The sequence below is a fragment of the Massilia sp. UYP11 genome, assembly GCF_050434805.1.
Classification (GTDB): domain Bacteria; phylum Pseudomonadota; class Gammaproteobacteria; order Burkholderiales; family Burkholderiaceae_D; genus Telluria.
Genome location: NZ_JBNDJE010000015.1, coordinates 57672 through 114285, shown reverse-complemented (window position 1 = coordinate 114285; position 56614 = coordinate 57672). Strand labels below are relative to the sequence as shown.

The following is a 56614-nucleotide window of genomic DNA, read 5'->3' as shown; positions in this document are numbered from 1 at the left end:
ACACGAGAAATCGATCCACACGATTGCGTAGATGCTAATCTTGCCGAAGAGATAAGGCTATAATCTTTTCGTCCATCAGCAAGCCACTATCATGCACATCTCAACCGTTACACTACCTGAAATGAAGCTCGCCGGGCTGCCTGTCGCAGGGCCCGCCTCGGTTCTGGAAACGGAATTGCCGGAAATCTGGAAATCCTTCCTCGCGCGCGAGGCGGAGCTGGGCGAAACCAATGGTCTGCACTATGGCGTTCGCATGCCGCAATATGGCGGCGTGAAGCTCGAATGCATCGCCGTCGAAGTCGCAGACCTGAACAACCTCCCTCCCGGCATGATCGGCATGCGGATCCCGGAACGCCGCTACGCCCTCATGACCCATCGCGGGCCCATGGTGCACGCCCAGGCCAGCACCGTGACCGGCATCGCGACCATGGAACAGCTGGGCATGGAAGAAGACGAAGACGGCATCCGCCTGGAGCGCTACGACCGCCGTTACACGCCGACGGTCGACGACGATGCGCGGCCAGACAATGCCTATGACATCCTGATTCCGCTATACAGCTGAAGCGAGGACAAGAAAAAATGCAGGCCCACGCACGTGGGCCTGCAGTCAACAAAGCTGGTGCCGGTATATTTCCCGACCGCCGGCGCCGGTAGGGCGGTTTGCACCGCCGAGTGCCCTTCCCTAAGAGCACTTGCATTGTGCCCAAAGAATGTGACGCCTCTTTGACACACCCCATGTCATTTGTTTCTGATTGTTTCCACCTGTAAATTGCGCGGATAATACTTCCTTTGCGGCTACAAGGCCGACAGCAAGAGGAGCACTACGTGCAAGATCCAGAGCGAGAGCAAGATCGCGAGCCCGCCGCGTCCATCCCGCCAGACAATCCCGCGCGCAGGCGCATCTTTCAGGCCGCCGCCGCGGTCGGCGTCGGCGCCACCCTGCCCGGTGTGACGCATGCGGCCGCGGCCAAGCCTGCCGCCAAGGGCTCGCTCGACGCCAAGCTGCGTGTCCACGTCAAGAACGTGGTCGTGATCTACCTGGAAAACCGCAGCTTCAACAACCTGTTCGCCGACTTCCCCGGCCTGGCCGTGCCGCTGGCGAGCGTGCCGGCGGCCAGCGTCCGGCAGCGCGACCGCGATGGTTCGATCCTGCCGACCTTGCCCAAGACCTGGGGCGGCGTGGTGCCGGGCCGCCAGAACCTCGGCGGCAAGGACTACCTCACCACCGAAGCCCAGTCGGCCAACCTGCCGAACGCGCCATACAAATTGACGGATGCACAGGGCAAGCCGCTGCCGGAAGGCGTCGTCACGCGCGACCTGGTGCACCAGTTCTACCAAAACCAGATGCAGATCAATGGCGGGCGTAACGACGGCTTTGCCGCCTGGTCCGACGCCGGCGGCATGGTGATGGCTTATTACGGCGAGACCGCGAAGAACCTGGGCCTGTACCAGATCGCGCGCGAATTCACCCTGTGCGACAACTTCTTCATGGCGGCGTTTGGCGGATCCTACCTGAACCACCAGTTCCTGATCAGCGGCCGCGTGCCGGAATATTTCAATGCGCGTCAGACGGCGGCGAAGAACAAGATCGCGGTGCTGGCGGACGGTCCGAAGGGCGTGCGCCTGGCGCTGGCTCCCGATTCGCCGACATCGGCATTGGAAGGCAAGCCGAAGTTCGTGCGCAACGGCGCGGTGACGCCCGACGGCTACGCCGTCAACACGATGGCGCCGCCGTACCAGCCGAGCTGGGTGCGTCCAGCCGTCGGCGGCGACCCGCTGCATGCCGACCCGCTGGACGCCTCGACCCTCCCGCCGCAGACCTACGACACGATCGGCGACCTGCTGTCGAAGCAGGGCGTGAGCTGGGCCTGGTATGGGGGCGGCATGCAGGCGGCGCTGGACGGCCGCGGCGCCGGCGAGCGACCGAACTTCCAGTACCACCACCAGCCGTTTAATTACTTCAAGCAATTCGCTCCTGGCACAAAAGCGCGTGCGGCGCACCTGCGCGACGGCGGCCTGGGCGACAGCCCGATTTCCAACAAGTTCATCGCCGACGTGGTGGCGGGCAAGCTCCCGGCGGTGGCCTTCTACAAGCCGCAGGGCAACCTGAACCTGCACGCCGGTTACTCGGACATCGAGTCGGGCGACGCCCACGTGGCCAACATCATCGAACACCTGAAGAAGTCGCCGCAGTGGAAGGACATGGTGGTGGTGATCACCTTCGACGAGAACGGCGGCTGGTGGGACCACGTGGCGCCGCCGCCGGGCGACCGCTGGGGCCCGGGCTCGCGCGTCCCGGCGATCGTGGTATCGCCGCACGCCAAGCGCGGCGCGGTCGACCACAATTTCTATGACACGACCTCGATCCTGCGTTTCATCACGCGCCTGCATGGCCTGCCGCTGCTCGAGGGCCTGGCCACCCGCAACGCCGCGTTCAGGGCGCGCGGCGCGCGGCCGCCGGGCGACCTGACGGCGGCGCTGAGCTTTCGCTGATCGGCAGATTTTTGCTCACGGGCCAGCCTGCCGGGCTGGCTTTTTTTTCTTGAAATTGCTTGTCGGCTAACGCGCGCTGGTCTTGAACAGGCGGGACTAGACTCGGCCCATCCCACTATTGAACGGAGAGCGAAATGCAAAAATATCTCATGATCAAGCGCCTGCTGGCGGTATCGGTTACCGCCGCCATGTTCGGTGCGGGCGCCGCGCAGGCGCAAAGCGGCGAATCCAGCCAGGCCGGCCAGCAGTCGGGCAGCAGCGCGACTTCGGCCACCGCCAGCGGCAACGCCAAGCTGACCAGCGCCGACCGCAAGGCGATCATGGACATGGGCATGTCGAACATGGCCGAAGTCGAGATGGGCAAGCTGGCGCAAAGCAAGAGCCAGAACGCCGAGGTGAAGGCCTTCGCGCAGAAAATGGTCGACGACCACGGCAAGGCGCTGACCGAGGTCCAGACCCTGGCCCAGTCGAAGGGCGTGACCTTGCCGACCGAGCTCGACGCCAAGCACAAGGCCATGTCGGCAGGCCTCGAGAAAATGAGCGGCGACGCCTTCGACCGGGCCTATGTCAAGCAGGGCGGCGTGGGCGCACACAAGGACACCCTGACCAAGCTGCGGGCGGCGTCGAAGGGCGCCAAGGATCCGGACGTCAAGGGCCAGGTCGACAAGATGATCCCGGCCGTCCAGGAACACCTGAAGCATGCTGAGCAACTGGCGCAGGGCAAGTCGCGCAGCACCGGCAGTTCGGGGTCCGCGGGCCATACCGGGTCGGGCGACTAAGCCGTTCTATCCGCCCCCCCCCCCCGGCAGCGCTTGCGGGGGCGTGCTCGCTTTCTTAAGCGAGCTGGGCCGTAGCCACCGGCGGCGGCTCGCTCTTCCACTTTCCCTCGATGCGGTCGATCGCGATCTCGATGCCGACGATGGCGGCCAGCAGTTTGCTGATGTAGTCGGGCGGCGCGTCGTCGACCGACCATGGATCGGGCTGCGACGCTTCGTGGCGCCCGGTCTGGCGCTCGACCAGCGCGCGCAGCCAGTCCCGATCGTCGATCGCGCGCAGTGTGCCGTGCACGTGCACCACGTTGTAGGTCCAGGTCGGCACCACGCGGCCGCCGTTTTCGGCTTTCTCGATCCGGTCCGGCGTCGCGTAGCCGGACGGCCCGCGAAACACCACCAGCACCTGCTGCCCGGCGCGGCGCCACACCGGATTGCCGCGCGCCACGTGGGCGCGCAGCACGCCTTCCCCGGGCAGCAGTTCGAACGGCAGGTGGTCGGCGTCCGGACTGCCGTCGCGCTGCGTGACCAGCATGCCGAGCGGATGGTCGGCGATCAGGGCGTGCATCGGGGCGGCCCCGGATTGCGTGAAGCGGGCAGGGCAGTACATCTAGGCAGTCTCCAGGATGACGATCTCGGTGGTGAGCGAATTGGCGATGTAGCAGCGTTCGTGCGCCAGGTGGTGGATGGCGGCGAGTGCTTGCGCATCGGGCCGGCGCGCGCCGGCGAACGCGATGCTGGGATTCAGTTCGATGCGCACCATGGCCATGCGACCGGCCGCGTTCGTATCCAGCAGGCCGCGTGCGGCATCGTCGTAGCGCTCGACCACGAAGCCCTGCTGCGCCGCGATCGCCAGGAAGAACAGCATGTGGCAGCTCGACGCCGCCGCCACCAGCGCTTCTTCGGGATCGACGGCGGCCGGGTCGGACATGGGCAGCGGCACCGACAGCGGGGACGAGGACGCCGGGACGCTCAAGCCGCCATCGAACCGCCAGGCGTGGGCGCGGCTGTAGCGGCCGTCGAGGAAGGCCTGGTCGGCGCGCTGCCAGGTGACGCGGGCGTCGAACTGTTTCATGCGGGGGCTCACGGAGTCTGGTTGATCGAGGCCCTTATCGTAGGCTGTGCTTTGGCTTGCTGAAATAGCCAATTCCATGGAAGATGGGCATACCAATTCTTCGCCGCCCGCCATGCACGTCCATGACCTGATCGCCAGCGCGTCGCTCGATCGCAGCAGCGACGTGCCGCTGTTTCGCCAGTTGTACGCCCGCCTGAAGCAAGCGATCCTGCACAGCGCGCTGGCGCCGGGGTCGCGCCTGCCGGCCACGCGCGACCTGTGCCGGCAACTGGGCGTGTCGCGCCAGACCGTGCTGGCGGCCTACGACCAGCTCACCAGCGAAGGCTATCTGCGCGGCGGCGTGGGGCAGGGCACCTTCGTCGACGCAGCCCTGGTGCTGGCGCGCCAGGCGCCGGCGGCGCCGGGACTGCTGCGCGCGCTGCCGGAGCGTGGCAAGGCACTGGCGGACGCCATGGGAACGCGCCGTCTCTACGACGGCCCGGTGCGCGCCTTCCGCCCCAGCATGCCGGGCCTGGATCTGTTTCCCTTCGACCTGTGGCGCAAGCTGGAGGCGCGGCACTTGCGCCGTGCGCAGCGCGGCCCGGGTTGCAGCCCGAATAATGGTCCCTACCTGGGCTACGGTCCCGCCAACGGCTACGCCCCGCTGCGTGAGCTGCTGTGCGCCTACCTGCGCGCCTCGCGCGGCGTGGTCTGCACGCCTGAGCAGATCGTCATCACCTCGGGCTCGCAGCAGGCGCTGTACCTGCTGACGCAGCTCTTGCTGGCGCCGGGCGACGAAGTCTGGGTCGAGTCGCCCGGCTACCAGGGCGCCTGCGCGCCGATGCTGGTGGCCGGCGCGCGCATTCGCACGGTGCCGGTGACGAGCGAGGGCATGGACGTGGCCTATGGCGCGCGCCACTATCCCGATGCGCGCATGGTGTTCGCGACGCCTTCGCACCAGCTGCCGCTGGGCGCGACCATGAGCCTGGCGCGCCGGCTCGAGCTGCTGCGCTGGGCCGCGGCCAGGCGCGCCTGGGTGATCGAGGACGACTACGACAGCGAATACCGCTATACCGGCGCGCCGCTGGCCTCGATGCAGAGCCTGGACCGCGCCGGCTGCGTGGTCTACGTCGGCACCCTGTCGAAGGTGCTGTTCCCGGCGCTGCGCCTGGGCTACGTGGTGGCGCCGCCGGCGCTGGCCGAGCCGCTGGCGCGCGCCAAGGCGGTGGTCGACATGCACCACGCCATGCTGCCGCAGGCGGTGCTGGCCGACTTCATCGCCGAAGGACACTTCATGCGCCATATCCGGCGCACGCGCGAGGCCTATGCCGAACGGCGCGCGGTCCTGATGGCGGCGCTGGAACACCGGCTCGGCGAGCGCCTGGCATGCGGGCCGGCCGATGTGGGACTCGACCTGTGCACGCATTTCAGGCCGGACCGCAAGGGGCGCATCCCCGCTGAAGCGGGCGTCGCGCAGGCGGCCCTGGCAGCCGGCATCGAGCTGCGCCCGCTGGCGTACTACGCGAACGCCGCCGCCACGCCCGCCTGCGCGGTGGCGCCCGGCCTGCTGCTCGGCTTTTCGGCGGTGCAGCCGGCATCTATCCGGCATGGCGTCGAGGCGCTGGCGCGCGTGATCGAGGGCCAGTGGCCGCGCAAGTGAGCGCCTGTAAATGAGCGCCTGTCGAAGCCAGGGGTAGGCCGCCAGCCACCTTCCGAGCTCGTTGTCGTTGGCGCAGCCAGCCGGCGCCGGCACACTGTCGGCGTCGACGCTGGCGCCGCCAGTGTGCCGTCGGTCTGAGCGGCTTGCCGGGCTTGCTCAGCCCGGCAGCTTTGCCGCAAGAACGTCAACCTTGTCGATTGACGGCGGCTTGGCGAATAACTCCCCCGCTTTTTCCATGAGCGCGGCGGCGACTTTGCCGGAAAGATGCGCCTGCCGCCCAGCCTCATCCGGAAATGCGTCGAAGATGCCGAAGGTTGACGGCCCCAGGCGGATGCCGAACCAGGCGGTAGTTGCTGGCTCTGCCTGAACGAGGGGAAGACCACTCAACAGAAAGCTTTCTACGTCTTTCTCCTTGCCCGGCTTGGCTTCCAGCCGAACGAACAACGCGAACTTGACCATGACATGTCTCCTGTCGTTAAACAGACCTCGCTTCACTCACTGTTCAGCGTGCCCGACGCAATGACGAGCGGGCCGCACCACTTGCGGTAAAGCCGCCTTCTTCACGTGGCCGAAAGCGGTCTACCGGCGAAGGATCGATACCGACCCAAGGCAGAAGTTCCGCCCGTGCGCTAATCGCAGTCGGGTATCCATGCAAGGAGATCCGTGACGCCGATGTCAACGCCCGCTTGTGACAGCAACGTGCTCGCCTGGCCGCGGTGATGCGTCTGATGGTTGAACAGGTGTAGCAACAAGCTCCCGAAGCGCTTCTGGAAGTCGCCACGCGCGTTCTTGTACAGAAGCGGCGCCTGTAAATCCCTATCCGAGACCTCCGCCGCGAGCGCGACGATCGTCCCATCGAGCCGCCTGCGGTGCTCCAGGAGTGTTTGGAGGTCATCGCTATAGATATGAGCAAGACTGGCCGGCGCAGCTATGTCGGCCATCACCTGCAACGAAGACAGGCCCGACGGATGCGCCATGAATCGACGTAGCCAGATCGTGTCGCCGGCAACCAGATGATTGAGGGTTCCAAGGACCGAGCCGAAAAATGCACCTCTGTCGGCAATCAACGCCTCCTTCGGCAAGGTGGCCGCTGCGGCGTACATTCTTTCATTCATCGTCGCGTTATACGAAGCTAACAAAACAATGTCGTCATGGCTGGGCATTCTTGCTTCCATCCATTAGTGGTTTCTCGAAACTCAACAATCTCTGCGCTCTGACGTCAGCATCCGGCCCAAGCCGGACAGTCAGGCATCCTTTTTCATCCGCCTTGCACGCACCGACGACGTGCTCTGGGGGCACCCGGTCTTTGGGGCCGAACGTCCCCGTCATGGGATCAACCCATCCATTGGGATTCCTTTTCGCTTCAGCAATCATCCCCGGTGCCGCTGGAAATGGCAATTTTGACGTTTCTTGTCGTTTAAAAAATAGCCACATAACAATCATCTGAATCGATCGGGCCTGTCCGGTCTCGGCCCCGTCCGGGCGAGCCGGAGGCGCATCGTAGACGCATCATAGATGCCTGTCAGCGAGAACCACCCTCGATCGTCCGGCCCGGGCGCGGTATGATGCGGTCTCCACCAGCAAACCGACGCCATGACCGCGACGCCATGACCGATCCTGAACGCCTCTCTCCCGACTCCATCGCCGCGCTGCAGGCGCGCTTCGACGGCCATTCGCGCAAGGCGCAGGCCTATTACGCCGTCATGCACGAGGCGCGCAAGGTGCTCGGCAATGACGACGCCGCCGACGCCTGGATGAAGGCGCCCCAGCCGGCGCTTGGTGGACGCACGCCGGCCGAGCTGGTGGCGTCTGATCGCACCGACGAGGTCCTGGCCTGCCTGCGCGGCGCAACGCCGGGGGCGGCGCGATGACGGTCAAGCGCTGCTCGTGGGCGAATATGGCCAATCCGCGCTACATCGCCTACCACGACGACGAGTGGGGCGTGCCCTGCCACGACGAGAACACGCTGTTCGAAATGCTCAACCTCGAAGGCGCGCAGGCCGGCCTGTCGTGGGAAACGATCCTGAACAAGCGCGACACCTACCGCGCGGCCTTCGACGGCTGGGATGCGACAAAAGTCGCCGCCTATGACGAGGACAAGAAGGCCGAGCTGCTTGCCAACCCCGGCATCGTGCGCAACCGCCTGAAGGTCGCCGCCGCGATCACCAACGCCAGGGCCTATCTCGCGCTGCGCGAGCAGGGACTGACGCTCGACGACTACCTGTGGGCCTTCGTCGACGGCAAGCCGATCGTGAACGACTGGCCGGATCACGCCCGCCCGGCGCGCACCGAGCTGTCCGACCGCATCTCCAAGGATCTGTCCAAGCGCGGCTTCAAGTTCGTCGGCTCGACCATCGTCTACGCCTATATGCAGGGCGTCGGCCTGGTGGACGACCATGACCGCGAGTGCATTTGCCGCAGCAGGCGGCGCTGAACGACGAGGTTCGCATGGAAGTGCACGACCACTGGCGCGACCGCAAGCGCTACACCGTTTTCGATAGCGACCACGGCGACGGCAGCCGCTTCGCCGCACTGGTCGCGGCCTGGCGCGCCGACCCACGGCGGCCCGCGCGCCTGCACGTGGTCGCGCTCACCGACGGCTTGCAGCCGGGCTTTCACCGCATTCCCCAGGACGACAAGAACGTCACGCTCGACTTGCTGGCGGCGCCGCTCGAGACGGCGCTGGCCGAACTGAACGCCCATCCCGATTGGATTCATCTGCGCGGCGCGCAGGGCACGGCCTTCGTGCGTCCGCTGGCGCGCCTGACGGCGCTCGGCGCGCGGCTGGCGTCGCCTGGCCTGGACGACGAACAGCGCGCGGCCCTGGGCGCCCAGGGATTCGTCTTCGATGGCGACGAGGCGACCTTCTCGACCCGCAAACCGCGCCTGCCGGCGACGCCCGAACCGGACCGGCGCGCGCTGGTGCTGGGCGCCGGCCTGGCCGGCTGCGCCGCGGCGGCGCGCCTGTGCGCGCGCGGCTGGCAGGTCACGCTGGTCGAGCGTCATCCGCAGGTGGCGATGGAAGCGTCGGGCAACCTGGCCGGCATCTTCATGCCGCTGCTTTCGCGCGACGACAATGTCCCGACCCGCCTGACGCGCGCCGCTTATCTGTATGCGCTGCGCCTGTGGGAGCAGCTGGGCGGCGTCGGTCGCGCCTTCGATGGCGACGGGTGCGGCGTGCTGCAGCTGGCGCGCGATGCCGGCCATGCGGCCGTGTCGCGCGCGATCGCCGCCGACGGCAAGCTGCCGTCCGGGTTCGCGCGCTGGCTCGACCCGTTGGAGGCCGAAGCGCTGCTCGGCCTGCCCGCGCCGGATGGCGGCTGGCTGTTCCCGCAAGGCGGCTGGGCGCGCCCTGGCAGCGTGTGCGAGGCGCTGCTGGCGTCCTGCGGCGAGCGCTTGAGGCGGCGCTTCGGCGCCGGCGAGGTGAGCCTCGCGCGCGAGGGCGACGAATGGCAGGCGCGCGGCGGCGACGGCAGCGTCATCGGCCAGGCGCCGACCGTGGTGCTGGCCAGCGGCGCCGGCGCGCGCGAGATGGCGCAGACCCGTGAGCTGCCGCTGCAGGCGCTGCGTGGGCAAGTCACGCACCTGGCGCCGCAGCACGCCCCGCAACTGCCGCTGGTGCTGTGCCGCGAAGCCTACCTGACGCCGTCCGCCCACGGCGTCACCAGCGCCGGCGCCACCTATGACCTGGACGCCGATCCGCAACTGCGCGCCGCCAGCCAGGCGGAAAACGTGGCGCGCCTGCGCGGCCTGGTGTCCGATCCGCACGCCGCCGAAGGCGCGCCGCTGGCGGGCAGGGTGGGTTTCCGCTGCGTGGCGCCGGACCGGTTGCCCCTGGTCGGCCGCCTGCCGGACTTCGCCGCCCTGGGGACCACCGAAAGGTTGCGCGACGTGCCGCGCCATCCGGGCCTGTACGGCTTGCTGGGCTATGCCTCGCGCGGCCTGATCTGGGCGCCGCTGGCGGCCGAGCTGCTGGCCGCCCAGCTCGAAGGCGAGCCGCTGCCGCTCGAGATGGCCCTGGTCGATGCGCTCGATCCGGCCCGGTTCGTGCTGCGCGCCCGGCGCAACAGCCGTGTTGTTCCGGATGCGGCGCCAGACGTCGGGAATCTCGGGCCGTAACCGTTGTTGCGCCGCTGCAAACGCACGCGCGCAATCAGCATGTCGGCCCGAAATGCTGGATCCCTGCGGGTATAATTTGCCGGTAGCAATTTTTGGCCGAAAGGGCCTGTCCGGATGGAAGATTCACACCACTCGCCCGAGCTGTTCCTGTTCCTGGCGTCCACGGCGCACGACATGAAGAACTCGATCAGCGTCCTGTCCGGCACGCTCGAACGCCTGCTCGACGGCGCCTCGCCCGAGACCGAGAAGGCGTATGCGCAGATGGCGCAGATGCTGTACCAGACGCGCCGCCTGAACGACAACCTGATGCAGCTGCTGGCGCTGTACAAACAGGTCGGCAAGCCCGGCTACCCGTTCGACGTCCAGCCGATCGAAGTCGGTCAGCTGGTCGAGCAGGTGGTGGCCCTCGAGCGCGTGCTGATCGAGTCGCGCGGCGTGACGCTGGAACTGGACGTCGATCCCGAACTGATGGCCCACGTCGACGAAGACCTGATCGTGGGCGTGGTCTCGCACGCGGTCAACAACGCGCTGCACTACACGCGCGACCGCATCCGCCTGTCGGCGCGCTCGCGCGATGGCGAGCTGGAGATCCGGGTCGAAGACAATGGCGCCGGCTTTCCGCCCGTGTTGCTGGCGGCCGGCACGCCGGGCAGCGGCGACAGCGGCGTCAACTTCCTGACCAATAGCGCCGGCTTGGGCCTGTACTTCTCGGGCGAGGTGGCGCGCATGCACCGCCACCGCGAACGGTCGGGCGCGGTGCGGCTTGAAAACGGCGGCCCGCTCGGCGGCGGCTGCTTCATCCTGACCCTGCCATGAACCCGCTCGCCGCTTTCTCCAAGCCGGACCCCAGGCCGGATGATGTCAAGCCGAACGCCAAGCCGGACGTCAGGCCGGCCGCCGCGCTGGGGGGCGCGAAGCCCAAGGTGCTCGAAGAGATCGACTGGGCCAGCAAGCACTACCTGGTCGTCGACGACTTCGTCGGCATCCGCCAGCTGCTGCGCGAAAGCCTGCGCAGCCTGGGGGCCAGGAATATCGACCAGGCGTCCAGCGGCGGCGAAGCCATGGGCCTGCTCAACAAGCTGCGCTACGACGTGGTGCTGTGCGACTACAACCTGGGCGAGGGCAAGAACGGCCAGCAGGTGCTGGAAGAAGCGCGCATGCGCCATCTCCTGATGCCGTCCTCGGTGTTCGTGATGGTCTCGGCCGAGAAGAGCGTGGAGTCGGTGATGGGCGCGGCCGAGCACCAGCCGGACGCCTACCTGGTCAAGCCGATCACCGAAGGCGTGCTGCTCACGCGCCTGAACCGCGTGTGGCGCCGCAAGCAGATGTTCCGCCTGATCGACCAGGCCTTCGTCGAAAAGGATTACCTGCGCGCGGCGCGCCTGTGCGACGACCAGATCGCCGCCAGCCGGGTGCACGAGATCGAGCTGCTGCGCATGAAGGCGCGCATGCTCGAGCGCAGCGGCCAGCCGGCGCGCGCGCGCGAGGTCTACGAAAAAGTGCTGGCCCAGCGCGAATACCACTGGGCGCGCGCCGGGCTGGGCAAGATCCGCATGGCCGACGGCGATTTCGAGCAGGCGCGCCAGATGTTCCAGACCGTGATCGCCGAGAACCGCCACTACATCGACGCCTACGACCAGCTGGCGCGCGCCTACCAGGGTTTGGGCCAGCACGAAGAGGCGGCCGCGGTGCTCGAGCGCGCCGCCAAGCTGTCGCCCAACTCGGTGCCGCGCCAGCGTCACCTGGGCCAGGCCGCGCTGCGCCTGGGGAACGTGCCGATGGCCGAGAAGGCCTTCCGCAAATGCCTGGTGATCGGCGAGTATTCGATCCGCAAGGCGCCGGACGACTTCCTCGGCCTGGCGCGCGTGTGCGGCCTGAAGGGCAATACCAAGGATGCGCTGCAGCTGCTCCTCCTGGCCCAGCGCGAATTCGGCAGCGAGCACGAACACATGGCGCTGCGCGCGAAGATCACCGAAGGCCACGTCTATCACGAGAGCGGCGACTACCTGAACGCGCGCCGCGTCGGGGACGAGCTGGAGGCGATGCTGCAGGCCGATCCCAAGCGGCCCGGCACCGCGATCTGCATCGAGATGGCGACCCTGCTGTTCGCGGTCGGCGTCAAGGAGACGCCCAACGAGGTGCTGGCCCACGTGATCCGCAACAACCACGACAACACGCTGCTGCAGGACGAAGTGCAGAAGATCTTCGACCGCGCGCGCCTGTCTGACGAGGGCGCGCTCATCATCCGCACCGCGCGCAAGGAGGCGGTGGACCTGATGAACCAGGGCGTGGTGCTGTGGAAAACCGGCAAGCTGCCCGACGCCGTCGAATGGATGCGCAAGGCGCGCGAGCGGCTGCCGGACAACGTCCGGGTGCTGTTCAACGAGGTGCAGATCCTGATCTCGCACATGCAGCAGCGCGGCTACGACCCCGAACTCGAACTCGAGGCCCGTGAGGTGCTGGAGCACGTCGACGAGCTGCAGCCGGGCCAGCAGCGCTTCGCGCAGCTGATGGAGCAACTGGGCGCGCTGCAGCCGCAGCCTGAACCCGCCCAGCCGGACGCGCCGCCGGCCGCGCCATCGCCTGAAGAGGGCGAGGCGGCGCCATCGAACGCATGAAGGCCGCGCCCGTCCATTACGGGAGGCGAAAGATCGCGTTGTTAGCGTTGTTTTCGCAATACGAGCCAGTATCGGAATAAGCCGCTCCATCCGTGAGGGGCTGTAGGAACGACGTGCCGATCCGGTTCCCGGCGGCCATCCGGTACACGCCGACGTGTCCCGGCGCCGCATTGGCGGCGCGGGGACGGCACTGCTGCCGTGCACGGAGAAATTTCCACTGGCGCATACCGGCGAGACCAAGCGGTTGGTCGCGCGGAAAGGAGCGCTGACCTCGCGTACTGTCGAGACGGCCTAGCGGCGCTTGCGGGCCGCAAGTGCGCTGCCTGTCGTGCCGGGAACGGCGCACCGCATCGCCCGGTATGGCGATCAGGCGGCGCTGACTGGCATGGCATTCTTGTCATGAAGAACAATGCCTCATAATCGCAATTCACGATAACGCCGCGTTCATGAAAAGGGAAATGATGGTCGAGCTAAAAAAGCAATACGATTTGTGGAGTGAGTTCTTGACGGTGTGGCCGGAGGCGCGTCTCCGGGAAATGAAACTCGACGAATATACGAAGGCTGGTTCGAAAGACACATTCACTTACTGGATAGAAGCACGGCTGGATAAAATGGGCAGCATGTGGGGCGGCTCGGCCTTCAAGTTCGGCATTTTTTCTCGCAAGGACGTCGGGGAAAAGAGCGGTGACCAGACGCTAAGTTATTCCGCAGACTATGCGTGGTACACGGCGCTTGGGGATACCGCTGAGCAAGCCTTCGAGCAGGTCAGGCAGGGAGTTGTCCAAGTCGCACGGTACGCCGCACAAGGCGATCTCGATGCCATTGAGTCGATGGATATATTCGGTGAAGTCTACCGATGGAAGATCGCTTTCCACTATCAGGATCGGCAGAATCCACGGCTTGTTAATATATTCACGCGCGCGCCTCTCAAAGCGTTGATCGATGACAGCGCTTTCCTTGATGCAAATATGGCATCCCTGCAGCGTGCGGTCGTTGCCGACAAGCCCGAAAATATGGGGATACTTGAGTATGGACGGCTCATGTGGGAAACATGGAGTCGGCAAAACCTCGCCATTTGGAAGCTATCCCATGGCAATGGAAGCTTCACGAAAGAAGAGCAGCAACAGTATCGGGAAAAAGGGTTGGCCATGATCTATGGCGATACCGGGAAAAGCCAGGGGAAAAAATTTGAAAACGCACCGATAGGTACATTGTTTTATCTGTGCAATAGCAACAGCCCTCAACTCGTAGGCCAGTTCACCTCAGCCGCGCAATCTTCGCCGAAAGACGCTGGCTGGCTGCAGCGAAATTACCGCGTCCTGAAACTCGCTATTCGGACCGATCCATACACAGATAGCTCAAAGGGGTGGTCACCGTCCTACCGATCTACTTTCTATCAAGTTGGCAAGGACGATCTGGCGCTGTTTGACCATACGTTGTTGCAACCGTATTTTGGGATCAGTCTGGCGGAACTTGCTTCATTGGCGGGCGAGCCTCTTGACGCCATGACGGCATCGACGGTTCCAGCCGACTCAGATTTCGACACCGATGAAAAGCTGTTATCGCGCTTTGACGGCAAGGCGTCATTCAAGGAATTTCGACGCACTTGGTCCGCCGAGTACCGCGCTCTGTTTGTTCGCCTCGCGCGAGTCGTGCACGACGCCGGGCTTGATTGGTGGCATATGGGCAAAGGCGTGCAGGTCCGGTTTGGACGGAAGAATCCGCACGACAGGAAAGCTGCCGGTGTTCTGGGGGTTGTTCGCGGCAAGGAAAAGCAGAAAATCACGTGGACTCGACCGGTTGGTGAAATGGAGCAGTGCCACCGCAAGCCCTTGAGCGAAGAACTGGTGTCGACCATTGAGCGCGCGTTTGCCCAATCAAACGAAGCGCTTGACGAATGGCTGGCCGTCGACAAGGCGCGACCCGGCTGGTGGCCGGACCAGTTGGATGCAGAGTCCAACGAACCCGGATTCCTTGACGACGATGTGGAGGATGAGGACGACGAAGGCGACGAACTGCTGCCGATACCGGTTCGGCAGACCTTCAACCGGATCTATTACGGGCCGCCGGGCACCGGCAAGACGCATCAGCTTCTGCAGCTGTTAAAACAGACCTACACCACGTCGGACGACAATGGAGGAGTTGCCGAGCATTACAGTCTCGTTACTTTTCACCAGTCCTACGGGTACGAAGAGTTTGTCGAAGGACTGCGGCCGGTGCTGGACGTCAGCGCGGACGGACAGATTCGCTACGAGATTCGCCCTGGTGTATTCAAGAGACTGTGTGAGGATGCACGGCGCTTTCCTGAACAGCAGTTTGCGATGGTGATCGACGAGATCAACCGAGGGAATATCAGCAAGATTTTCGGTGAGCTGATCACGCTGATTGAAGTAGACAAGCGCGAAGGCGCGAAAAATGTGACCAAGGTGACGCTCCCTTATTCCGGCGAACAGTTTTCAATACCGGCCAACGTGGACATTATCGGGAGCATGAATACGGCTGACCGGTCGCTGGCCTTGGTCGATACGGCACTGCGCCGCCGTTTCGACTTTGTACCCCGTATGCCGAATAGCAAGGACGAAATAGACGCTCCCTTGTATGCGCTGCGCGTCACGCTTGGTGAAAAATCGATCGATATCCCCTCTCTGCTCAGTCGCATCAACCAGCGCATCGAATCGCTGTATGACCGCGACCATACGATTGGTCACGCTTACTTCATGGAGTTAGGTGACGCGCAGGACGGCATGGTCCGGTTTGAACGCTTGGAGCACATCTTCCGCAACAGGATCATCCCTCTGCTCGAAGAGTATTTCTTCGAAGACTGGGAAAAGATCCGATTGATACTGGGTGATAACCAGAAAGCAATGAGCGGTGATCAACGAACGTGCTTCATTCTCGTAGACGATGATCAGGAAGGTGAGCTGGTCCAGCTATTCGGTGCGAGTCATGGTCTGGAAGCGTTCGGCACCAGAAGGCGCTATGCGCTGAATGATCTGGCATTGTCAAACCCCGACGCCTATATCGGAATTTATCTTGGCGCGCGCTGACCAGCCACATGCTCAGGCGCGTACCCATCTCGCCATCTTCGAATTTGACGCCGTGTTTGTTGAAGGCAGCGGATCGCCAGGGCCCACGGTGCCACCTGCAGTATTCGCATGGCTCGAAAGCACCTGTCTGCAGGCCGCGGAAGAGGGTGAGACACCATGGCTCAGGTTGATACAGCGGGCCGGCCGGAGGGCTGTGCAGGTAACAAATTATGTCGGGGTCATGCGCAGTCCAGCAGGATTTCAAATTGAGGTATTGCCAAAAACAGGTCTGGCGAATGAGGGTGGCGCGAACGAAGCACGGCAGCTACTGATTGAAATGCTGTGCTGCCTCCATGGCTTTCGTCACATCAAGACCGAACGCGCGAAATTGGCTGCGGCCACAATGCCGCTGCTTGAAGTGTTCATGACAGAATTCCTGCTCGCAGTAAAACAGGTTGCCAAGCATGGCTTGCGTAGCGACTACGCGGTCAGGCAGGACAACCTTCATGCACTGCGAGGGAAGATCTTGATCAACCAGCAATTGCGGCATAACCTGACGCGCGCCGATAGATTCTTCACGGAGCATGACGAATTTTCCAGTGATCGCCCGGAGAACCGGTTACTGCACACGGCACTGCGGCGGATTCTCCCGTCACTCGCGCTGCAGGAAAACCAGCGGCTGGCGCGCGAACTGAGCTCTCTCTTCGTTGACATTCCATTGAGTACGGAGATTCAAGCCGATTTCCGCCGCGTACGCCTCGACCGAGGTATGAGCACTTATGCGGACGCACTTACTTGGGCAAAGCTGATTCTAGAGGAGTTGTCCCCGGTGACAGGAAGTGGCCGTCACGCAGCGCCTTCTCTGCTGTTCCCGATGGAGAGAGTGTTCGAGGCGTTCGTGACTAAACACATGTCGCTTCAACTGCGCAAACCAAATTACTTGAAGACGCAAATGCGTTCGCATTATCTGGTTCGTCATGATGAACAAAGCTGGTTTCGTCTCCAGCCGGACCTACTCGTGCGGGAGTCGGCAAAAGATTTCCTAGTACTCGACACCAAGTGGAAACTGTTGGACCGCCACAAAACCGGCGGCACGCTAAAGTACGGTCTGGCACAGAGCGATTTTTACCAGCTGCTGGCCTACGGTCAATCTTACCTCGATGGCCAGGGTGATGTGGTCCTGATCTATCCGCGTACCGATCTCTTCGACAGGGCACTGCCTGTTTTCAGCTTTCCCAAGACGCAGGGCCTCAGGCTCTGGGTGGTTCCTTTCTGTTTGAAGAGCCGAATGCTTGCCGTGCCTGTCGATGCTCCCTTCGCACCTTATTTCCATCCCTATAACGTCACTTGAGCAGGCATGCCAGGAGACATGCGCATCAAGCTCCGGCGCCGTCGCGGCGCCCCGGCCCATGCCGCTGCAGCAGCTGCGCGCACAGCGCCTCGATATCCGGCTCGCCGTTCGCGCGCACGGTGGCGCGCGCCGCCTCGCGCAGCGCGCAATCGACGATGTGCTCGCCCAGCGCGCGGTAGCTCTCGAACTGGGCGTCGTCGAACCACTGGTCGGCGATGCTTTCGTGCGGGTAGCCGGGATGCAGCTTGCGGTAGTTGAGCAGGTCGGCATTCTCGCTGCCGACGATGGCCGGCTTCACGTACAGGAGCACGCCGTCGGCGGCGCCGCGGTCGGCCTGGCTGTAGCGGATGTGGCCGGCCGCGCAGCTGGCGCCGCACATGCCGCTGTCGCCGATCGCGGCCAGGCGCGAGACGTCGAGGTCGATGCGCACGTGCAGGTCGGTGCCGCAGCGCCGGATCGCGTTGCCCAGGTCTTCGAACGCCAGGTAGCGGTCGCTCCCCACGTCGATCGCGATCACCAGCCGGCAGCGGCGCCGCACCAGCTCGTAGATGCCGAGGTTGTCGAAGTGGCCGCCGTCGCTCAGGTGCACGTAGGCGGCGTCGGCGTCGAGCTGGCCGAACAGCTCGGACAAGAGGCTGAACAGGCCAATCGGCGGCGAGGCGCTGGTCCAGGCGCGGCGCGCCGGATTCGGGCACCAGCGCCCCAGGCGCACGTTGAACATCGTCATCAGGAAGTTCAGGGGCGGCGACGAGTGGGCGCCCATGTTCGGGCTGGCCGCGGCGCCGGACAAGGCCACCGCCATCCCGAGCCGCACGCCGGCGTCGTCGTCCAGGCCGACGCCGGAGCGCGAGGCATACTGGTCGGTGGGCCGGTAGCAGCCCGCCGGCGCCCCCGCGCCGCCGGGCGCCACGGCGGGCTGCTCGTAACCGCACCAGCGCGGCGTGAAGGCGAACGAGGCGGTGCGCCGCGTCTGCCAGGCCAGTTCAGCGCCGCCGACCAGGTTCAGCGCGGTGTTCACGATCGGGTAGGGCCGCCCGTAGCGCAGCTCGGCCAGCAGCATGTCGTCGTTGGGGTCGAAGCCGGTGAAGGGATGCGGCTGGCGCGTGCGGTTGCCGGCGCCGAACCAGGCCCGCACCACCCGGTTGCGATACAGCATATATAGCGAGAACTTGTTGATGTCGACCCGCCAGCCGAGCAACAGGGCGGCGCCCAGGAAGGCGCCGAAGGCCAGCAGCAGGGTCGCACCGCTCGTTGCCAGGGTGGCGTCGGCATGGGCGCGCAGCACGCAAGTGAGCTCGGCCCTGGGGCAGGCGACATCCGGCAGCGCCACCGCGGCCTGCACCAGGCTGCTCAGGAGGGCGAAGATCCCGACCGTGAACACGTAGGGCGCCAGCCGCGCGACCAGTTCGAGCTTCGGGTCCGGGGCGCCGCGCGCGCCGGTCGACACGCTGCTGCCGGCCTTGAGCCCGAAGGCGGTCATCGCCAGCCAGCCGAGCAGGGTGCCCAGGTTGGACCAGGGCTCGTAGGTGAGCCAGGCCCAGTGCAACAACGGAGGAATGTAAAAGCAGGTGACGTACACAGTCAACCACAGGAGGGCGAAGATCGCGGTCCAGGCGTCCTGGCGGCTCCACCATTCGCGGCTGGCGTCGCTGTACAGGCGGCCGACCAGGCCGATCATCAGGGTCATGGTGGCGGCGAACAGCGCCATCATGAGCGGCATGCCGAAGGTGGCGAGGGCGATCGCGTCGTTCAGCACGCGCTGGCTGGCGGGATCGGGCAGCACCGCCATCCCGCCCAGCAGCAGCAGGGTGCCGAGGGTGAGCGCGCCCATCGCGCACAGGAAGTGCGACAGGCCTTCGCACAGTTCGGCGCGGGTCAGGTCGCGCAGCGGCGGGTCGGCGTGCAGCCGCGTGTAGATGGCCAGCCAGCCAGCCAGCGCCAGCAGCAGGCCGACCGTCCAGCACAGCAGCAGCGACAGCCGGGCGGCATCGACCCGCAGCAACGCCAGGATATCGGGGGCGAAGGCGCGGCCGGCTTCCAGCAGCACCAGCAGCACGCTGGCGGCGCCGGCGGCGCACACGGTATAGCCGGTGCGGCGGTAGGGGCTGGAGCGGTCATGGGCCAGGTACCAGCCGCAGGCCCAGACGATGAAATAGACCAGGCCCGGGGCCAGCAGCCAGTGCCAGCGGCCATCGAGCCCGGTCGGCAGGAAGGCCGACGGCGCCGCGCCGCCGTGGCGCCACAGGCCCAGGCTGCCGAGAAAGCCCGCCAGCAGCAGCGGCAGGTTGATGCACCACAGGACCGCGCCCTGCGACAGCGGAAAGCGGCGCATCCCGCGCGAGCTTTCCGGCTTGCTCGAAATCGACAGCGCGATGCAGAACACGGCGAACAGGAACAGCAGCACGCCGAGGATCCAGGCGATGTCGGCCAGGTGCGCCCATGGCCCGCCAGGTGCGACCACGCGGTGCACGGCCCAGACGGCAAAGCGCGGCAGCAGCAGCAGGGCGCACATCCAGGCCACCAGCATGGCCAGGTTCAGGCCCGTGTTGCGCACGTAGGTGCCGACCAGGGTCCAGGTGTCGGCGCTGAACATGCCGCCCTGCGGCGACAGGTAGTTGCTGTACTGGCGCAAAAAGCGCAGCTCGGGCGCCTCGAGGCTGCCGGCCTGCGGCGCCAGCATGGCTTCCACCCTGGCGATGTCGCCGCCGTTGGCATGCAGGCATTTCGACAGCCAGCCGCCGACGAAGCCGCCGCCGGACACGGTCGACAGGTAGTCGATGTGGCGCAGCAGGCCGCAGCGCGCCAGCGCCTGCAGGGCGCCCAGGCTGAAGGTGGCGCTGCGCACGCCGCCGCCGGACAGCGCCAGGCCGGTCAGCATGCCGCCGTGGGCGCGCTGCAAGAGGCGCTCGCGGTCGGGCGGCAAGGCGGCGTCCAGCGCGGCGCCGCGCCGCCCGTCTCCCTGCGGATCTTCCATGTCCGGACGCAGCATGTCGAGTTCGTCGCGCAGCACCTCGCCGAACAGGTGGCCGGCGGCGGCGTCGAGGCAGCGCAACAGGTCGCCGTCGATCTTGTCCGACGGCGCCAGGCCGTGGCGCTTGCGCAGCAGGGCAAAGGCGTCCTGCAACTCGGCGACGCTGCGCGCGCCGGGCGGCGGATTGCAGCCGGCGGCGGCGAGTTTACGCCGCAGGTCGTCGACCTGCGACGGCGTCAGGTGGATCAGGTCGCTCGGCAGCATGGCTCCTCCGGCTGAACGGGGACGCGGCCGGGCCGGGCAGGCCGGGCCGCCGGGTCAGTTCAGCACGGTTTGCAGGCGAGCACTACCGTTTGGATCAATGCGGCGCTCTCACGCCTTGTCGGTCTTGCCGCGCGCGCTGCGCCGGCCGGAGGGCGGATTACCGTTGCCCTGTTGGGCGTCGGCCGATTGGCCTGCGGACGGCTTGCCGGCGGCGGCGCCGGCTTGCGGGCTGTTGCCGCCGTCATCGGGCGGCGCGCCGGCCTGGTCCGGATTGGCGGCGTCCGGCGGCATGGCGCTGGCCACGGCTTGGCGGAATTGGTCTTGCAACAAATTCCACCAAGCAACGGCCGCCGGCATGGCGGCGTGCGCGGCCTCGGCGCCCTGGGGCGGCGCCGCGGTCCCGGACGCCGCCGGGGATGGCGGCGGCGCAGATGGCGGTGGCGCAGATGGCGATGGCGCTGGCGAGGCGACGCTGTCCGCGGGTTTGGCGGCGGGCGCGGCGGCTTGCGCCGCCTGGGCGAAGAATTGCGCGAACGGCGCCATGGCGGCATCGCTGGCGGCGCCGGTCTGGCTCATGGCCTGGGCCATGCTGTCGCCCATTGCCTTGAGCGTGGCCAGGGTGCCGCGCTGGATTTCCAGCGCCTGGATCGAGCCGCGCAGCATGCTCATGTTGAGGTTGAGCCAGGACTCGACCGCCTTCAGGTCGGCGATCTTCTTGTCCAGGTCGTCGACCGACAGGCCGGCGCCGGGCATCGGCATGCCGCCCATGCCGGGCATGGCGCCGGGGATGTTCATGCCGCCCCACAGGTTCTTGACGAATTCGAGCGTGTCGGTCATTCCTGGCATGGGCTGATTCAGCATCGTTGGTCTCCGGTAGTTGTGCGGCAAGCGTAGCAGATTACGCCCGGATGGGCCATGCCGGGCATGGGGCTGGAAAACGCCGGGCTTGCGCTGGACCCAAGTCGGATAACTGTCAGAAATATTGCCTGCCCAGCAAAATGCGTCTTGACGGCACGATGGAAAGTTGCGCTGCGCAAACGCACTCGGCCCGGGCGGCCCGGCTGCGCATGGCCATTCTCACCGGCGCCGTGCAAGGCCGGTCGCGCCCGCGCTACACTAGCGGTATGCAATCCGCACCACTCCTTCTTCCGCGTCGCCGCCGGCTGCTGTCGGTCGCGCTGGTGGTATTGCTGCACTGGATCGTGTTGAGCGTGCTGCTCGACGTGAACCTGTCGCTCCCGCGCCAGGCCGGAGGGGAGGGCGGCGCGGCGACCCTGCTGACGCGCGTCCTGCCGGCCGCCACGCCGCCGGCGCCGCCGCCGCCCGCGCCCTTGCCGGTGCCCGACGCGGGGCCGCCGCCCCTGCCCGTGATCCCCCCGCTGCCCGCCGAACTCGGGATGCCCGCGCAGGCCGGCGACATCACCCCTGACGTTCACGCCGCGGCCGATGGCGCGCCCGCAGGCGCCGGCATCGCGCCGGCGGCGCCGGCGCCGCCACCGGAGACGACGGCCGCTCCCACGCCTTCCGTTCCGGAAACGCCGGCGCCACCGGCCGAACCGGCCGCCCCGGCAGTGCCGGAAATCCGCCGCTACCAGGTCGACATGCCGCCCCCGGCCACGATCACGCTGGACGTCGCCCGTACCGACAAGGACGGCGCCGAATGGTCGGGCGAGGCCATGCTGGCCTGGCAATTCAACGACGACACCTACAGGATCCAGGTCGAAGCCGGCATCCGGGTCGTGTTTACGCGGGTCAACCTGGTGGTCTTGCACAGCGAGGGCGCGGTGGCCGCCACCGGCTTCGCGCCGATCAAGATGACGGAAAAGCGGCGCGGCCGCTCGCTCACCGCCACCCATTTCAACTGGGGAGAGAACAAGCTGACCTTCTCGGCGTCGCAGGCGGCCTATCCGCTGGCGCCCGGCGCCCAGGACAAGGCCAGCATCCCGCTGCAGCTGTCGGCCATCGCGCGCGGCGACCCCAAGCAATTGAGCAGCGATATCGACATCCTTGTCGGCGAAGACCGCGACGCCAGCGTTTACCGGTTCAAGCTGGTGGGGCAGGAAGAGATCGACACCCGGCTCGGCAAGCTGCACACCTGGCACCTGACCCGCCCGCCGCTGCCCGGCTCGTACAAGTCGACGCTCGACATCTGGCTGGCCCCGCAACATGGCTGGTATCCGGTGCGGATTCGCAATACGGAGGCGAATGGAGCAGTAACCACGCAAACAGTGAATAATATCGTCTTGAACCATTCAGGATTTTGATATGCTTCTAGACAACATTCGACAAGCCGGCGTGGCATGCACGCTGGCGCTCGCCCTGGGCAGTGCCGGCGCCCAGACCGCAAATCCGTCGGCGACGGCGCATCCAGCCGTCAAGCGCGCCTTCGAGTTGCCGCCATCGGCCGACCTGCACTATGACCTGAGCGCGCGCCAGCGCGGCCTGTCGCTCAAGGGCGACGCCACGGTCGCATGGCGCGCCGGCGACGGCAAGTACGACCTGGGTGTCGAATCGCGCGTGGCCCTCCTCGGCACCCTGCTCGAGAACCGCAGCCAGGGCGCCATCGACGAGTTCGGCCTGGCCCCGGTGGAATTTACCGAAAAGCGCATGCGCAAGGACCCGACCTCGATCACCTTCGACCGTGGCGAAAAAGTCATGCGCTTCTCGGAGGGCGACAAGACCTATCCGCTCAAGGGCGGCGAGCAGGACCGCGTATCGATCACCTGGCAGCTGGCGGCCGTCGCGCGCGCCGCCGGCGACAAGTTCAAGCCCGGCTCGGAATGGCCGTTCTTCGTGGCCGGCCGCAGCAGCGCCGAGGCCTGGACCTTCAAGGTGATCAAGCGCGAGAAGGTCAAGACCGGGCTGGGCCAGGTCGATGCCGTGCTGGTGAGCCGCGCGGCGCTGCCGGGCAGCCGCGACCAGAGCGTCGAGGTGTGGCTGGCGCCGGCGCACGAATGGTATCCGGTCAAGATCCGCTTCACCGAAGGCGACAAGGAAACCATCGAGCAGACGCTCAAGAGTATTGCCAAGCCGTAACTCTCATCTGTGTCTTTCCCGCAATTGTCGGCCCCTGATCGGGGTTGGCAATCGCTGACTGGCCAGTCCAGCCTGTTATACTGACGCCCCCGCGAAGCCGGTCGGGCCTGTCAGTACGTTCATGTAGATATTGTCAACATCGTCAATATCGGTCATGCCAGGCCCGTCTCGACCGCGCACGAGAGACTGGTAACAACGATGATCGATCCCCTTGCCGGCGCGGCCCTCGCTGCCGACTCCCCGGCCTTAGCGCCGGAACTTGATCCGCTGCAAGCACACTTCCAGGAAGGCGTCGCGCCCGACGAAATCGAGCAGGTCTTCCACCTCAAGCGTGCCCAGCCGATGCTGTCGGCCTTCACGGCCCTGTTCCACGGCTCCCAGGATGGCGTGCTGGTGCGCCTGCTCGTCCTGCGCGAACTGGCCGGCGACACCGCCAGCTCGGCGTTTTCGCGCGCCGACATCAACCAGAAGCTGGCCTACCTGATTCCCGAAAGCCTGGAGACGGTGCTCAACCGCCTGCGCGGCCACGGCCTGCTGGCCTGGGACGCCCCGGGCGCGGTGTACCGCATCACGCCGCTGGCGCGCAACGTGCTGTCCGCGCTCGAGACCCTGCTGGCGCTGGGCAAGCCCGAAGACGACGACGCCGAGATGGGCTTCCTGCTGTCGCAGGTGGCCGGCGCCCAGGCGGTCGGCGGCGTCACTGTCGACCAGCTCAAGCACCTGCTGGGCCGCCTGATCGAGCTGACCGAGGAATTTCGCGACGCGATCGCCTCCGGCTCCGAGTTTCGCCTGCGCACCTCGCAGGCCAAGTGGCACATGGCCTGCGACTGGGTGGAGAAGGGCTCGGTCATCCTGCGCGCCATTACCTCGGACGAGCGCGCCGATTCCGCCACCCACCGCGCGGCCCAGGCCATCGGCAGGGCACAAAGCGCGCTCCTTAACATGCAAGGCATGTTTTCCCGTGCGCTGAACCAGATCGAGCGCCAGCGCGTGCACCTGGGCCAGTCCGGCCTGTCGACCACCGACGTCAAGCGCTGGCTGCTGGCCCATGACGACCTGGCGAGCCTGGCCTCGGGCGCGATCGACCGCCCGGTGACGCCGCTGTTCGCCACCCCGGCCGAGATGATCGACGTGGCCGAGACCGAGCTCCTGGCCGAGCGCGTGATCTCGACCGGCCCCAAGGGCCTGCCGAGCGGCCAGGACGCGCCGCTGACGATCAACGACAGCCCGGCCATGATGGTCGAGCTGAACGACTGGATCAACAAGCTGTCCGACTTCGCCAACCTGGGCAACTTCCCCGAGTTTTCGGAAGTCGGCCCGCGTCGGGTGCAGCTGCATGAATCGCTGCTGCCGGCCAGCTTCGCCCTGGCGTCCTACCGCGCCTCGCTGCTGCCGCTCTTGGGCGATGCGGCCGAGGCCAGCCTGCAGGGCGCGACCGCCGAGCTGGCGCGCCTGCCGCTCGCCTTCGAGGCCCAGGACCAGATGATCGAACTCGACGACCCCGAAGTGGCGGCCATGTCGGTCGCTACCCTCTCCCTCAATCCAGATCACCCTTCGGACGGCACGCCCACATGAATGACGATGCACAAATCCTGATCGCGCGCCTGCTGACGCACCAGACCCTGCGCCGCGACGACAAGATGGTCAAGCGCGCGCTGTCGGACGACCAGTTCCGCGCCGAAGTCGACAAGCGCCTGCTCGAATCGGGCCTCAAACTGCTCGACAACGTGTACGCCGACCACGTGACCGTGGCCCTGCACCGCAACGTCGAGCCGAAGATCTTCGGCGCCAAGGACATCTGGCAGAACAATAACTTCGGCCTGACCCGCGACGGCGTGGCCCTGCTGGTAGTGCTGTGGGCCCAGATCATCCTGCCCAAGCGCGAGCGCCAGGAAACCCACACCACGGTGGACGACGACCAGAACGACATGTTCGAGAAGGAGTCGCCGATCCCGCGCGCCGAAGACGCGTCGATCGGCATCTCGTACACCGCGCTGCTGTCGGACTTCGGCGACAAGCTCGGCAAGAAGACCCGCATGGACATGAACCTGGGCGTGCTGTCCAAGCTGGGCTTCATCGAACGGCGCGGCGACGTGATCCTGGAAGGCCCGCTGCTGGACCTGATGATGGACACCGACGTGCTCAAGGAGCGCATCATCAACGGCGCGCTGTCCGAAGTGTTCAAGCGCGCGCCGCTGGCAGCCGCTCCGCGCAGGGTGGCCGCGGTCGACGCGCCCGAGGCCGAAGCCGCCAACGATGCGGTGGCGCTCGAGCAGCCCGATGCGGCCGATGGTGTGGCCAGTGATGTGGCCAATGATGTGGCCAATGAGGCAGCCAATGAAGCAACCGATACCCCGAACTGAGATAGCCGATGTTCCACATTAAATCACTCGAACTGGTCCACTGGGATTACTGGCAGCGGATCAAGAACATCCCGCTGGACGCCAAGATCATCACGATCGCCGGCCAGAACGGCTCGGGCAAGACCACGCTGCTCGACGCGATGCGCACCCTGTTCGGCCTCGATTGCTCGATGGGCCGCACGTACAAGCACTATGCGCGCCACTCGGGCCAGCAAAGCGCCTGGCTGCGCGCCGTGGTCGACAACAAGCCGGTCGGACGCCAGCTGTCGAACCGCCCGTTCCGCCATTCGGGCTTTTTCTCGGACGACGAGGTGACGCTGTTCTGCCAGGTGCAGAAGAACGGCGGCGACTGGAAGCGCCAGTACCTGATGCGTCCGGGTAACGTCGAGATCGAGGAAGTGACCGAAGCCACCGACTGGCTGGGCGTCGAGAACTACCGCAAACGCCTGGCCTCGGCAGGCCTGTCGCCGGCGATGTCGAAGGTGCTGGCGCTGGAGCAGGGCGAGACGGACAAGCTGTGCGAATACGCGCCGCGCCAGTTGCTGGACCTGGTGTTCCAGGTCTTCGGCGACAAGGAAGTGCTGGACGCCTACGACGAAGCCAAGCGCCACCAGCGCGACACCGAGGTCGAGCTCAAACGCTTCGAGACCGAACTCGAAACCTCGCGCACCAACCTGGAGGGGCTGCGCCTGCGCGTGGCCAACCACCACCAGTGGTCCGACCTGAACAAGGAACGGCGCGCGCTGCAGGAAGAAGTGCTGCCGGCGCTGCAATACCACGAGGCGCGCGAAAAGGCCGCCGGCAACAGCCGCATGCTGCGCGAGGCGAAAAAGCCGCTGGTGCAGGCCGACGGCCAGCTGGCCGAGAAGCGCAGCCAGTTGGCAAGCCAGCAGCGCTCGCTCACCGAGGCCCAGAAGCAGGAAGCCGCGCTGGAGCAGGAAGGCACGGAACTGGCCAAGCGCCTGTCCGAGGTGAACACGCGCTTGAAGCCCCTGGAAAGCCTGCTCGAGCAGCGCGACCGCCTGCAAAAGCTGGCCGCGGACGCCGGCGCCGACATCGCCGAAGTGGCCAGGAAGCTGGAAGAAAAAGAAGCCGAGCTGGCGCGCCAGAAGAGCGCGCGCGAAGCGGTATCGAGCAAGATCGCGGGCGAGATGGCGACCATCTCCGCGCTGCAGGGCAAGACCTCGATGCCGGAGCCGGAAGCGCAGCGCCTGATGCGCCGCGCGCTGCGCGACGAGGGCATCGCCCACGCCATGCTGTCGGACATCGTCGAGGTGACCGATCCGAAATGGCAGGGCGCGGTCGAGGGCGTGCTGGGCGGCTACGCCTCGGTGGTGCTGCTGGAGAACGCGAAAGATGCGCCGGCGGCCTACCGGCTGGCGGAGAAGGAACGCTATCGCCACTTCATCGTGCCCGATTGCGTCAATGCGCCGGTGGTGAAGGACGACAGCCTGCTGTCGGTGGTGCGTTTCTCCGGTAAAGCGCCGGGCTGGCTGATCGACCAGCTCGAACGCATCGAGCGCGTCGACTCGGTCGACGACGGCTTCAAGAGCCGCTCGGACGAATGGATCACGCCGGACGCCTACCACCGCGAACGCCGCGGCGGCCGCTCGCTGTTCGTCGAGGCGTCGCGCTACCGCTTCGGCGCGGCCGGCAAGACCCAGCGCCTGGAAGCGATCCAGAAGCTGATGCCGGCGCTGGAAAAGAAAGAGGACGAGCTGACCCTCGCGATCTCGAAGCTGGCCGCCGAAGTGGGCGGCCTGAAGGCGCGCATCGCCGGCGTCGACGCCGCCAAGGAGCTGTCGGCGCGCCAGGAAGAATTCGACGAAGCCGCGCGCGCGATTGCGCCCCTCAAGGCCGAGCGCATGGAAGTGGGCGCGCGCCTGGGCGAGCTGCAGACCCTGAGCAAGGACGCCACGGTGGCGCGCACCCGCGCCGACACCGTGTGGCAGAACGCGCGCATGGCGCTGTCGGAAGCCGAAGCCGGCATGCGCCTGAACCATCGGCGCCAGATCGAGCAGCGCAGCGAGCACGCCAAGGCGCTGCTGGAGCTGCGCCGCGGCTGGCGCGCGGTGCCCGTCGCCTGGAAGAACCCCAACTGGCGCGGCGACCTGGTGGCCAAGCACCAGAACGCGCACCAGGTCAACCTGCGTCTCGGTTCGCTCGAGCATTCGCTGGCGCGCGAGGACTGGGAGCTGGATCCGACCGTGATCGACCAGTACGCGCGCCTGCACGAGCAGCTGGAAAGCCGCCAGAGCGAGACCGAGGAGCGCCGCTACCAGAACAACCGCGCGATCGAGGCCACCGGCAATGCGCGCGGGGCCTACATCGAGCGCCTGCGCTACACGATCAAGACCTATACCAAGAACATCCGCGAACTGGGTTCGCTGGCCGGCATCGACGTGCAGGCCGACCCGGTGCGGCTGGAGAACGACGACGTGCAGCTGTCCCAGGCGGGCCTGCACGTGCGCTTCAAGTTCGACGGCAAGGACCAGATCGGGATGAACGACGGCGAAGCCTCGGGCGGCCAGCAGGTGATGAAGTCGCTGGTCTTGCTGATCGGTCTGTTGAAATCCGAAGAAGGCTCGGGCGGTTTCGTGTTCATCGACGAACCGTTCGCGCACCTGGACATCAGGAATATCCAGCTGGTCGGCGAGTTCCTGAAGAACACCGACGCCCAGTACCTGATGACGACGCCGCTGACGCACAACACCGACGTCTACGATCCTTCGGAACTGACGCTCATCACGAGCAAGAAGAAGAAGGACATGCAGTGGGCGCAGCCGATCTTCGTGCTGCAGCGGAGAAAAGAAGGGGCGAAGGCCGCGTAACGAAAAAGGGATCCGTGGTGGATCCCTTTTTCGTTATTGGTCGCGTGCGTGGTGGGCTACGGACCTGGGTTCCCGCCTTCGCGGGAACGACGTTGTCTTGATTCGCACGCTGATCGTGCGATGATGAATTCGGACACGTACTCGAGCACGTCGTTCCCGCGAAGGCGGGAACCCAAGGATGCCCGCATACCGCGCACGATCAAACCTGGTCGATCGCCTTGCGCGCCCGCCGCCGCCAGCGCAGCAGCGCCGCCGAATAGTAGCCGAAGTAACCGGCCGTGATCCCCACGCACAGCATGGTGAGCGGGCTGTCGGTCAGCCGTGGGGTGGGGATGCCCTTGCCCTGGTTGGCATACACTTCGATGCCGATGTACAGCAGGCGCGCCACCAGGATCATCGCCATCACCAGTCCCAGGCGCGCGGGCGGCGTGAAGAAGTAGCCCTGCGGGGTTTCCTCGAACCGGGTCAATTTCAGCCCCCAGACGGCGTAGCCGATGCCGCCGCCGGCGCCGACCACCAGCGCCGCCAGGTTATAGGGCGTGTCGAACAGCTGCGCCAGCGGCACCAGGATCATCGCGCCGAACACCAGCACGCCGGTGTAGTGGCGCGAGACGATCGAGCGCTGGCGCTGCATCCGGGTCTTGATGCGGCTGTAGATGCGCCACACCAGCAGCGGGGTCAGGACGAGCAGGGCCAGGGTGGTGATCGACAATTCCATGTGCGGCAAGAAGGCTGTGTTCAGGAAGAATGCATTGTAGCCCACGGCCGGCGCGCGCCGTCCCGCCGGGCAGCATGATAAGGTAGCTCGAACCGCATTCCTGCCAGGAGACCACATCATGCACGCAGTTCGACACGAGCTTCGCAAGCCGCCGCGCTTGCCCGTCCACGCCCACCGCGCCCCCGATCCGGCGCCGATCGAAGAACCGATGCCCGAGCCCTTCGACACGCCGCACCCGCACCACCAGCCGGTGCACCTGCCGAACGACGAGGAACCGGTGCCCGATCACAAGCCGAGCTGAGCCGCACCGCGTCCGGGGGAGCGTGCTACCATGAAGTAACAGTTGCACTCTCCTCCCGACGTCATGAAACACCGACTTTTCCTGTTCGACCTCGACGACACCCTGCTCGATTTCCGCGCCTCCGAACAGCGCTCCTTTCTGCGCACCATGGAGCAACTCGGCGTGCGCGAGCAGGTCGGCGACTTGTTCCGGCAATACCAGGCGACCAATCTCGCGCTGTGGCGCCGCTTCGAACAGGGCGCCGTCACCAAGGACTTCCTCAAGGTCGAGCGCTTTCGCAAGACCTTCGCGGACAACGGCATCGAGCTCGATCCGCAGCGCGCCAGCGACCTGTACGTCGAATCGCTGGCCGACACCGTGGTGCTGGTCGACGGCGCCGTCCAGCTGTGCGACACCCTGGCCGGCATCGGCGAAGTGGGCATCATCACCAACGGCGCCCACCAGATCCAGCACCGCCGCATCGCCAGTTCGGGGCTCAAGCCCCACCTGTCCTTCGTCGCCACCTCCGAAGCCTGCGGCTTCGCCAAGCCCGACAGCCGCTTCTTCGAGTTCACCAGCAAGATGGCGCGCAGCTTCGCCAGGCACGAGACCGTGATCGTCGGCGACCGCCTGGACGCCGACATCCTCGGCGCCAACCGTTTCGGCATCGAGAGCTGCTGGTTCAATCCCGGCCGCCTGGCCAACGACTCGCAGGCGATCCCGAGCTGCGAGGTCGCCAGCCTGCACGACATCGTCGCCTCACTGCGCGGCCTGGCCGCCTGACGCCGAAGGTGCGCAGCCGTCGCCGCAGACGCGGTTGCGGCCGCGGCGCTTGGCTTCGTACAGCTGCCGGTCCGCGCGGGCGACGAGGTCGCGCGCGTCCGTGGGCGCGACCAGCGCGGCCACGCCCAGGCTGGCGCTGACCATGCCGAGCGGCGACTCCCGGTGCGGCAGGCGCAGCGCCATGATCTCGGCGCGGATCCGCTCCGCCACGGCGGTCGCGCCGGCCAGGTCGGTATGCGGCAGGATGATGGCGAATTCCTCGCCGCCATAGCGCGCCGCCAGGTCGCCGTTGCGGTTGACCTGCCTGGCCAGCATGCGGCCCACCTCCTGCAGGCAGGCGTCGCCGGCCGGATGGCCATAGTGGTCGTTGAACTTCTTGAAGAAGTCGACGTCGAGCAGGATCAGCGCCAGCGGGTTGTTGCCGCGCGCCGCGCGCGCCAGCTCCTGCGCGAGCACCTCGTCGAAGCGGCGCCGGTTGGCCAGCCGCGTCAGCGTGTCGGTATGGGCCAGCTGCTGCAGGCCGAGATTGTCGCGCCGCAGGTCTTGCGAATAGGCGCGCAGCTTCTGGTCGAGCCGGTCGCGGATGATGAATTGCCCGATCAGCTTGCGGGCGAAGAGGGCGAACGTGGCGGCGATCAGGAAGACCGCCGCGCCGATCAGGATGCTGGCGCGTTTCCAGGGGCCGAGCAGCTCGTCCTTGGCCTGGCCGACGGCGATCACGAAGGCAGAGTCGTCGACCCGCCGGTAACTCTACAACCGCTCGATATGGTCGACCCGGGCGACCAGGAAGTCCGAGCCGACCGCGTTTTCCCCGATGGCCCGGAATATCGCGCCGCGCGCCTGGTTGGTGCCGATCAGCCGGTCGTCGAAAGGGCGGCGGTAGACCACCGTGCCGTCCTGCAGGGCGAGCAGCACCGTGCCGGTCTTTCCGACATCCAGCTCGTCGTAGAGGCGATCGAAGGAATTCACCTTCAGGGTCACCAGCGCCACGCCGGCAAAGCTGCCGTCGGGGTGGTCGATGCGGCGCGAGATCGGCAGCACCCAGACCCCGGTGGAGCGACTGCGGACCGGATGACCCACATGGATGTCGCGGCCGGCATCGGTGCGGTGGTGCTCGAAATAGGCGCGGTCCGAATTGTCGCCCTGGCGCGTTCCGGTCAGCGAGGACGCGAGCCAGCGGCCGTCGGCGGCAAACACGAAGATCCCGTGCAGCTCGGGCGCGGTCCTGGCCAGCACCACCAGGTGGGCTTGCAGCCGCTTCAGCGCGGCCGCGTCGGCGCCGTCGTGCTCCACCCGTTCGACCACGTTCGCCAGGGCCATGGTGGTGGCCTTCATCGCGATCTCGACCTGGACGCCGACCATGCGCGCCACGTTCGCGGTCGCCACTTCGGTCTGCCGGATCTGCGCATGCCGCGACGACCAGATGAACCAGGCCGCGAACGCGACCAGCACGCAGCAGCCCAGGGCGGTGGCCGCCACCACCAGGCGCACGACCGGACGCCGCTTGCCGCTCAGGTGCTCGACGTGGTGATCCAGGTTGTCGATGGATGAGTTCAATGCGCCTCGCCGGAAGATGGTTGCGATGCTCGGCCGAAAATTGTGCCACTGGAAAAGGAACCCTGTCGCCGGAGTGCTCTGGCAGGCATGGGTTTGCCTGATCCTGGACGGTCAGGGGAATTGCGATGAACGATGCGGCTTTGCCCGGATAGCCCAGCCATGAACCGCGTCGGCTGGCGTGTCCGTCCAGCCAAGTGTAGTTAATTCATGAGAAAAATTCATAAGCCCAGTCAAAATTGGGCCGGTTCTGGTCATGAATTTGCGGATAACATGTTTTCCTGACAAATCGCGTGATGCGCACCGCTGGCACTCTCGCGTCGGCCACCCTATTCAAATACGGAAAACCCCATGACAGTCAAAGCCTATGGCGCGCATGCCGCCGACCAACCCCTGGAAATGCTGGAAATCACCCGCCGCGCACCAGGCGCGCACGACGTCCAGATCGACATCGACTTCTGCGGCGTCTGCCACTCCGACCTGCACACGGTGCGCGCCGAATGGGCCGGCACCTTGTACCCTTGCGTGCCGGGCCACGAGATCGTCGGCCGCGTGACGGCGGTCGGCGCCCACGTCACCAGCCACCAGGTCGGCGACCTGGTCGGCGTCGGCTGCATGGTCGACAGCTGCAAGGCCTGCGCGGACTGCGGCGAAGGCCTCGAGAACTATTGCGACAATATGGTCGGCACCTACAATGGCCCGACCCCGGACGCGCCGGGCCACACGCTGGGCGGCTATGCGCAGCAGATCGTGGTCGACGAGCGCTTCGTGCTGCGCGTGCGCCATCCGCAGGAGCAGTTGGCGGCCGTGGCGCCGCTGCTGTGCGCCGGCATCACCACCTGGTCGCCGCTGCGCCACTGGAACGCCGGTCCCGGCAAGCGCGTCGGCATCGTCGGCATCGGCGGCCTGGGCCACATGGGCATCAAGCTGGCCCACGCCCTGGGCGCGCACGTGGTCGCCTTCACCACCTCGGAATCGAAGCGCCAGGATGCCCTGAACCTGGGCGCCGACGAAGTCGTGGTCTCGAAGGATGCCGGCGCGATGGCGGCCCAGGCCCGGCGCCTGGACCTGATCATCAACACGGTCGCCGCGCCGCACGACCTGGACGCCTTCCTCGGCCTGCTCAAGCGCGACGGCACCATGGTGCTGGTCGGCGCGCCCGAGTCGCCGCATCCGTCGCCGCAGGTATTCAACCTGATCACGAAGCGCCGCGCGATCGCCGGCTCGATGATCGGGGGCATTCCGGAAACCCAGGAAATGCTCGACTTCTGCGCCGAGCACGGCATCGTGGCCGACATCGAAATGATCCGCGCCGACGACATCAACGGCGCCTACGAGCGTATGCTCAAGGGCGACGTCAAGTACCGCTTCGTGATCGACAACGCCACCCTGGCCGCCTGAACCATCGGCGGGCCCGCCGGATGGTCGGCACGCCATCCCGATTCATGAACAGGAAACATAAGCCCATGCCGCGTCCTTCATGAATCGCGGGAAGGGCTTGCCGTAACATCAACCGGATTTTTAAACCGCTGACAGAAGGAAACATACCCGATGGACGACTCCAACAATATCAACCAGACCCGGCGCGGTGTCCTGATCGGCGGCGCGCTCGGCGCGACGGCGGCGGCCCTGCCGCTGGCCGGCGCCCAGGCGGCGGGGCAGGGCGCCGCCGGCGCGCAGACGCCGGCGCCGGTGACCGGCAAGGTCACCCTGCGCGTGAATGGCCAGGCGCGCGAACTGACGCTCGACACCCGCACCACCCTGCTCGACGCGCTGCGCGAAAACCTGCACCTGAGCGGCACCAAGAAGGGGTGCGACCAGGGCCAGTGCGGCGCCTGCACGGTGCTGGTCGACGGCCGCCGCATCAATTCCTGCCTGAGCCTGGCGATCATGCACGACGGCGCCGAGATCACCACCATCGAAGGCATGGGCACGCCAGACAAGCTCCATCCGATGCAGGCGGCCTTCATCAAGCACGACGGCTTCCAGTGCGGCTACTGTACCCCGGGGCAGATCTGTTCGGCCGTGGCGGTGATCGACGAGATCCGCCAGGGCATCCCGAGCCATGTGACCGGCGACCTGAACGCCAGGCCGCTGCTGTCCGTCGACGAGATCCGCGAGCGCATGAGCGGCAACATCTGCCGCTGCGGCGCCTATTCGAACATCATCGACGCGATCAAGGAAGTGGGAGGAGTCAAGGCATGAAGGCATTCAGCTACCAGAAGGCCGCCACCCCGGCCGAAGCGGCGGCGGCCGCCGCCAGGACCCCGAACGCGCGTTTCATCGCGGGCGGCACCAACCTGCTCGACCTGATGAAGCTCGAGATCGAAACCCCGGCCCACCTGATCGACGTGAACGGCCTGGCGCTCGACAAGATCGAGGCGACGAAGGAGGGGGGCCTGCGCATCGGCGCGCTGGTGCGCAACACCGACCTGGCGGCCGACGCGCGCGTGCGCAAGGATTACGGCGTGCTGTCGCGCGCGCTGCTGGCCGGCGCCTCGACCCAGCTGCGCAACAAGGCGACCACCGCCGGCAACCTGCTGCAGCGCACCCGCTGCCCCTACTTCTACGACACCAATATGCCGTGCAACAAGCGCGTGCCCGGCAGCGGCTGCACGGCCATCGGCGGGCACACGCGCGGCCATGCGATCGTCGGCCAGAGCGATGCCTGCATTGCGACCCATCCGAGCGACATGGCGGTGGCCATGCAACTGCTCGACGTCGGCGTGGAGACCGTGCGGCCCGACGGCAGCGCGCGCACGATCCCGATCGCCGACTTCTATCGGCTGCCGGGCGCCACGCCGCACATCGAGCACAGCCTGATGCCGGGCGAGCTGATCACGGCGGTGACCCTGCCCAAGCCGCTGGGCGGCAAGCACTATTACCGCAAGGTGCGCGACCGCGCCTCATACGCGTTCGCCCTGATCTCGGTGGCGGCCGTGGTGCAGCCGGACGGCAGCGGCCGCGTGGCCGTGGGCGGCGTGGCGCACCGGCCGTGGCGCGTGCCGGCGGCGGAAAGCCAGCTGCCGCGCGGCGGCAAGGCCACCACCGCGCAACTGCTGGCCGGCGCCCGCACCACCGATGACAACGCATTCAAGATCCTGCTCGTCGAGCGCACGCTCGATTCCATCCTGGCGCAAGCCCGTGCGAGCTGAAAGAAAGGCTTGAGACCATGAAATTCACCAAACCCGAAACCACCAATCCGATCGACCAGATGAAGGTCGTCGGCAAGCCGCTCGACCGCATCGACGGCCCGCTCAAGACCACCGGCGGCGCCCCTTACGCCTACGAGCAGCATGCGGCGGCGCCGAATGCCGCCTACGGCTACGTCATCGGCGCGGCGATCGCCAAGGGCCGCATCGTGTCGATCGACACCGCCGCCGCGCGCCGCGCGCCGGGCGTGATCGCCGTCGTCACCTACCAGAATGCCGGCAAGCTCGGCAAGGGCAACTTCAACACCGCCCACCTGCTGGCAGGGCCCGAAGTGCAGCACTATCACCAGGCGGTCGGCATCGTCGTGGCCGAGACCTTCGAGCAGGCGCGCGCGGCGTCGTCGCTGGTGAAGGTCGAGTACGCGAAGGCGAACGGCTCCTATGACCTGGCCGCGGCGATGAACGCGGCGGTCACGCCCAAGACCGGGGACGCCGAGTCGATGGTCGGCGATTTCGACGGCGCCTTCGCCGGCGCGCCGGTCAAGCTGGACGCCACCTACACCACGCCCGACCAGTCGCACGCGATGATGGAGCCGCATGCCTCGATCGCCTCGTGGGATGGCGACAAGGTGACCGTCTGGACGTCGAACCAGATGATCGACTGGGGCAAGCAGGACCTGGCCAAGACGCTCGGCGTCCCGGCCGCCAACGTGCGCCTGATCTCGCCCTACATCGGCGGCGGCTTCGGCGGCAAGCTGTTCCTGCGCGCCGAGGCGGTGCTGGCGGCGCTCGGCGCCCGCGCGGCCAAGCGGCCGGTCAAGGTCGCGCTGCAGCGCGCGCTGATGATCAACAACACCACCCACCGTCCGGCCACGATCCAGCGCATCCGCATCGGCGCCACGCGCGAAGGGCGCATCAACGCGATCGCCCACGAAAGCTGGTCGGGCGACCTGCCGGGCGGCCAGCCGGAAACCGCGGTCCAGCAGACCCGCCTGCTGTACGCGGGCGGCAACCGCCTGACCCGCCTGCAGCTGGCCACGCTCGACCTGCCCGAGGGGAATGCGATGCGCGCGCCGGGCGAGGCGCCGGGCATGATGGCGCTCGAGGTGGCGATGGATGAGATGGCCGAGAAGCTCAAGATGGACCCGGTCACCTTCCGCATCGTCAACGACACCACGGTCGACCCTGAAAAGGCGGGCCGCAAGTTCTCGCAGCGCCGCTACGTGCAGTGCCTGCGCCAGGGCGCCGAGCGCTTCGGTTGGGCAAAGCGCAAGGCGCAGCCGGGCCAGGTGCGCGAGGGCGAGTGGCTGGTCGGCATGGGCATGGCGTCGGCCTTCCGCAACAACATGAACATGAAGTCCGCCGCGCGCGTGCGCCTGGAAAGCGACGGCAAGGTGACGGTGGAAACCGACATGACCGACATCGGCACCGGCAGCTACACCATCATCGCCCAGACCGCGGCCGAGATGCTCGGCCTGCCGGTCGAGCGCGTCAACGTGCGCCTGGGCGACTCGGATTACCCCGTGTCCGCCGGTTCGGGCGGCCAGTGGGGCGCCAACAGTTCCACCGCCGGCGTCTACGCGGCCTGCGTCAAGCTGCGCGAGCAGATCGCGCAAAAGGCGGGACTGGACGCCGCCAAGGCCGAATTCGTCGATGGCGCGGTGCGCGTGGGCGCGCGCTCGGTGCCGTTGACCGAGGTGGCCAAGGGCGGCGCGATCGTGGCCGAGGACACGATGGAATACTGCGACCTGGAAAAGCAGTTTCAGCAGTCGACCTTCGGCGTGCACTTCGTCGAAGTCGCGGTGGACGTGGCGACGGCCGAGGTGCGCGTGCGGCGCATGCTGTCGGTGTGCGCGGCGGGCCGCATCCTGAACCCGAAGTCGGCGCGGAGCCAAGTGATCGGCGCGATGACGATGGGCGTGGGCGGCGCGCTGATGGAGCACCTGGCCGTCGACAAGCGCCTGGGCTTCTTCGTCAACCACGACCTGGCCAGCTACGAGGTGCCGGTGCATGCCGACATCCCGCATCAGGAGGTGATCTTCATCGACGAGAGCGACCCCACGACGTCGCCGATGAAGGCCAAGGGCGTCGGTGAACTGGGCCTGTGCGGCGTCGGCGCGGCGGTGGCGAACGCGATCTACAACGCCACCGGCGTGCGCGTGCGCGACTATCCGGTCACGCTCGACAAGATGCTGGATAAGATGCCGTCACTGGCCTGACCAGGCAGGATCGGCGCCATCCCCGTGCATCAGTCCTGATGGCGGATGGCGTCGATCACCAGCATCAGCGCGCGTGAGGAATGGCGGCGGCTGGGGTAGAAGGCGTGCAGGGGTTCGAAGGGAACGCACCAGTCGTCCATCACGCTGACCAGCCGCCCCGCTTCCAGGTGCGGGTCGACCAGGCTCCCCGGCAGGAAAGCCAGGCCGACGCCGTGCAACGCGGCGTCCAGCATGTGGTAGACGTTGGTGAACACCGACTGTCCGCGCACGCGCGCTTCCAGCGGCTGGCCCGCATGTGCCAGTTCCCACGCATACAGCCCGCCGCTGCTGGGCAGGCGCAAGGTGATGCAGTTGTGCTTCATGAGGTCCTGCAGCGAGGCCGGCACGGGCCGCCGCTCGAAATAGGCGGGCGCGCCGACGATCCGCATCGGCACTTCGTCCGTCAGGCGCACCCCGATCATGTCTTTCTCTAGCTGGTCGCCATGGCGCACGCCGATGTCGTAGCGCTCGGCGGCGATGTCGATCAGGCGGTAGTCGGAGCTGATCTCGACGTGCAGGTCCGGGTATTGCGGCAGCAGCGGCGCGATGCGCGGCCACAGGATGGTGTCGATCACGTGGTCGATCGCGGTGATGCGGATGGTGCCGGCCGGCTTGTCGCCCAGGTCGCTGACGGCCGTGATCTCGGCCTCGATTTCTTCCAGCCGCGGGCCCACGTTCTGCAGCAGGCGCTCGCCGGCCTCGGTGGGCGACACGCTGCGGGTGGTGCGCGTGAGAAGGCGCACGCCGAGGCGCGCCTCCAGCGAGCGCACGATGTGGCTGAGCGCCGACTGGGTCATGCCGAGCTTCGCCGCGGCGCGCGTGAAGCTGCGCTCGCGGGCGACGGCGAGAAAGACGAGAATGTCGTTGATATTGTCACGGGCCATTTATTGATGATACATGAACATCAATACGATGGCTTATTCATGAACAAAATTTATGGATTACTGCTCTTGAGCCAGTCGCGGCCCTTCGCGTCCAGCGCCGCGTCGATGACGTCCTGCGGCAGGCTGTAGACCGTGGCCCAGGTGGCGCGGCCGTCGGCGGCGTTGGACGGAAAGCTCGTGGTGTCGATCGGCCAGTGGTACTTGCGCTTGAGCGCGCGGACGATGGCGGCCAGGGTCACGCGGCCGCGCAGCGGTTCGGCGCCGGCCTGGTCGGCGCCCGACAGCAGGACGGCCAGCACCGCGCCGCGCGCGGTGCGCGGGCCGGGGAAGAGGGGAGTTTTACGCGGCATGCGCGAATTCTACCCGTCCGCGGCGATTCTCGCGCCGCGCGGCAAGTTCCTGACGCAGCCCTCCAGCTCGGCGCGGGTCAGGAACACGCTCGGAATGCCCTGGGAGAAGCTGCCCACTTCATACGGATCCCAGTGGAATTCGATGCCGGATGGCGTCGGAATGAACTTGGGTTCCCTGAACACGTCCAGCGCGCCTTGCTCGGCCCACGACAGCCCTTGCTCGGCCAGCTTCGCCACGAGCGCGGCCGAGACCTGGTCGCGGCAGGCGGTGCCGGCGTCGACGAAGCCCGTGAAACGGGTATGCACGGCCTTGCCGCCGCCCAGCGCATAGTGACGCATCGACGAGCGGTAGTTGCCGTGGGCGGCGCCATGGCCGAGGGTCCAGGCGCTGGCGTCGAGCGACAGCTGGCCCTGCGAATGCCAGCGCACCAGGACCTTGTTCGTGCATTCAAGGTCGGCGTCGCAGCGGCCGGCCATCTCGCGCACCCACGCGTCCAGCGCGGCGTCCCCGAACACCGGGAACAGCGCGGAAAACACGAGTGGCGGGTCCGCACCCTCGGCCCGGGCCTGCGGCCGGTTGAGGGCGACCGCGCGGTAGGTCACGATGCGCTCGAGCGCGAACGACCGCGCCGGCGTGTCTGGCGCCTGGCGCCAGCTGCCCTTGCCGCCGCGCCGGTCGGCGTCGAGGTCGACCGCGAGCCGCTCCGGCCCCTGGGCCCCGGAGTCGAGCAGCGGGACCAGGTTCAGCGCGCCCGGCGGCGCTTCCAGTAGCGCCAGCGCGTGGGCCTGGCCGGTGTAGTCGCGCGGGAACCAGTACGCGCTGTCCATGATCTTCGCGGCGTCGCCCGGCACGCCGCCTGGCGCCGGGTAAGCCAGCGCGAGCTGGAACGCAGTGCCGTCCGGGAAGCGGCCTTCGTACAAGCCGCCGGCCTCCCATTCGATGCGCTCGGGCGAGCGCAGCAGGTCGCCATGGCCCTGCGCCGCCACCGGGCGGGCGAGCGCCAGCAGCACGGCAAGGACGCAGGTGGCCGCTCTCAACTTAGTCGAAGGCCCACGAATACAGCACGTCGAGCGCGCTGTTGGTCCCGGTCTGGAACTGCAGCGTGATGCGCGGCGTGAGCTTGTAGCGCAGGCGCACCAGGCTCGAGGCGGTGCTGGTGCCCTGCTCGAAGCTCAGGTAAGCGCGCGACGAGATGCGCTTGCCGACCGTGACCACGGTGCTTTCCAGGCCATCGGAATCGCCGCCGCCGGCGCCCTGCTTGAGTCCCAGTTCGTCCACGCCCAGCGAGTTGGCGAGCTTCGACTGGATACCGCCGGTGCCGCCGGCGCCGCCCAGCAGGGCGCCGGCGGCGGCCGTCAGCACGCCTTTCTGGTCGCCGCTGGCCGCTTCCATGCTGTGACCCAGCACCAGCCAGGACAGCTTGTCGCTGTCCGACACGTTCGGCGTCGACACCAGGCGCGCGGTGGGCGACTGGGCGGTGCCGCGCACCTGTACGCCGGCTTCGACGTTGGTTTCCGAGAGCTGTTCGCCTTCGGGGCGCTTGCGCACCGCCAGGATGTCGAGCGACGGGTTGTCGTAGGGGCCGCTGAAGGTCAGCACCGCGCGCTCGATCGACAGGTTCTGCCCGTAGGCGGCGTAGGTGCCATTGACCGCACGAATCGTTCCGTTGATGCGCGGCTGGCCGGCGCCCGTCATGCGCACCCGCGCGCTGCCGGCCAGGTAGGCGTCGATGCCCATGGCGCGCACGTGGAAGTCGTCGCCCAGGTCGGCCGCGAGGTCGACCGTCAGCGGCACGTCCTTTTCCGTGGCGGTCGGCGTCTTCTTCTCGGCGCCGCGGCCCAGCACGATGACGTCGTCCGAGATCGTCGGCCGGCCCTGCGGCGCGAATTCGATCAGCGCGCGGTCGGCGCGGAATTTGCCTTCCAGCGCGAAGCGGCTGGCGTCGCGCACCAGCGACGCCTGGCCGCTCACGATCAGCCGGCGGTCGGGCCGGGATAGCGCTTCGAGCTTGTCCATGTTCAGGCGCAGGTCCATGGTCGGCGCGCCGTCGGCGAAACGCACGAAGCCGCTGGCTGCGGCGCTGCCCTGGCGGCCCTGGAAGGTCAGGCGTTCCACCCGCAGCTGGTCGCCGCCGAGCTGGGCGCGCAACTGGCCGTTCTGCAGGCGCACGCCCTGTTCGGCCCAGCGCACCGCGAGCCTGTCGCCATCGAGGTTGCCGTTCAGGATGGGGCGGCCGATGGTGCCGCCGCCCGTCATGGCCAGGCGCAGCGCGCCATCGAGTTCCAGTCCCGGCTGGCCGGCCAGCGACGCCAGCCAGGCGATCGACGGGATGTCGGCATTGGCCGTCATGCGCAGCGGGCTGTCGCTCTCCAGCCGGCCGTTCAGCATCTGGGCATTGGCTTCGACTTTGGCCACGCCGGTGCGGGCGCCGTCGAAGTCCAGGTTCACGCGCAGGCTGCTGCCGACCACTTCGGCGGATGCTTCCAGCCGGCGCAGGCCGAGCGGCACCGGCGTGTCGCCGCCGACGATGGCGTCGCCGGATTCGCGGAACACGCGCACGTTGCCGGCCAGCGAGGGCGCGGCGCCGTCGGCGACCGGCGCGCGCATGTCCACGACCCAGGCCGCGCCCAGGGTCAGGTCGCCGCGCGCGTTGTCGGCCAGGGCCGGCGAGAACTGCGCCAGGTAAGTGAGCGGCACCTTGTCGGCGTGGCCGCGGCTGCTCCAGCGCGGGCCATCCTTGGTGAGCGTGTCGACCGTGATGCTGCCGTTCGGCAGTTGGATCACGGCGCCATTGAAGGCGATGCGTTGCGGGCTGGCCAGGCCGCCCAGGCCGGAGCCCGGCGCGCCGGCGATCGTGACCGGCACGGGGTTTTGCAGGCGCATGGCGTAGCGGCCGCGGTTCTGCAGCGCGGCCAGCGTGCCGCTCCAGGTGTCGCGGTTGAAGCCGCCGCGGATTTCGGCGTTTGCATCGAAGCTCTCACCGAGCGCCGACAGCCTGACCGTGTGCGCGCCGCGCGTGCCCTCGGTTTGCAGGCGCAGCGACGCCACGCGCGTGTCGCCGCTGGCGTAGTCGAGCACCTCGACGTTGCTGACCAGCGGATCGGCCGCGCCGCGGCCGGAACCCAGGTTGGCGCTGGCACGCAGCGACCGCACATTGTGCGTGCCCAGCGCCTTGAGGTTCTGGCCTTCGATGCTGGCGCTCAGCGACGGCGTGTCCATGGTGCCGGACAAGGCGCCCGAGGCGCGCAGCGCGCCGCCGAACTCGGGGCCGAGCGCCGCCAGTTGCGGCGCGTCGATCTTCCAGTTCAGCGTGTCGCGCGCCAGGCCGAAGGCGCCGCTGGCGGCGATCACGTTCGGGCCGATGCGCAGGTCGACGTCGGCATTGGACACGTGGCGGCGGTCGGCGCTCAGGCGCGCGTGGCCGCGCAGCGGCGAATTGGCCAGGGTCGAATCGTCGGCCAGCTTCAGGTCGAGCGCGCCGCGCCAGTCGGCGCCGGCGCGGCCGCTGCCGCTGAAGGTCGCATTGATGCTGCCGGCCAGCGGCGAGCCGAAGGCCGCCGGGTTGAACCGCTGCATGCTGCCGCTGGCCTTGACTTCCACTGCACGGGCGGCCTCGGGGCCGCCGAGCCAGGCTTCGCCGCTGGCGCGCAGCACGCCGCTGCCGTTCTTGCGCTGGGCCGCGACCCAGCCCAGGTTTTGCGCGTTGACCTCGAAGGTGGTGCGCGGCGCTTCCATGGTGCCGCTGACGACGCCGTTGGCGCTGACCGCGCCATACAGGTCGCTGCGCACCGCCGCCAGCTGGCGGCCGTCGAGGCGCCAGTTCAGGCGGTCGCCGGCGCCGCCGAACGCGCCCCTTAAGTCGACCTTGTTCTGGCCCAGCGCCAGGTTGGCGTCGACGCCGCTGATGCGCTTCGCATCCGCGCTCAATTTGCCGCTGCCGGACAGCGCCTGGTTCATCAGGCGGCTCTGGCGCACCGCGAAATCGGCGTCGACCTTCCATTCGGGGCTGAGCGCGCCGGCGGCGTTGATCGTGGCGTTGATGTCGGCCACCGGCAGGTCGCCGAAGTCCGCCGGGTTGAACCTGCTTGCGCTGGCCGTGGCCTTGAAGGCCTTGTCGCCCTCGAGGTTCATGCTGCCGCTGGCGGTGACGCTGCCGCGGCCCGCGGTCAGGCGCGCCTGGTTCAGCGTGGCGACGTTGTTTTCCAGCGTGGCCAGGGCCGACAGGCGCAGGCCGGCATCGAGCAGGTTCGCTTCCAGCGTCTGGCGCGTGGCCTCGTTGGTGACCGCGATACTGCCCTTGATCGCGGTCGGCTTCATGGCCGAATGGACTTCGCGCAGGTTGAAGCGCTCGGTCTGCAGGGCGAAGCGCGCGGTGCCGATGCCTTCTTCGTCCTTCTCGCGCTGGACGCCGCCGGTGCCGGTGAACTGGCCGGCGGCGCCGAAGTCGAGCAGCACGTCGGAGATCTGCACCGCGTCCAGGCTGCCGCCCAGCCGGCCGCGTGCGGCGCGCAGCGGCAGGCGCTGCTGGTCGATCGTGCCTTCCGGGCCGGTATTGGTGATGTCGACGCTGCCGCTGATGCTGCGGTTGGCGTCCAGCTTGCCGGTCACGGCCAGGGTCAGGTCGGCGGTCGGCAGGGCGGGGTTGAAGAAGCCCGGATCGAGGTTGCGGCCATTGATGCGCAGTGCGCGCAGCGGGATCTCGGCGTAGGGCGCGATGGTGAAATGGGCGTCGCCGATGGCGCGCCCGGCCTGGCCGGTAGCGTCGATCCGGGTCGCGTTCTCGAGGTCGCCGCCCACCTTCAGCTGCAGCTGGGCGGCGCGCGCGCCGGCGCTGGCCTGCGATTGCGTCAGGCTCCCCGAAGCGTCGATCTTGTAGGGGCGCTGGGCGCCGAGCGTGACGTTGGCCGCCACCTGGCCCCAGGGCGTGCTGGCCGCTGCATCCTGCACCACCCAGCTGCGCTTGTCGCCGCTGGCGCGCACGCGGATATTGTCGATCGTCGTTTCGGCGCCGGCGACGTTCACCATCGTCAGGCGGTTCAGGCGCGCATCGTCGGCCTCGATCCGGAACGGCGGCGCGAGGCTCGCCGGCAGCACCGAGGGTTCATCGGTTTCCTTGAGCGTCTGCATGCGCACGCTGGCGGCCCACAGCTTGTCGACCAGGATGCCGCCCGACAGGATCTGCGACGGCGACCAGTCGACGTCGATCTTGAGCGCCGTGACGATCTGTTCGTCGGTGCGCCACACGAGGCGCTCGATGTGCATGGCGCCGTAGATCGAACCGGTGACCCCCAGGACGGTGAGCTTGCCGCCGGTGGCGTCGGCCACGCGCTGGACGATCATTTGCAGGGTGCTCTCGCGGCCGAGATACCACAGCGCACCGCCGACGATGACGCCGGTGGCGACGACGCCGATCGCCACGCGGCGCGGCCAGCGGCGCGGCGTGGGCCCCGGCGCCTGGTCGGGCGCCGGACGGGTGATTGGCTTGTCTTCAGGTGTATCCATCAGAACGTGAATCCGAGTGAAAAGTGCAGGCGCGCCTTGCGCACCGCGTGGCCATAGGCCAGGTCGACGTTGATCGGGCCGACCGGGCTGCGCCAGCGCGCGCCGACGCCATAGCCCGACTTGGGATTGAGGTCGCCAAACCTGTCGGCGGCGTTGCCGACGTCGTAGAACACGGCCACGCCCCAGGGCGGCTTGAACCAGTACTGGTATTCGGCGCTGGCGGTGGCCAGATAGCGCCCGCCGACGGTGGCGCCGTTTTGCTGCACGCCCAGCTCCTGGTAGCCGTAGCCGCGCACCGACTGGTCGCCGCCGGCGCGGAACAGGAAGGTGCTCGGCACGCCCAGCTTTTCCTTCGAGGCCACGGCGCCTGCCTCGCCGCGCAGGAGCAGGGTGCCGGCGGCGCCGACCGGCTTGTAGTACAGGCCGCGCAGGTAGATGCGCAGGAATTTCTCATCGGTCAGGATCGGCAACACGGCGCCGCCGAACTGGCCGCTCAGCACATAGCCGTTGGTCGGCTGGATCAGGCTGTCGAGCCGGCGCCTGGTGATGCTGTAGGTGAGCGGCAGGCTCTTGCTGCGGGTCGGCTCGAAGCCCTCGACTTCGCGCTTTTCGGTCAGCGCCTCGAGGGTCAGGCTGCGCTCGAGCAGCGGCGAGCCCCAGCTGCGGTGCGCGCCCACGCTGGCCAGCGTGGTGATCTCGCCGCGCAGGTCTTCGCGCTCGACGCCGGCGCTGATGCTGTCGTTATAGCCCTTGGCCGTGGTCGGCCAGAACAATTCGCCCTTCGCGGTCTGGCGCTTCTGTTCGTAGATCAGGTCGCTCTTGAAGCGCTTGCCGAACACGCTCAGGTCGTCGTAGCCCAGCGAGGCGCGGGCGCCGGTGTCGGTCGAGAAGCCGACGCCGGCCTCCACGAATTTCTGCTTGTTTTCGGTCACACGCACCACCACCGGCAGGGTCGTGGGGCCGGTGGGCCGCTCCGGCGTCGCCGGATTGGCGTCGTCGTCGGCGTCGTCCCTGATGTCGGCGATCTCGGCATTGAGCACGGCGCGCATGTCGGTGCTGACCTCGACGCTGCTGAAGTAGCCGGTGTCCTGCACCCGCGACTGCAGGGCCTGCAGGGCCGCTTCGCTGTATTCGTCGCCGGGGTTGATCTTGTTGAGGTTGGTGATGACTTCGCGCGGATAGCGCGTCAGGCCGCGGATGCGCAGCTCGCCGAAGCGCATCTCGGGGCCGGAGTCGATCACCACGCGCAGCAGCGCGCGGCGCGAATCCGGATCGACCGTGGCGCTGGTCTCGACCAGGCGCGCGCGCGGAAAGCGCGTCTGCGCCACGTCGCGCAGCAGGCCGTTCTTGGCGCTTTCCCAGTCGCCTTGCCTGAACTGGCTGCCGACCGGCAGCGTCCAGCGGTTGCGCAGGGCATTGGCGTCGAACGGCGCGCCGCCTTCCTCGAACGAGGCGAAGCCCTGCAGCACCAGGTCGACGTCGCCCACCAGCACCGGCTGGCCGGGGTCGACGATGACGCGCGCCACCGGCCGCGCGCCGCTGGTATCCAGGCCGGCCGAGATCTTGGGCGAGTAATAGCCCTCGGTGGCGATCAGGGTGCGCGCCTGCTCGGGCGCCTCCTTGACCAGGCGTTGCAACTGTTCGAGGTCGACCCGGGCATTGCCGCGCCAGCGCATCAGGTCGAGGTTATCTTCGAGCAGTTCTTCGAGCGCGCGCGGGGCGTCGATGCGCACCGTGTAGTCGACCGCGGGGGCATTTTCCTGCGTCGCTTGCGCATGCACGGACGTGGCGAAAGCCAATGCGCTCAATCCCGTCAGCGCATGGCGCGCGAGCCGGGAAAGTAGCTGGGACGACTGTTGCGGGCGGGAAATCGGTCGACGTGACAACATGGTGCTCCACTGGGAATTCTCGCTCGCATCTTAACTGATTGTTAAAGTCAATGCCGCCACGGAATGTTGTACGTGCGCCTCGGGCCCGCCCGCACACGGCGCCGGCAATCTGTGACAGAATGCCCCCGCTTATTGCCCCGCTTCTTGTCCCGCTTATTGCTCCGCTTTCGATCACAGTTCTTGCCTTTGCCACCATGACCACTCCCTCTTCCGACACCGCGCTCGTCCTCTTCAGCGGCGGCCAAGACTCCACCACCTGCCTCGCCTGGGCGCTGCAGCGCTATGCGCGGGTCGAGACGATCGGTTTCGATTATGGCCAGCGCCACGCGATCGAACTGGAGGTGCGTCCAACCCTGCTGTCGAAGCTGCGCGCGCTCGATCCCGGCTGGGACGCGCGCCTCGGTGACGACCACATGATCGACCTGTCCCTGATCGCGAAAATCTCTGACACGGCGTTGACCAGCAATGTTGAAATCGCCATGCAGGAAAACGGCTTGCCGAATACGTTCGTGCCTGGCCGCAACCTGATGTTCATGACGGTGGCGGCCACGGTGGCCTACCGGCGCGGCCTGAACGTGCTGGTGGGCGGCATGTGCGAGACCGATTTCTCGGGCTATCCGGACTGCCGCGACGACACCATGAAGGCGCTCCAGGTGGCGCTCAACCTGGGCATGGCGACGCGCCTGAAGGTCGAGACCCCGCTGATGTGGATCGACAAGGCGCAGACCTGGGAACTGGCGCGGCAGGAGGGCGGCGACGCGCTGGTGGACCTGATCCGCTTCGACACCCACACCTGCTACCTGGGCGAGCGCGGGGACGCGCATCCCTGGGGCCATGGCTGCGGCGCCTGCCCGGCCTGCGCCTTGCGCGCGCGCGGCTACGAGCAGTACGTGGCGCGCAAAGAGGCGTAAAAAAGGCCGGGGCAAGCCCGGCGTAGGGTCGGCCTCGGCGGCCCCGCGCTAGGCCGCCGACGCGGTGATGGTTGGCCGCGAGATCATCCGGCCCGAAATCGGGGCCGGTAACAATCACCGCGTCGGCGGCGAGCCGCCGACCCTACCAGTCTATCTCAAGCAGTGGCGGTCTTCTCCAGATCGACCTTGCGCGAGCGGCTCATGAAATACCACACCACGAGCACCGGAATCGCGAGCGGCAGCAGCAGCGGCGAGATGGCCAGGGCCAGCACCACGGCGCCGATGCCCAGCGAACCGAGCAGCATCACGCCGACGCCGGCGAATACCACCGCCAGGAGCACGGCGACCATCATGGTGACGAACACCGCCAGCAAGGCGCCGCCGCCCGCGAACAGGGTGGCCAGCATCCAGCCCAGCGGGCCATCGATCTCGTCGCCGTCGAGGTGCACCGTCATGTCGTTGCCCCAGCTGTTGAACAGCAGCGCGGCGAACAGGAACAGGATGACGTAGGGGGCATATTTTTTCATGGCGGTCCTCGCAAAAGGGTAGGTGGTCGGTTCGACGTGTCGTTGTTGCATGGTCGAACTGTATGCCTGCACGCGCGGCGCGGCCACCGGCATGCGACAGGCCGCATGTTTTGCGGAACGAAACGTGCATAGCCGGGTCCGGGCAGAATCGCCGGCAATTTTTTGCTTGTAATGCTTGCCCCGTTTCCTATACTGACCCTCTCTTTACAGGGGGATCCTATGCACGCTGTCATTCATGGAATCCGGGACCGCCTGGCCGTGGTCAATAGCTGTCCCAAAGATCCGCCATCGGCGCCGCCCGCGATACCGCCGATCGTCATCAATCCGCATGGCCCGTCCGGCCGGCAGCCGCCGGCGCCGATGCCGAACGGCGACCCGCGGCCGATTCCCGTGGGCCCGCCGATCGTGCCGCCGCCAGGCCCGGGTTGGCGCTGCCCGCGCATCGTCGACGATTGCCCGGCCTGATATTGTCGAGTCACCGCACAAAAGCCTGGTCTGCTTGCCTGTGCGGGCTTTTTCATGGGTCCCCTTTCCTCTATGATCGTGGTTTTGGCGCAAGCGACACAGAAGGAAACAGATGAACGACCAGACCCACGATCACGACGAAGAAGAGCAGGACACCGGTCCGGTGCAGGAACCCCGCCTGTGGCAGGGCAATGGCTGGACCGCGCGCGTGATCAAGAACGACGACGACGAAGGCTGGGCGGTGGCCATGTACAAGGACGGCGAGCCGGAACCGGCGCTGGTCGGCCCGTGGACCATGGGCCGCGACAAGAAGAACCCGAAGCCGCTCGACGTCAATGCCTTCAATACCTTGATCAAGACCGCGTCCGAGGTGATCCGCCGCCACGAGCAGCACATGCACGCGATCCTGCACAAGAACCTGTTCGTGGCGACCGGCGAGGGCGAGCTGAAAGTGACGCTGGACATCGTGCCGGACGATGACGACCCCTATGCCATGCTGGCCGCGACGGACGAGATGGGCGAGCAGGTGGCAAAGGTGCGGGTGGCCCCCACCTTCAAGCTGACCCAGGCCTCGGCCCTGGCCTGGATCGAGAACGATTTCCGCGCCCCGCGCTGAATCACCACATTTACACCACATTCACCCGCCGCCGACTGCTGCGGCGGGTGGCAAGCTGCTACTATTTCCCCTGCGCATTTATTCGCAATGAACTGAATATGTGGGGGAAGCATGGAACGTCTTGACCGGCTGGAAGCGGTCCAGTCGATGCTGCTCGAGATCGGGCAATTATCGACCAGCTGCAGCGACATCACCGCATTCATCGAGGCCGTGCACCGGGCACTGGGCCGCATCATGTATGCGGCCAATTTCTACGTCGCATTGGCCGACCGCGAAGACGGTACGGTGCGCTTTCCATATTTTGTCGACGTGGCCGACGGAGGTCGTGATCCGGACGAGCGGATCATGCTGGCCTCGCCCGAGCAGTCGCCGACCGCCTGGGTGCTGCTCAACCGCCAGCCGCTGGTCTTGACGGCGGCCGATTTCCACGAACGGCTGCGCAGCAGCGGGCGCTGGGGCGATGGCAGCGTGCCGGAACACTTCGTCGCCTGCCCGCTGCTGGACCAGCATCACCAGGCGCTGGGGGCGATCGTCATCCAGAGCTATTCGCCCGAAGAGACCTATAGCGCGGAAGACCAAGCGCTGTTCGCCCTGATCGCCAACCACGTGTCGAATGCGCTGCAGGGCTTGCAAAGCGTGGAGCGGCTGGAGCGCGCGGTCGCGGCGCGCACCGCGGCCCTCGCCCATGAGGTGGCCGAGCGCGGCCGCGCCGAGAAGGTGCAGCACGCGCTGTACCAGATCGCCGACCTGTCGGCCCAGGCGCTCGACACCGACCTGCTCAGCGCCAGCCTGCACGGCATCATCGGCGAGCTGATGGTGGCCGACAACTTCCTGATCGCGCTGTACCACCCGGATACGCAAGAGATCAGCATCCCGTATTTCGTCGACCGGAAGGACAGCACGCCGCCTCTGCAGCGCTTCCCGTTCGGCAAGGCCATGTGCTCGTACGTCTTGTCGAGCAAGCAGGCGCAGCTGCACGACCAGGGAAGCTTCCGCCAGCTAGTGGCCAACGGCATCGTCACCGAGCCCCTTGGCAATACCGAGATCGCGAGCTGGATGGGCGCGCCGATGCTGGTCCACGAAAGGCCATATGGCGTGATCGTGGTGCAGAGCTACGACCCGGCCATCGTCTACACCAAGGCCGAGCTGGATCTGCTGGCCTTCATGGCCAGTCACGTGGCGGTGGCGATCGCGCGCATGCAGGCCGACCGCAAGATCCGCATCGCCAAGCAGGAACTGGAGCAGCAGAACGCGGCACTCAATGACGCCCTGCACGCGCTGCAGGAAGCGCAATCGGAACTGGTGCGCCAGGAAAAGCTGGCCTCGCTGGGACGGCTGGTGGCCGGCGTGGCGCATGAGATCAACACCCCGCTGGGCATTTGCGTGACCGCGACCAGCCACCTGGTGCAGGAACTCAAGCTCACGCGCGAGGAACTGGCGGCGGGCGAGATGACGGAAGACAGCCTGGCGACGTTCTTCGACGTGGTCGACCAGTCGCTGCGCATCATGACCACCAATACCCAGCGCGCGGCGGCGCTCGTGCGCAGCTTCAAGCAGGTGGCGGTGGACCAGTCGTCGGGCGATATCAGGAGCTTCAATCTCGACGCGTACCTGAAGGAAGTGCTGCTGTCATTGCAGCCCAAGCTCAAAGGGCGGCCGGTCGAGGTGACCGTCGACTGCCCGAAGGACCTGGTGCTGGACAGCTATCCGGGGGCGGTGTCGCAGATCGTGACCAATATGGTGGTCAATTCTCTAGTGCATGGCTTCGAGCGGGACCAGCCGGGCAAGATCACGGTGCGCGCAGCGGTCGAAGACGATGGCTGGGTGGTGCTCGACTATGCCGACGATGGGGCGGGGATGGACAAGGACACGCTGGACAAGCTGTTCGATCCGTTCTTTACCACCAAGCGCGGGACGGGGGGGAGCGGGCTGGGGGCGCACATTTTGTACAACCTGGTGACGGGCGCGCTCGGCGGGACGGTCAGGGTGGAGAGTGCGCCGGGGGAGGGGCTGCGGTATCACTTGCGGTTTCCGCAGTCGCAGCGCAAGAGTGAGCGATAAAAACAACAAGCAGGCATGTGGATCTCTCAGTTAAAAGTCCGGATCTTATTGTTGAATCTGTCAGGAATGAACAACCTGATTGCAACTGCCGGTATCGAGGCCTGGAGCCGACCAGTAAGCTAATCCTGACGTATTAGCTTGTTTCTGCAATCTGCAACACATGGGAATTTTGATGAATCAAGGGCTTAGCTTGAACAATGTGTTGTCCTCAATGGAAGAAGTTAAGGACACTTCAGGGACTGACCTGTTCATAGTTTAGATTGCCAAGATCCCTAGAGGCTGTTATTGCCAAGTTTGCAAATGTTTGAGCAACGCCAACCGGTCCTGATCCCCGCAGAGTCAAAATGACAACTTCACTCAACAGTACGCTGCAAGCTGCTGTTCCCAGCGTTTGTATTTCTCATTGGAGTCGAAAATCATGCTGCTGAACCGGGTCATGCCTGTTCTCTTGCTGTTCGTCGCTGCGCACGCCATCGGAGCACCCACCCCGAGGTATGCAACTCAACTTGAAAAATTCTCCAGCGAGTCCCGCATCCCCGATAGCGCAATGCGCCTTCGTGTCAGCGTGGCCACAGATGCGCCCTCCAGCGAACGCGCCGTGCGGATTGGTGATGTCCTACTGTGTTCGAAATCCAATTGTTATCGTGCCCGCACGACGGGCTATGTCGATGTTACCGACACGTCGGCCGGGACCGCGAACGTGGTTGCCGATGTCGTCATGCCGGTGGTCACGATCACCGATGTCTACTTCACGGAACCAAACGGTGGGCCGGCTTTGACCGGTCATGTCAATCTCAAGGCTCCCTTTGTCATGGAACAGGGCTTTTACGGCGCTGAGCTCCTGATTGGCGTCCGCAAACAGCAGCTGAACGCAAAACCATCCTATATCCCGACCCAAGCCGCCAGTTCCTTTTTTAATCCCGAAAGCAGCTTGGTGCATTATTTGCCCTCACTGCAAACGGTCGCGAAACTGCCGGGCGGCGCCGTGCTGACGATCCCCGCTGGCGCCCTCGATGCTGCGCAAGTATTTCACGTCAGCGTCGACAACGTGGGCGAGATGTATCCGCGGATCGACATCTATCCGTACGTGAAACTGCATAGGCCGGCCACCATCGACGTGCCGTCGATCCCGGGGGGCACCTCGGCGCATGAGATGATAGTTCCTATTGGTACACGGGAGGAGCAAGCGTTATGGGCCACCCCGAACGCCGGTCCGGCGAGGAATGCCCGGATGGCACTTCCGCAGACCGGGGTGATCAAGCCTGACATCCTTGAGGATTCAGCGCTCGGCTCGCCTCGAGCGATCAACGGCATGCCCTCTGACGTGCCTTCCGCGTCCGCGGGAACTACATGCGCTGGCTATCTTGCGCAACCGATCGTCATCGGAGCGCTCAACCTGGCGCTGCTCAAGACCGGCGCCGTCCGCGTGAAAACGTGTGAGAAGATTCGGCCTTACGTGCATATCGTTTACGTCAACACCAAAGACAATCGCATCCGATATTCGCTTCCGTATGCAATGTCGTCTGCCGGGCAGGGGAACGGTCCGTATTTGCGTCTGCAGCGCATCGACGCCTTTACAGCATCCCCGTCGATCGCGATGATCAACGGGTTCACCTGGTCCGGCGATTCGGGCACGTTCGATAACCAATGGGGTAGGGCCGAAGGGATCGTCCGTTCCAATGGCGTGGCGTTGGGGGACAATGTTAGCGGCGGAGGCGCAGGTTGCCCTAGTTGCAAAAACGGCGGCAACAAGTTCGTCATGGCCTACGGCGGTGACAAAAGCCAACCTGCTTTCTTCACCACCACGACGCCAAGTAGCCTCGGCAGTTCTTCGCTGAACGTGGTCAGCTCGTCGACATCGATTGTAAAAAATGGTGCCTGTGCGGCATCAGGCGACCAGAACCGTTGGTCCGCTGTCGGCGCGGCGAACGGGCGCATGGTGTTCATTTCGTCAACGTCGGACGGGACAACGTCTGCAGCGGAACTGTGCACAGTGTTCAGGGCCATGCTGATCAGAAACGCGCTCCGGCTCGATGGCGGGCCCAGCGCATCGCTCGTGGTCAGTGGTCAGTTGCTCAACGAGCTGACTGGTCTGGCCCGCCTAAAGTATGGTCGTGCGCGCCACATTGCCTACCCGCTTCGGATTAGCTATTAGTAGCGTGGCATGTACCCGTATGTAGCCAGCCTCGCGTTTTCTCTATCCCGAATTCGGCTCGACAATTACCTGGCCTGCGACAGCTTGCAGTCCCATGTCACGAAGCTTTACCGCGATGCCGGCATACGGGGCGGTTCTTCACACAGCGGCAGGCGCACGATGGCGTCGCGGCTGATCCAGCAGGGGGGCAGGTCGACACCGTCCAGCTCCTGCTCGGGCACGCCGAACTGGATCACGTTCGACCATACCTTGAAGTTAGCCAGGAACGCTTACGAGAGGCATTCAGCAGTGTTCTCTGAGCGGTTTTGTAGATACATTGTAGATCATATAGTGGTTGACGAAAGTTCGCTCATGAATCTACAATGTATCAACATCAGGAGAACTTATGGAACTGTCAGTGCAGAAGTGGGGGAATAGCGCAGCTGTTCGCTTGCCTACCGAATTGCTCGGTATCCTCAAGGTGTCGCTAGGCGATAAGTTGAGCGTGAACGTTCAGCCGGACGGAGTATTGCTTAAAGCAGCGCGACCATCGTATTCGCTGGCTGATCTGGTCGCGCAGTGTGACCCGACGGCTCCGCATCCAGATGACCTGGCCGCATGGGCTGAAGTGAAGCCTGTCGGGCGCGAGGTATGGTGAGCCGCGTTAAATTCGGACGTGGCGACATTGTTATGGTCAATCCCGATCCAACCGAAGGGCACGAACAGCAAGGAATGCGTCCGGCGCTGGTCTTGTCGACGAGCGCCTTCAATGCCCTCGGCGTTGTATTGGTGGCGCCCATTACGCAGGGTGGTAATTTTGCACGCCACGCCGGTTTCGCGGCTTCGCTTGGCGGCTCGGGTACGAAAACGCAAGGCGCGGCGTTAGTCAATCAGGTGAGAATGCTCGACTTGGAGGCGCGAAAAGCAAAGCGTGTAGAGACTGCGCCCGAGTACGTGGTTGAGGATGCGCTGGCTCGTCTGCGCGCGATCACCGATTGAAAGAAAACCTGGAACCGAAAAATCTACACCCAGTCATGGAATATGCGATCCGGCAATCGGAAGCAATTTCGCAGCGGAAGAGTGAGCGATAAAAATAATCTGGTGTCGTCGCAGCGCACTGGCCCGTGCAGGAAGGACGAGTTGTAGCTGATATCGGTACCCTCGACCTTTTCTGAGCGCCATCGAACCCGATACTGTTCTTTAGCAAATCTGACCGGTAGAACAGGAAGGAAAATCCTACTTTGAGCAGTTTGAGGAGCAATAAGTGGGTAGAGCAACGAACAGTGCCATGCAGACGCGGGCGAATGCGCCTAAGCCTGACACAGGCCCATATATCGGTGAAGTGATGCTTCATTGCGTGATCCGGCCGGACGATTTCAAGCATACTCAAGCGATCATCGTATCCGGCGACGGCTGGAATATTTGTGGTCACGCATTGTTGCACGTCGGCCCTGGCTGGTTCTTCCATGTCGCTGGCCTGCATGACAGACCGCGATTCATGCGTCATGAAGGCTATCAGCGTTATCTACGAGAAAGTGATAAGCGTGAAATCCGTCGCACAATGGTGCATATCCCGGACATTTTTGGCGCACATAGAAAACTACTTGACCTGGTCTCCAGACAATGGCTGTGGCTGATGTTGCCTAATAACTGCACAACATTTTTAGAGCAAATCGTGCAAGCTGGAGGGAGCAGGGCCGGAATGGTGTTTAACTGCCCAAGCGCGGAGAAATTCGCACCATGAAACGCACGCTGGTCTCTTTGGGCATCGGGTTTTCAGCTGCAGTGCTGGCCTACATCGTCATTTTATTTGTTGAGCCAACGATGTACGTGGAAAAGGCTGGCAATATTATCGTGAATGCCTTCCTCATTGGTTCAATCGTCACAGCATTATCGTTCAACAGGTTTAAACGCAAACGTTAGCTACTCGGCTTTCCCGATCAATCCGGCCACTTCTCATTGATCGCCAGCGCCTTGTCCATATTCTTGATCAGCAGGTCGACATACGTCGGATCCAGATGGTGCCCCGCCACCTCGCGCAGGTGTTCGGTCACTTTTTCCGTCGGCCACGCATCCTTGTAGCAGCGCTTGTGGCTCAGCGCGTCGAACACGTCGGCCACCGCCACGATGCGCGCATACGGGTGGATGTCTTCGCCGCGCAGGCCTTGCGGGTAGCCGCTGCCGTCGTATTTCTCGTGGTGCTGGTGGGCGATCACTGCCGCCGCCTTCAGGATCGGGCGCTGCGAGCCGTCCAGGATCTGCAGCCCGATGGTCGGGTGCTGCTTCATGATTTCCCACTCTTCTTCGGTCAGGCGGCCCGGCTTGAGCAGCACCGCGTCGGGCGTGGCGATCTTGCCCACGTCGTGCATCGGCGCGGCGTGCATCAGGACCGCCGTCTCGTCGTCCGGCATGCCCGCGGCCTGCGCCAGCATCTGGCAGACCTGGGACATGCGGCGCACGTGGTTGCCGGCCTCGTGCGAGCGCGATTCGACCACGTCGCCCAGGCGCAGGATCAGTTCGGCCTGGGTGTCGGTGATTTCCTGGTTTAACAGGATGTTGTCGAACGCGATCGCCACGCCCGAGCAGAACACTTCCAGCAGCTGGGCGTCGATGTCGGAGACCTCTTCCACGCCCTTGAGCACCAGGAGCGAGGCCTTGCCGCTATTGTTTGGAAAGTAGCCGACATAGGTGTCGCCGTGCAGGCGCGAGATGCGGTTGCGGCGCGCGTCGTCCAGTTGGCCGAGCAGTTCCGGGCCGATCTCTTCCTTGCCGATGTCGCCGATCTGGGCCAGCACCTCGTACTGGCTGGCGCCGGTGATCACGCTGGCCGCCTTCAGGCGCAGCAGCATGCTCTGTTCCAGGCGCAGCAGGGCCACCACCTGTTGCAGCAGGCCGTTGGCGAAGTCCTTCAGGTTGCGTTGCTGGAAGATGTGGGCGGACGCCGCGATCACCCGTTCCAGGCCTTCGCGGTAGGTCTGCTGCACGCGGCGCGCTTCCTCGACCTTCATGATGTCGCGGTAGGCGCGCAGGGCGGCGAAGGTGGTGGTGAACAGCTTGGTGCGGTCGAGCTCGGTCTTTTCCTTGTAGTCGTTGATGTCGTAATCGACGATCACGCGTTCCTCGGGCGCCTGGCCCGGCTGGCCGGTGCGCAGCACGATGCGGGTAAACTGGTTGTCGAGCTCCTGGCGCATCCAGCGCGCCACTTCCAGGCCGCTGTCCTCGCGCTCCATCACCACGTCCAGGAAGACCAGCGCGATGTCCTGTTCGCGCGCCAGCACTTCCTTCGCTTGCGCGCCGCTGTAGGCATGCACGAAGGAAAGCGCGCGGCCGTCGAGGCGGAAGCGCGCCAGGGTCAGCTTGGTGATGTCATGGATATCGGGTTCGTCATCGACCAGCAATACTTTCCAGGGTGCGAGCTTGGGCACGGCGGAAGACAGGAAGGACATAGATGAATCCGATATTTTTGGGAAAGTTGTCTGGGGTAGGCTATTTTTGATCGTAAATATAGCCCGGAGTCAAGCGATTGTAGTACGACCCATGACCCTTAACAACAAGCAATATTGAATTCGTGCAATTGCGATGTAACAGCTAGTCTCTCAAAGAGGGAGGAGTGTTGCGGACAAAAGACAACCTACTTCAGGTGTAGCTCTTTTGACAACGCTCGCAGTAAAAGGCGCGCCGGCGCGTGGTGCCGAGATTGGCTTTTTTAAAAGGAATGTCGCAGCGGGGGCAGGTCTTCTTGGCATGGGCCAGCCAGTGCTGCTTGAGCACGAACGCTTTTTTCCAGCCCAGGAAATCGAAGCTGTAGCGGCGCGCCTCGTCGACCAGGGCGCGCAGCTTGGGCGCCGGCAGCGCCCCCACGGTCGACAGCGGATGGACGCGGATGCGAAACAGCACCTCGTTCTTGATGATGTTGCCGACGCCCGAAAAGATGTCCTGGTCGAGCAGGGCGTCGCAGGCCAGCAGTCCGGGC

Annotated in this window: 48 protein-coding genes (1 of these 48 running past the window's edge); 31 read left to right on the top strand and 17 right to left on the bottom strand. The window is 66.0% G+C overall.

The features are described from left to right. Positions 1-91 precede the first annotated feature (91 nt). From ABIB38_RS18220 to ABIB38_RS18210, 3 genes are all read left to right on the top strand, one after another. Positions 92-562, top strand: a complete 471-nt coding sequence (locus ABIB38_RS18220) for a GyrI-like domain-containing protein (RefSeq protein WP_429205986.1) — start codon at positions 92-94, stop codon at positions 560-562. 263 nt (positions 563-825) lie between these two features. Beyond that, positions 826-2493 (top strand): acid phosphatase, encoded by a 1668-nt coding sequence (locus tag ABIB38_RS18215; RefSeq protein WP_429205984.1) that lies wholly within the window; start codon positions 826-828, stop codon positions 2491-2493. A 134-nt stretch (positions 2494-2627) separates the two neighbouring features. Beyond that, complete coding sequence (locus tag ABIB38_RS18210) at positions 2628-3272, top strand: DUF4142 domain-containing protein (RefSeq protein ID WP_429205983.1); 645 nt, start codon at positions 2628-2630, stop codon at positions 3270-3272. 55 nt (positions 3273-3327) lie between these two features. Here the strand turns inward: ABIB38_RS18210 and ABIB38_RS18205 are convergent, their stop codons facing one another. Then, complete coding sequence (locus tag ABIB38_RS18205) at positions 3328-3873, bottom strand: FMN-binding negative transcriptional regulator (RefSeq protein WP_429205981.1); 546 nt, start codon at positions 3871-3873, stop codon at positions 3328-3330. Then, positions 3874-4338: an OsmC family protein gene (locus ABIB38_RS18200; RefSeq protein ID WP_429205980.1), complete on the bottom strand. Its 465-nt coding sequence runs from the start codon at positions 4336-4338 to the stop codon at positions 3874-3876. It abuts the gene before it with no gap. A 76-nt stretch (positions 4339-4414) separates the two neighbouring features. Here ABIB38_RS18200 and ABIB38_RS18195 point away from each other — a divergent pair, with 76 nt between their 5' ends. Next, a complete protein-coding gene (locus ABIB38_RS18195; protein ID WP_429205979.1) occupies positions 4415-5977 on the top strand; it encodes a PLP-dependent aminotransferase family protein in 1563 nt (520 codons plus the stop codon). A gap of 156 nt (positions 5978-6133) precedes the next feature. On the opposite strand, the gene ABIB38_RS18190 is transcribed toward ABIB38_RS18195, so the two are convergent. Both ABIB38_RS18190 and ABIB38_RS18185 read right to left on the bottom strand, forming a co-directional pair. Then, on the bottom strand, positions 6134-6436 hold the full coding sequence (locus ABIB38_RS18190) for a putative quinol monooxygenase (RefSeq protein ID WP_429205978.1): 303 nt from the start codon (positions 6434-6436) through the stop codon (positions 6134-6136). A gap of 170 nt (positions 6437-6606) precedes the next feature. After that, positions 6607-7140, bottom strand: a complete 534-nt coding sequence (locus tag ABIB38_RS18185; RefSeq protein ID WP_429205977.1) for a DinB family protein — start codon at positions 7138-7140, stop codon at positions 6607-6609. 444 nt (positions 7141-7584) lie between these two features. Here ABIB38_RS18185 and ABIB38_RS18180 point away from each other — a divergent pair, with 444 nt between their 5' ends. The 7 genes from ABIB38_RS18180 (at position 7585) to ABIB38_RS18150 (ending at position 17091) form a co-directional block, all read left to right on the top strand. Beyond that, entirely contained in the window at positions 7585-7848 is a 264-nt protein-coding gene (locus ABIB38_RS18180) for an antitoxin Xre/MbcA/ParS toxin-binding domain-containing protein (protein WP_429205975.1), read from the top strand. Beyond that, entirely contained in the window at positions 7845-8411 is a 567-nt protein-coding gene (locus tag ABIB38_RS18175) for a DNA-3-methyladenine glycosylase I (protein ID WP_429205974.1), read from the top strand. Before ABIB38_RS18180 ends, ABIB38_RS18175 begins: the two co-directional genes overlap by 4 nt. Continuing rightward, on the top strand, positions 8384-10096 hold the full coding sequence (mnmC, locus tag ABIB38_RS18170; RefSeq protein WP_429205972.1) for an FAD-dependent 5-carboxymethylaminomethyl-2-thiouridine(34) oxidoreductase MnmC: 1713 nt from the start codon (positions 8384-8386) through the stop codon (positions 10094-10096). Before ABIB38_RS18175 ends, mnmC begins: the two co-directional genes overlap by 28 nt. A gap of 114 nt (positions 10097-10210) precedes the next feature. Beyond that, complete coding sequence (locus ABIB38_RS18165) at positions 10211-10912, top strand: sensor histidine kinase (protein ID WP_429205970.1); 702 nt, start codon at positions 10211-10213, stop codon at positions 10910-10912. Continuing rightward, on the top strand, positions 10909-12714 hold the full coding sequence (locus ABIB38_RS18160) for a tetratricopeptide repeat protein (protein WP_429205968.1): 1806 nt from the start codon (positions 10909-10911) through the stop codon (positions 12712-12714). Before ABIB38_RS18165 ends, ABIB38_RS18160 begins: the two co-directional genes overlap by 4 nt. A 446-nt stretch (positions 12715-13160) precedes the next feature. Continuing rightward, positions 13161-15761, top strand: a complete 2601-nt coding sequence (locus ABIB38_RS18155) for an McrB family protein (protein WP_429205967.1) — start codon at positions 13161-13163, stop codon at positions 15759-15761. After that, positions 15748-17091, top strand: coding sequence for an McrC family protein (locus tag ABIB38_RS18150; RefSeq protein WP_429205966.1), 1344 nt, complete (start codon positions 15748-15750; stop codon positions 17089-17091). The genes ABIB38_RS18155 and ABIB38_RS18150 overlap by 14 nt, the downstream gene beginning before the upstream one ends. A gap of 25 nt (positions 17092-17116) precedes the next feature. On the opposite strand, the gene ABIB38_RS18145 is transcribed toward ABIB38_RS18150, so the two are convergent. Beyond that, positions 17117-20326, bottom strand: a complete 3210-nt coding sequence (locus tag ABIB38_RS18145) for a patatin-like phospholipase family protein (RefSeq protein WP_429205965.1) — start codon at positions 20324-20326, stop codon at positions 17117-17119. 108 nt (positions 20327-20434) lie between these two features. Beyond that, complete coding sequence (locus ABIB38_RS18140; RefSeq protein ID WP_429205963.1) at positions 20435-21187, bottom strand: PhaM family polyhydroxyalkanoate granule multifunctional regulatory protein; 753 nt, start codon at positions 21185-21187, stop codon at positions 20435-20437. Between the two features lie 263 nt (positions 21188-21450). On the opposite strand from ABIB38_RS18140, the gene ABIB38_RS18135 reads away from it, so the two are divergent. The 5 genes from ABIB38_RS18135 (at position 21451) to ABIB38_RS18115 (ending at position 28556) form a co-directional block, all read left to right on the top strand. Continuing rightward, a complete protein-coding gene (locus tag ABIB38_RS18135; protein ID WP_429205962.1) occupies positions 21451-22590 on the top strand; it encodes a DUF3108 domain-containing protein in 1140 nt (379 codons plus the stop codon). A 1-nt stretch (position 22591) separates the two neighbouring features. Beyond that, complete coding sequence (locus ABIB38_RS18130; RefSeq protein ID WP_429205960.1) at positions 22592-23362, top strand: DUF3108 domain-containing protein; 771 nt, start codon at positions 22592-22594, stop codon at positions 23360-23362. Positions 23363-23560: 198 nt separating this feature from the next. After that, the gene (locus tag ABIB38_RS18125; RefSeq protein WP_429205958.1) at positions 23561-24937 is read left to right on the top strand and encodes a hypothetical protein; all 1377 of its coding nucleotides are present in this window, start codon (positions 23561-23563) and stop codon (positions 24935-24937) included. Continuing rightward, positions 24934-25725 carry a hypothetical protein gene (locus tag ABIB38_RS18120; RefSeq protein ID WP_429205957.1) on the top strand — a complete coding sequence of 264 codons (792 nt, stop codon included), beginning with the start codon at positions 24934-24936 and terminating at the stop codon, positions 25723-25725. The genes ABIB38_RS18125 and ABIB38_RS18120 overlap by 4 nt, the downstream gene beginning before the upstream one ends. A gap of 8 nt (positions 25726-25733) precedes the next feature. Further along, positions 25734-28556 (top strand): ATP-binding protein, encoded by a 2823-nt coding sequence (locus ABIB38_RS18115; RefSeq protein ID WP_429205956.1) that lies wholly within the window; start codon positions 25734-25736, stop codon positions 28554-28556. Between the two features lie 199 nt (positions 28557-28755). Here the strand turns inward: ABIB38_RS18115 and ABIB38_RS18110 are convergent, their stop codons facing one another. Further along, on the bottom strand, positions 28756-29319 hold the full coding sequence (locus ABIB38_RS18110; protein ID WP_429205954.1) for a hypothetical protein: 564 nt from the start codon (positions 29317-29319) through the stop codon (positions 28756-28758). A gap of 73 nt (positions 29320-29392) precedes the next feature. On the opposite strand from ABIB38_RS18110, the gene ABIB38_RS18105 reads away from it, so the two are divergent. Together ABIB38_RS18105 and ABIB38_RS18100 are read left to right on the top strand one after the other, a co-directional pair. Then, positions 29393-29575: a hypothetical protein gene (locus tag ABIB38_RS18105; RefSeq protein WP_429205953.1), complete on the top strand. Its 183-nt coding sequence runs from the start codon at positions 29393-29395 to the stop codon at positions 29573-29575. A gap of 63 nt (positions 29576-29638) precedes the next feature. Continuing rightward, a complete protein-coding gene (locus tag ABIB38_RS18100; protein ID WP_429205952.1) occupies positions 29639-30337 on the top strand; it encodes a YjjG family noncanonical pyrimidine nucleotidase in 699 nt (232 codons plus the stop codon). Here the strand turns inward: ABIB38_RS18100 and ABIB38_RS18095 are convergent. Continuing rightward, complete coding sequence (locus ABIB38_RS18095; RefSeq protein WP_429205950.1) at positions 30314-31057, bottom strand: diguanylate cyclase; 744 nt, start codon at positions 31055-31057, stop codon at positions 30314-30316. The two genes, ABIB38_RS18100 and ABIB38_RS18095, sit on opposite strands and share 24 nt — an antisense overlap. Positions 31058-31087: 30 nt before the next feature. After that, complete coding sequence (locus ABIB38_RS18090; protein WP_429205949.1) at positions 31088-31894, bottom strand: cache domain-containing protein; 807 nt, start codon at positions 31892-31894, stop codon at positions 31088-31090. Between the two features lie 348 nt (positions 31895-32242). Here ABIB38_RS18090 and ABIB38_RS18085 point away from each other — a divergent pair, with 348 nt between their 5' ends. The 4 genes from ABIB38_RS18085 (at position 32243) to paoC (ending at position 37262) form a co-directional block, all read left to right on the top strand. Then, positions 32243-33292 (top strand): NAD(P)-dependent alcohol dehydrogenase, encoded by a 1050-nt coding sequence (locus ABIB38_RS18085; protein WP_429205948.1) that lies wholly within the window; start codon positions 32243-32245, stop codon positions 33290-33292. A gap of 150 nt (positions 33293-33442) precedes the next feature. Then, a complete protein-coding gene (paoA, locus tag ABIB38_RS18080; RefSeq protein WP_429205946.1) occupies positions 33443-34096 on the top strand; it encodes an aldehyde dehydrogenase iron-sulfur subunit PaoA in 654 nt (217 codons plus the stop codon). Beyond that, positions 34093-35046, top strand: coding sequence for an FAD binding domain-containing protein (locus ABIB38_RS18075; RefSeq protein ID WP_429205945.1), 954 nt, complete (start codon positions 34093-34095; stop codon positions 35044-35046). The genes paoA and ABIB38_RS18075 overlap by 4 nt, the downstream gene beginning before the upstream one ends. A 17-nt stretch (positions 35047-35063) precedes the next feature. Next, on the top strand, positions 35064-37262 hold the full coding sequence (gene paoC / locus ABIB38_RS18070) for an aldehyde oxidoreductase molybdenum-binding subunit PaoC (RefSeq protein ID WP_429205944.1): 2199 nt from the start codon (positions 35064-35066) through the stop codon (positions 37260-37262). A 29-nt stretch (positions 37263-37291) separates the two neighbouring features. Here paoC and ABIB38_RS18065 read toward each other — a convergent pair whose 3' ends face one another. The 5 genes from ABIB38_RS18065 to ABIB38_RS18045 are packed head-to-tail and all read right to left on the bottom strand — an operon-like array spanning position 37292 to position 45927. After that, entirely contained in the window at positions 37292-38185 is an 894-nt protein-coding gene (locus ABIB38_RS18065; protein ID WP_429205942.1) for a LysR family transcriptional regulator, read from the bottom strand. A 50-nt stretch (positions 38186-38235) separates the two neighbouring features. Next, positions 38236-38535 (bottom strand): hypothetical protein, encoded by a 300-nt coding sequence (locus ABIB38_RS18060; RefSeq protein WP_429205940.1) that lies wholly within the window; start codon positions 38533-38535, stop codon positions 38236-38238. Between the two features lie 9 nt (positions 38536-38544). Continuing rightward, positions 38545-39573, bottom strand: a complete 1029-nt coding sequence (locus ABIB38_RS18055) for an RsiV family protein (RefSeq protein ID WP_429205938.1) — start codon at positions 39571-39573, stop codon at positions 38545-38547. 1 nt (position 39574) lies between these two features. After that, positions 39575-44038, bottom strand: a complete 4464-nt coding sequence (locus tag ABIB38_RS18050) for a translocation/assembly module TamB domain-containing protein (protein WP_429205936.1) — start codon at positions 44036-44038, stop codon at positions 39575-39577. Continuing rightward, positions 44038-45927, bottom strand: coding sequence for an autotransporter assembly complex protein TamA (locus tag ABIB38_RS18045; RefSeq protein WP_429205934.1), 1890 nt, complete (start codon positions 45925-45927; stop codon positions 44038-44040). Before ABIB38_RS18045 ends, ABIB38_RS18050 begins: the two co-directional genes overlap by 1 nt. Before the next feature lie 194 nt (positions 45928-46121). Between ABIB38_RS18045 and queC the strand changes: the two genes are divergently transcribed. Next, positions 46122-46838 carry a 7-cyano-7-deazaguanine synthase QueC gene (gene queC / locus ABIB38_RS18040; RefSeq protein ID WP_429205933.1) on the top strand — a complete coding sequence of 239 codons (717 nt, stop codon included), beginning with the start codon at positions 46122-46124 and terminating at the stop codon, positions 46836-46838. A gap of 155 nt (positions 46839-46993) precedes the next feature. Here the strand turns inward: queC and ABIB38_RS18035 are convergent, their stop codons facing one another. Then, on the bottom strand, positions 46994-47365 hold the full coding sequence (locus ABIB38_RS18035) for a hypothetical protein (RefSeq protein WP_429205931.1): 372 nt from the start codon (positions 47363-47365) through the stop codon (positions 46994-46996). Positions 47366-47584: 219 nt separating this feature from the next. Here ABIB38_RS18035 and ABIB38_RS18030 point away from each other — a divergent pair, with 219 nt between their 5' ends. The 8 genes from ABIB38_RS18030 (at position 47585) to ABIB38_RS17995 (ending at position 54564) form a co-directional block, all read left to right on the top strand. Next, positions 47585-47830: a hypothetical protein gene (locus ABIB38_RS18030; RefSeq protein WP_429205929.1), complete on the top strand. Its 246-nt coding sequence runs from the start codon at positions 47585-47587 to the stop codon at positions 47828-47830. A gap of 112 nt (positions 47831-47942) precedes the next feature. Further along, positions 47943-48446, top strand: a complete 504-nt coding sequence (locus tag ABIB38_RS18025; protein ID WP_429205927.1) for a hypothetical protein — start codon at positions 47943-47945, stop codon at positions 48444-48446. 111 nt (positions 48447-48557) lie between these two features. Further along, the gene (locus ABIB38_RS18020; RefSeq protein WP_429205926.1) at positions 48558-50507 is read left to right on the top strand and encodes a GAF domain-containing sensor histidine kinase; all 1950 of its coding nucleotides are present in this window, start codon (positions 48558-48560) and stop codon (positions 50505-50507) included. Between the two features lie 418 nt (positions 50508-50925). Beyond that, positions 50926-52662, top strand: coding sequence for a phosphodiester glycosidase family protein (locus ABIB38_RS18015; RefSeq protein WP_429205925.1), 1737 nt, complete (start codon positions 50926-50928; stop codon positions 52660-52662). A gap of 385 nt (positions 52663-53047) precedes the next feature. Next, on the top strand, positions 53048-53299 hold the full coding sequence (locus ABIB38_RS18010; protein WP_429205923.1) for an AbrB/MazE/SpoVT family DNA-binding domain-containing protein: 252 nt from the start codon (positions 53048-53050) through the stop codon (positions 53297-53299). Beyond that, on the top strand, positions 53293-53640 hold the full coding sequence (locus ABIB38_RS18005; RefSeq protein WP_429205921.1) for a type II toxin-antitoxin system ChpB family toxin: 348 nt from the start codon (positions 53293-53295) through the stop codon (positions 53638-53640). Before ABIB38_RS18010 ends, ABIB38_RS18005 begins: the two co-directional genes overlap by 7 nt. A gap of 289 nt (positions 53641-53929) precedes the next feature. Then, on the top strand, positions 53930-54385 hold the full coding sequence (locus tag ABIB38_RS18000) for a hypothetical protein (protein WP_429205919.1): 456 nt from the start codon (positions 53930-53932) through the stop codon (positions 54383-54385). Beyond that, on the top strand, positions 54382-54564 hold the full coding sequence (locus ABIB38_RS17995) for a hypothetical protein (protein WP_429205918.1): 183 nt from the start codon (positions 54382-54384) through the stop codon (positions 54562-54564). The genes ABIB38_RS18000 and ABIB38_RS17995 overlap by 4 nt, the downstream gene beginning before the upstream one ends. Positions 54565-54581: 17 nt before the next feature. Here the strand turns inward: ABIB38_RS17995 and ABIB38_RS17990 are convergent, their stop codons facing one another. Both ABIB38_RS17990 and ABIB38_RS17985 read right to left on the bottom strand, forming a co-directional pair. Continuing rightward, positions 54582-56087: an HD domain-containing phosphohydrolase gene (locus ABIB38_RS17990; RefSeq protein WP_429205916.1), complete on the bottom strand. Its 1506-nt coding sequence runs from the start codon at positions 56085-56087 to the stop codon at positions 54582-54584. Positions 56088-56277: 190 nt separating this feature from the next. Continuing rightward, a protein-coding gene (locus tag ABIB38_RS17985) for a DNA-formamidopyrimidine glycosylase family protein (RefSeq protein ID WP_429205915.1) crosses the window boundary here: on the bottom strand, positions 56278-56614 show its final stretch. 401 nt of this gene lie beyond the right edge of the window; the window shows 337 of its 738 coding nt (coding positions 402-738); its start codon lies off the right edge, out of view; it ends in the stop codon at positions 56278-56280.

Excerpts from the sequence above, each read along its gene's own strand:
- ABIB38_RS18135 (WP_429205962.1), top strand. The coding sequence starts at position 21,451 with ATGCAATCCGCACCACTCCTTCTTCCGCGTCGCCGCCGGCTGCTGTCG.
- ABIB38_RS18210 (WP_429205983.1), top strand. The coding sequence starts at position 2,628 with ATGCAAAAATATCTCATGATCAAGCGCCTGCTGGCGGTATCGGTTACC.
- ABIB38_RS18105 (WP_429205953.1), top strand. The coding sequence starts at position 29,393 with ATGCACGCAGTTCGACACGAGCTTCGCAAGCCGCCGCGCTTGCCCGTC.
- ABIB38_RS18125 (WP_429205958.1), top strand. The coding sequence starts at position 23,561 with ATGATCGATCCCCTTGCCGGCGCGGCCCTCGCTGCCGACTCCCCGGCC.
- ABIB38_RS18160 (WP_429205968.1), top strand. The coding sequence starts at position 10,909 with ATGAACCCGCTCGCCGCTTTCTCCAAGCCGGACCCCAGGCCGGATGAT.
- ABIB38_RS18005 (WP_429205921.1), top strand. The coding sequence starts at position 53,293 with ATGGTGAGCCGCGTTAAATTCGGACGTGGCGACATTGTTATGGTCAAT.
- ABIB38_RS18155 (WP_429205967.1), top strand. The coding sequence starts at position 13,161 with ATGAAAAGGGAAATGATGGTCGAGCTAAAAAAGCAATACGATTTGTGG.
- ABIB38_RS18010 (WP_429205923.1), top strand. The coding sequence starts at position 53,048 with ATGGAACTGTCAGTGCAGAAGTGGGGGAATAGCGCAGCTGTTCGCTTG.
- ABIB38_RS18115 (WP_429205956.1), top strand. The coding sequence starts at position 25,734 with ATGTTCCACATTAAATCACTCGAACTGGTCCACTGGGATTACTGGCAG.
- ABIB38_RS18000 (WP_429205919.1), top strand. The coding sequence starts at position 53,930 with ATGCAGACGCGGGCGAATGCGCCTAAGCCTGACACAGGCCCATATATC.
- ABIB38_RS18045 (WP_429205934.1), bottom strand. The coding sequence starts at position 45,927 with ATGTTGTCACGTCGACCGATTTCCCGCCCGCAACAGTCGTCCCAGCTA.
- ABIB38_RS18035 (WP_429205931.1), bottom strand. The coding sequence starts at position 47,365 with ATGAAAAAATATGCCCCCTACGTCATCCTGTTCCTGTTCGCCGCGCTG.
- ABIB38_RS17995 (WP_429205918.1), top strand. The coding sequence starts at position 54,382 with ATGAAACGCACGCTGGTCTCTTTGGGCATCGGGTTTTCAGCTGCAGTG.
- ABIB38_RS18060 (WP_429205940.1), bottom strand. The coding sequence starts at position 38,535 with ATGCCGCGTAAAACTCCCCTCTTCCCCGGCCCGCGCACCGCGCGCGGC.
- ABIB38_RS18130 (WP_429205960.1), top strand. The coding sequence starts at position 22,592 with ATGCTTCTAGACAACATTCGACAAGCCGGCGTGGCATGCACGCTGGCG.
- ABIB38_RS18165 (WP_429205970.1), top strand. The coding sequence starts at position 10,211 with ATGGAAGATTCACACCACTCGCCCGAGCTGTTCCTGTTCCTGGCGTCC.
- ABIB38_RS18075 (WP_429205945.1), top strand. The coding sequence starts at position 34,093 with ATGAAGGCATTCAGCTACCAGAAGGCCGCCACCCCGGCCGAAGCGGCG.
- ABIB38_RS18145 (WP_429205965.1), bottom strand. The coding sequence starts at position 20,326 with ATGCTGCCGAGCGACCTGATCCACCTGACGCCGTCGCAGGTCGACGAC.
- ABIB38_RS18195 (WP_429205979.1), top strand. The coding sequence starts at position 4,415 with ATGGAAGATGGGCATACCAATTCTTCGCCGCCCGCCATGCACGTCCAT.
- ABIB38_RS17990 (WP_429205916.1), bottom strand. The coding sequence starts at position 56,087 with ATGTCCTTCCTGTCTTCCGCCGTGCCCAAGCTCGCACCCTGGAAAGTA.
- ABIB38_RS18190 (WP_429205978.1), bottom strand. The coding sequence starts at position 6,436 with ATGGTCAAGTTCGCGTTGTTCGTTCGGCTGGAAGCCAAGCCGGGCAAG.
- ABIB38_RS18015 (WP_429205925.1), top strand. The coding sequence starts at position 50,926 with ATGCTGCTGAACCGGGTCATGCCTGTTCTCTTGCTGTTCGTCGCTGCG.
- ABIB38_RS18180 (WP_429205975.1), top strand. The coding sequence starts at position 7,585 with ATGACCGATCCTGAACGCCTCTCTCCCGACTCCATCGCCGCGCTGCAG.
- paoA (WP_429205946.1), top strand. The coding sequence starts at position 33,443 with ATGGACGACTCCAACAATATCAACCAGACCCGGCGCGGTGTCCTGATC.
- ABIB38_RS18140 (WP_429205963.1), bottom strand. The coding sequence starts at position 21,187 with ATGCTGAATCAGCCCATGCCAGGAATGACCGACACGCTCGAATTCGTC.
- ABIB38_RS18185 (WP_429205977.1), bottom strand. The coding sequence starts at position 7,140 with ATGCCCAGCCATGACGACATTGTTTTGTTAGCTTCGTATAACGCGACG.
- ABIB38_RS18100 (WP_429205952.1), top strand. The coding sequence starts at position 29,639 with ATGAAACACCGACTTTTCCTGTTCGACCTCGACGACACCCTGCTCGAT.
- ABIB38_RS18025 (WP_429205927.1), top strand. The coding sequence starts at position 47,943 with ATGAACGACCAGACCCACGATCACGACGAAGAAGAGCAGGACACCGGT.
- ABIB38_RS18205 (WP_429205981.1), bottom strand. The coding sequence starts at position 3,873 with ATGTACTGCCCTGCCCGCTTCACGCAATCCGGGGCCGCCCCGATGCAC.
- ABIB38_RS18085 (WP_429205948.1), top strand. The coding sequence starts at position 32,243 with ATGACAGTCAAAGCCTATGGCGCGCATGCCGCCGACCAACCCCTGGAA.
- paoC (WP_429205944.1), top strand. The coding sequence starts at position 35,064 with ATGAAATTCACCAAACCCGAAACCACCAATCCGATCGACCAGATGAAG.
- ABIB38_RS18175 (WP_429205974.1), top strand. The coding sequence starts at position 7,845 with ATGACGGTCAAGCGCTGCTCGTGGGCGAATATGGCCAATCCGCGCTAC.
- ABIB38_RS18200 (WP_429205980.1), bottom strand. The coding sequence starts at position 4,338 with ATGAAACAGTTCGACGCCCGCGTCACCTGGCAGCGCGCCGACCAGGCC.
- ABIB38_RS18120 (WP_429205957.1), top strand. The coding sequence starts at position 24,934 with ATGAATGACGATGCACAAATCCTGATCGCGCGCCTGCTGACGCACCAG.
- ABIB38_RS18020 (WP_429205926.1), top strand. The coding sequence starts at position 48,558 with ATGGAACGTCTTGACCGGCTGGAAGCGGTCCAGTCGATGCTGCTCGAG.
- ABIB38_RS18065 (WP_429205942.1), bottom strand. The coding sequence starts at position 38,185 with ATGGCCCGTGACAATATCAACGACATTCTCGTCTTTCTCGCCGTCGCC.
- queC (WP_429205933.1), top strand. The coding sequence starts at position 46,122 with ATGACCACTCCCTCTTCCGACACCGCGCTCGTCCTCTTCAGCGGCGGC.
- ABIB38_RS18220 (WP_429205986.1), top strand. The coding sequence starts at position 92 with ATGCACATCTCAACCGTTACACTACCTGAAATGAAGCTCGCCGGGCTG.
- ABIB38_RS18050 (WP_429205936.1), bottom strand. The coding sequence starts at position 44,038 with ATGGATACACCTGAAGACAAGCCAATCACCCGTCCGGCGCCCGACCAG.
- ABIB38_RS18030 (WP_429205929.1), top strand. The coding sequence starts at position 47,585 with ATGCACGCTGTCATTCATGGAATCCGGGACCGCCTGGCCGTGGTCAAT.